Origin of the sequence: Lampropedia puyangensis (assembly GCF_004833285.1) — a bacterium.
GTDB classification, from domain to species: Bacteria; Pseudomonadota; Gammaproteobacteria; order Burkholderiales; family Burkholderiaceae_C; genus Lampropedia; species Lampropedia puyangensis.
This window is the reverse complement of sequence record NZ_STFG01000013.1, coordinates 57,672-111,280: the sequence shown is the minus strand read 5'-3', so window position 1 is coordinate 111,280 and position 53,609 is coordinate 57,672. Positions and strand designations below refer to the sequence as shown.

Below are 53,609 nucleotides of genomic sequence, written 5' to 3'. Positions count from 1 at the left end.
ACTTCTCAAAATGATGGTTTTGCGGGGGGATTACCAACAAACCCTGCTTGGCTCTGAAGTGTGCAGATTTTGGATGGGCTAAGAGAGGTGCCTTGTGGCCATGTTCAAGGCTTTGCTTGACTGCTTCAATCCTGAATTCTTCGGGGTAACGTTGTGCTTTCATTTGGGCTCCTATTAAAACTGAAATAGGAGGCTCAAAATTATCTACTAAACCCTGGTCGATTCATCCGTATCAACGAGCTCATTCCCCGCTCGCACCATTTTCCCTAGGATTACTTTGCTCGGCTATCTGTGTCAGTTCGTCAGCCATGGCCTCATAGACACTGGTACGAACAGCAAACTCAAGCTCTTCACGCATGCTGGGTAGCAATGAACGTGTCTGAGCCTCAATCACGCTGGCAATCGCTTGACTGATTCGCTCAGCCAGCACTGCATCCACGCGCTGCATCACACGGTGTACCAGTTGCTCTTCAAATTCAAGGGGTAGATCTCCTCGCACCAACTTGGTCTGAGGTGTTTGGCTCACCTCAAGTACAGGCGCTTCATGCGCAGGTAAAAACGCCACATCCGGTTGCATGGCATCAGTTAAAACAGGAATGTGCTCAGGCCGCAAGCCATTCTCAGCCTCATCAGCAACCTGCTCTGCCGTTTTATCAAGTGAGACCACTGGATCTAATGCACTCAGCGTTTCCTGTGCATCAGGCATAGCAACAATAGCGGGATCCTGTGTCACTTGGTCTGCCGCGAGAGAATCCGTTTCAGAATCAATCACCGTGTGCTCGGATGCCTCTAAAGGCCCCTGAATCAGCTCGCCAGAGTCCAGAACTTGAAGGTTGCGTTCATCCCCCGTCCCCAAGTCAAGCATATCGCTTGCTGTTGTGTCAGTAGTCGCATCCTGTGCGTCAACGACTTCGGTCAGCGTGGGAACAAAACGTGCAGGAGTTGGTAAATCAGAGGTCTCCATCAGGCATTCCTTTGCGCCAAATCATGGCGGTGGATGGCATAGCCGCGCTGTTGGTAATAACGCCAGCGCATGCGTGCACGCTCGCGGTCTGCTCCATCCTGCGCGCTGACCAACTCATACACATGCTCAAAATGGCTAAAAGCAGCAGGCACCTCATCCCAGAGCGACAGCAGTAGCGTTGGCTTGAAAACGCCCTCCTGTTGCGCAAGTGATTCAGCAGAGATTGCTTCACGCAATTGCACGGGCGCGACCAACGTGGGCGAGGCAGTAGAAGTCTCTAAATCATGGGCCACAAAATCGCTAGCAGTCATCTGCCATAGCATGTCGTCAAGCTGCGCTAAAACTGCTGCATTGCCCGTCAAGACCATGCCCGACTCTTGCATGAACGCTTTACGTGCCAAACGGCAGGCAAGGTTAAGCTTGTCTGGCACATTGAAGTAAAAGTGCACGTCTGTCATGTTGCAATTATCCGGCAAGTTATTCTCTTGCCACCCAGCATCTACAGGTTTAAATAAGGCCTCGATTGGCTTCAAAAAAACCACGATGACCTTCAATGTGAGGCCTTACAATATTTAAGTGGCAGCTTGCTTGCTATACAAAGCAGTGACCTGATCGGGGGTAAGCCAAAGCCATTGACCTGGTTTGAGGTCATCTGGAATTGTCAATGAACCGATGCGGCTGCGATGCAAGGTCTCAACCCGATTGCCGACGGCAGCCAACATGCGCTTGACTTGGTGGTACTTGCCTGCATGCAGGGTCAAGCTGATGTGCGTGGGAGTATGTTGCTCAACCGCATCCGCTTTGACTTGCTCATTCGAATCGTGCAAAACAACACCCGCCAGCAAAGCTTGAATTTGCTTGGAAGTTACCTCATGACAGGCATGCACCTCATACACCTTGGGCACCATGTGTTTTGGAGAACTCAGGCGATGAATAAATGCACCATCATCAGTTAAGAGCAATAAACCTGTCGTGTCTTGATCTAGACGACCTATTGCCTGAACCCCGGTCTGACCGCCTTTAACAGGCCGCTGGCGCAACGGTCCAGGCAATAAGGTGTAAATGCTGGGGTAGGCAGAAGGCTTTTGCGAGCACTCATAACCTGCCGGCTTGTAGAGCATCAGATACGCTTTTTCCTGGTAAGGCCAAAGCTGGCCCTGCACCTGAAGTTGCAACCCCTGCAAGTCATCAAACCAGAGCGAGGCATCCAGCGTTTCCTGCCAGTTTTGACCCGCAAACGCCCATTGCACCAACCCCGACTGGACAAGCCCGTAACACACGCGGCGTGTACCAAAGCCCTGGGAAAACAAAATATCAGCCAATTCCATGCGACGCAGTCCAACTCTTTCTTATCACTGTTTTCGTGTGCAAGCTCTACATGGCTTACGCAGCCGCGGCCGCGTAAAACCCTCGAATCACATCCCATGCTTGTTGTGGCTCATCACAGTAATGCAGCAAGTGCAAGTCCTGAGCGGAAATCATGCCTTCTTCCACCAACGCATCAAGGTTCAATAGCCGTTTCCAGTAACTTGAACCAAACAGCACGATAGGTAAGCGCCGTGCTTTGCCTGTCTGCACAAGCGTGAGTACCTCAAACAATTCGTCCAGAGTTCCAAACCCACCGGGGAACACAACCAATGCTTTGGCGCGAATCAAGAAATGCATTTTGCGCAGAGCAAAATAATGAAACTTGAAGCTCAAGCCCGGCGTAATGTAACGGTTGCCACTTTGTTCATGGGGCAAAGTGATGTTCAGGCCCACATTCAAGGCACCGGCCTCGTAGGCGCCTCGATTAGCCGCCTCCATGATGCCGGGGCCTCCACCTGTACAAATGACGAATCGCTTCTCAACCGGCTCAGACTCACAGTCTCGTGCAACCAAGTTGGCAAAAGCTCGCGCCTTTTCATAATAAGTCGCATTGCGCACCGCACGTTCTGCCAAAGCGATGGCGTGCGCATCGCCAAGTGTTTGCGCCTGCACCAACTGCGCTGCCGCCTGCTCAGCATCTACGATACGCGCGCTGCCATAGACAACCACGGTTTGGTGAACACCACGCTCTTCTTGTTCCAACTCAGGTTTAAGCAACTCCAGTTGAAAACGAATGCCGCGTGTTTCTTTACGCGTCAAAAACTCTGGATCATCAAACGCCAGGCGATAAGACTGCGGCTGCAACGTTTGAGGGTTGAGTGCATCCGCATCAATCTCGTCAATCGAATGCGTCAGAGTTTGTGAAATTTGAGGAGGCGTTGACTTCATTAGAGAATCCATTTATTCCAAAAACATCAAAGGCATACAGCGTATGCATCTCGGCCAATTGGTGGTCCGCACGTTATCTGCAAACGCAGCAGTGCGCCCCCATTGCCAGCATCACGCCAGAATCGAACGTGCCATTTCCTGTCCCATTTGAATAGCACTGCCCGGCTGCCACTGCGTATTCCAGTGAACGCCAGCTTCAGGAGGCATGAGCATGATGACTGTAGAGCCGAGCAAAAAGCGCCCCATTTCCTCACCCTTATGCAAACTCACACGATCTGAGCCTGTTTGGCCGTATACCCAATGGCGAATAGCCCCCGTGCGAGGAGGAGTCACCACGCCATGCCAACTGGTTGCAATGCTGCCCACAATGGTGGCGCCAACCAAAACCATGACAAACGGTCCATGCGGGCCTTCAAACCAGCAGACCAGGCGTTCATTACGCGCAAACAAGCGATCAATGCCTGCGGCTGTTGCTTGATTGACGGAATACAAATCCCCTGGCACATGGCTCATTCGAACCAGTTGCGCATCGCAAGGCATATGGATGCGGTGGTAGTCGCGTGGGCTCAAATACAGCGTGGCAAAAAAACCATCTGCATAAGCAGATGCACGTTGCTCATCAGCCAATAATTGCGCAGCGGTATAGCTGCGCCCTTTGGCTTGCACAATCTGACCTTGCTGAATACGACCAAGTTGGCTGACCGCACCATCTACCGGGCTGATCCAATCGGCATGAGCCAAAGGCCGCACACCAGGTTGAAGGGCGCGAGTAAAAAAATCGTTAAAGCATGCATAGTCTGCTGGATCAGGGTGCAGAGCCTGGCTCATGTCCACGCCATAACGGTTGATAAACCAGCGAATGAAAGGCTGGGCAATCCACGCTTGACGGCTGGCGGCCAATACGCCCGCACATTGCGTGAGGGTTTGCCGAGGCGCGATTTTTTGCAGAAAAAGGGACATGCAGAAAATGAATCTAAATCAACAGGTGGCAGAAACCGAGCGCTACAACACCATGGCATCTTGCACATAAACAATCGTCCATTCTATGTGCATTTGCACAATCGCAACGGCAGCCTTACACGCATAAAAAAAAGAGCCTTTCGGCTCTTTTTGAGTGCTCAATCAAAAAAATTATTTTTCAATTTTGGCTTCTTTGTACAGTTTCTCTTGGTACTCAGTAAGTTGTTGTTGCGCCAATGTTTCTTCAATTTGTGACTTCACAGCAGACAACTCTGGTGGTTTAGAGTCACGCAGATCTTTGAGTTGCAGAATGTGATAGCCGAACTGCGTTTTCACAGGCTCTTGCGTAATTTCGCCTTTTTTCAGCTTTTTGAGCGCATCGGCAAACTCTGGCACATAGGCATCAGGGCGTGACCAGCCCAATTCACCACCTTTGGCGCCCGAACCTGGATCTTTGGATTTTTCCTTGGCGATCGATTCAAATTTCTTTGGATCTTTCTTCAACTCAGCAATGATGGCTTTGGCATCGTCTTCTTTATCCACCAAGATATGGGCAGAGTTGTATTCTTGGCCTTTGTTTGCAGCCACGAACTTGTCGTACTCAGCCTTGATCGCCGCTTCTGTGACTGGATGGTCTTTCTGATACTTCTGGAACAAGGCACGGATCAAAAAGGTTTGTCGCGCCAGATCCATTTCTTCCTTGAATTCTTTGGAATCTTCCAGCTTCAGCTTGCTGGCTGCTTGCTCAAACACAGCGCGGCGAATCAACTCTTCCTTGACCTGAGCTTCTAACTCTGGAGTTTTAGGGCGGCCTGATTGCTCAAACTGCTCGATGAAGAAGTTGTAGCGCGCCTCTGGAATGGCCACGCCATTGACGGTTGCCAAAGTCTGTGCAGATGCTGGCAATGCAGCACCCAAGAAAGCGCTAGCCAATAAAACGGAAAGCAATTGTTTTTTCATGGAATATCGATTCCTTTTAGGGTTTTCTAAAAATCGGGCTACATCGCCGCAAGTTTTCAAACTGGCCACTAAAGCACAATCAACTCGATTGCTTCACTTCAATAGCCAATGCATGCAAACCTGCATCAAAAAAATCACGCAGCGAATCATACACAAGACGATGTGCTGCTACGCGACTCTTTCCATCAAATAAGGGTGAAGCAATGTGAACCCTGAAATGAGTTCCAAAGCCACTCCCATTGGAGCCTGCGTGCCCTGCATGCTGCTGACTCTCATCGATTACCAGAAGTTCCCTTGGTTGTAACAGATCACGCAATCGCGCATCAATCGTTTGGGCAGTCACTTGTACTGACAATGCCTTAGTTTGGGCTGTATTCATGGTTTAGGCGTGTCGTTTTTGACTGGTTCATCCTGCCCTGGCACAGTGATGTGCTTGCTCAATGCCAACATCAAGACAATAAAAAAAGCAAAGGTAATCAAAGGACTACCAAAAGTTTTGTAGTTCACCCACATGGATTCACTGAAATTCTTGGCCACAACAATATTCAAAACTCCCATGAAGGTGAACAGCGCGATCATGCTCCAAGTCATGATCCGCCACGCAAAATCAGGCATTTGCAGCTGCGCCCCCATCAAGGCTTTGAGTGGATTTTTACGCAATACCACCAAGGAAACCAGCAATACAGCAGCCAAAAGCCAATTGACGATGGAGGAGCGCCACATCACAAAAATCGGGTTTTGCAGCACCAAGGTCATGCCACCAAATACGCCAATCAACCCCATACTCACCCACTGCATGGTTTCGACTTTGCGGCCACTTATATAAGTAACGATTATTTGTAGAACGGAGGCTGCAATGGCGACGCCAGTTGCCACATATATGTCCCACATTCTGTAAGAGACAAAAAATAAGGCAAAGGGAAGAACGTCAAAAAGAAATTTCATAATGGGAACTGGTGCTCGCGCAGCACAATGGCGCGGCAGTAAAAACAAAAATAAGCGCCGATTTTACGAGGCCGCCACTCTAAACGTTCTAAAAGCAGGAACAACAGTCCAACCACCATCGATGGACGTTAGTGTTTGGATGAATCTGTAAATCGGTGAATCGTGAACAGCAGGCGTCGATATAGCTTATTGGTCAGACTCAAAATCCATCGCGGCGGAGTTCATGCAATAGCGCAAGCCTGTTTCAGTAGGCCCATCTGGAAACACATGGCCCAAGTGTGCGCCGCATTGCGCGCACAAAATCTCAGTGCGCGTTCTGCCTAGGCTATGGTCGGCTCGTTCTTCAATGGCGCCTGGCAACGCTTCATCAAAACTAGGCCAACCACAGCCGGCATCAAATTTGGTCGATGAATCAAACAAGGGGGCATCACAGGCGATGCAGTTGTATTGCCCCTTTTGCCAGAACTGCTCGTACTTTCCTGTGAAGGGTCTCTCTGTGGCTGCATGCCGGGTGACTTGGTAAGCCAAGGGTTCAGCCCCCTCTTTTTGGCTCAGTACTTCTTGCCATTGCGCATCAGTTTTTTGAATCGGAAAAGACATCGTTATCACCACGTAATCGGTCAATCAAGAAAGCATTCAACGGCCCACGGTAAGCAGGAACGCCTTACCGCACAGATTAACCGCAATACAGTAGCCTTACGGATTTCGGGCACACAAAAAAATCAGCGTAAGAAAAACCGCGCCAGCCTATGCTCAGCGCGGTTATGAATAGCGTAGCAAACTGCTTGTTGTTAGACGGTGTCGTGCTCACTGCCCGAGCGAGCTCCATCATCAAGATGCAATTCTTGAATTTTCCGGGTGATCGTATTGCGTCCAATACCCAGCCGCTGCGCTGCTTCAATCCGACGGCCGGCTGTGTTGGCCAACGCAGCGCGAATCAAGTGACTTTCAAATTTTTGACTCAGAACATCCCATACGGCACCAGACTGGGTTTCCAGAAGTTTTTGAGCCTCTTTGACCAGACCAACAGTCCAGTCCTCTTGTCCTGCATCTGCCATATGCACGCGTGCAACATCAGGAAAAGCCATTGCTGGCGCAGCTGGCGATGCATGGCTATTGCTTAGAAAACCGCCCCCCATACCGCTTGCCGCACTGGATAACGCAGAAGGCTCGGCATCAAGTTGCGCAGCAGCGGTGTCTTGTATTGCATGCGGAAGGCCGACATGCGCTGCATGGCCTGGCGCATGTGCTGCAGCAACTTTCTCCAAGATTTCAGGTGGCAGGTCATGACTGGAAATGAGCTGCGAAGGCGCCATCACAGTCAACCAATGGCAGGTGTTTTCCAATTGCCGTACGTTGCCGGGAAAAGGAAATTGGCTCAATATTGCCAATGCATCGTTGGAAATGCGCTTGGGTTCGACCCCCAGTTGCTGCGCACTATTTTTCAAAAAATACTTGGTCAATACGGCAATATCTTCTGAACGCTCACGCAACGCGGGCAACCGCACTCGAATCACATTCAAGCGATGGAACAAGTCTTCACGGAACAAGCCTTTCGCAACGCGTTCTTCCAAATTCTGGTGGGTAGCCGCGATTACCCGTACCTTGACTTTGACAGAGCTGTGACCACCAACGCGATAAAACTGACCTTCAGACAACACCCGCAGCAAACGGGTTTGGAGGTCAAAGGGCATATCGCCAATTTCATCAAGAAACAGCGTGCCTCCATCGGCTTGCTCAAAACGACCACGACGCTGAGTTTGCGCGCCCGTGAAAGAGCCGCGCTCATGGCCGAACAACTCGGATTCCAGCAGCTCTTGAGGAATCGCTGCGGTATTGATGGCCACAAAAGGCCCTTGTGCTGCTGGTGAATGCTTGTGCAAAGCACGTGCCACCAGCTCTTTGCCAGTACCAGATTCGCCTGTTACCAAAACGGTGACCAAGCTTTGACTCAAACGCCCAATCATGCGGAAAACATCTTGCATGGCAGGAGCTTGGCCCAAAATCTCTGGCGCGGCCAACTCCCCCTCTCCATTGGCAGGCGTTTTTTCCCCTTCGCTTTCTTGCAATGCACGGCGAATCAACTCAATCGCCTTAGTCACATCAAAGGGTTTTGGCAAATACTCGAAAGCTCCGCGCTGAAATGCAGAAACGGCACTGTCGAGATCGGAATAGGCCGTCATGATGATGATGGCCAATTGCGGGTACTCCGCATGCAGTTTTTCAAGAAGCTGCAAACCCGATCCGCCTGGCATGCGGATGTCACTCACCAGCACTCTAGGCAATGCCTGCCCATCGCTCACAGCTTCTGCCAAGGCTTCCGTTACTTCAGCGGCTTGTGTAAAGCTGCGCGTTGCCAAATTTTCACGCGCCAGCGCTTTTTCCAGCACGAAGCGAATCGAGGGGTCATCATCAACGATCCAGACCGGATCCATACGCGTGTTCCTTTAAATCAAATGTATTTGAGAATAGTTATGGCAAAGGGATGGTGATCACAAAGCTTGTTTTACCAGGAGTACTTTCACACTCAATCATTCCATGGTGTCGCTGTACAAACGTTTGCGCCAAACTCAAACCTAAGCCGGTCCCATCATCTCGCCCAGTCACAAGAGGGTGAAAAATTCTTTCTCGAATTTCTGGAGCCACCCCTGGTCCGTTGTCAATCACATGCAATTCCAGTGCCAGCTTGTGTAACTTTTTCCCAATATGTACCTGCCTAGCAACGCGGGTGCGCAGTTCAATTCGCGCCCTACCTTGGGCAATTTGCGGCCGCAACACCAATGCGGCGTTTTGCACAATATTAAGCAATGCCTGAATTAGCTGATTTCTGTCACCCAACAGATCTGGCAATGAGATATCGTAGTTCTGCTCAATCGTCAGCCCTTTTGGATACTCCATCAATACTAGGGAGCGCACATGCTCACAGACCTCATGGATATTGACGGGCTCAACACTTTGCGGATGCCGATGCGGCTCCAGCAACCGATCAACCAACGCCTGCAGTCGGTCGGCCTCATGCATGATCACCTGTGTGTACTCATGCAGCTCAGGCTCCATGATCTCCATGCCGAGCAACTGGGCGGCCCCCCGAATACCACCGAGTGGATTTTTGACTTCATGCGCCAAATTTCGCAGCAGCATTTTGTTGGTTTCGGCCAATTCCTGCAGTTGTGCGTCCTGGTGGTATTTGGCCTGCTCACTCTGGGGCCACATCTCCAGTAACCACTGGCCATCTTGGTCAATCTTGGTCAAGTTGGCCTGCACTTGCACGATCACTTCTTCATGTCCCAAGCCTTGCAAAGTCGCTTCGAAGCGGAAAATGGACTGTTCTGGTGTTTTGAGGCCCTTTGCAAAGGCCAAATCCAGTGCATCGCTGTCTTGCATGAAATGCCCGAACGGCAAACCAAACAGTTTGCGCCGGGACAAGCCCAGCAACCCTTCTAATGCAGCATTAGCGCTTGTCACACGCTGGTTGCTGTCCAAGGTAACCACCAAGGTCGCCAGTAAATCAAAGTCCGATTGCATACTGCTTTGCATCATGTCGTGCATTCCAACTGCTGTTAAAAACCACTAGCGGCATTCGATTGAAAAACGTTTAACTACCGCCGATTTGGTAGTCTCGTTGCCGGAATCGTTCCAGATTAAGTGCAAAACGCTTGAAAAGTAGTTCGCACTGACCATGCGCTTTGAGCCAAAGCATCCTAACTAGCAATCTTCGTGCACAGGTATAAAAAAACCCGCAGCCATCACTGCGGGTTCAATCCAGAAGTACTCAATAGCCATTCATTAGCGCAATGCAATGCCCTCCATTGCGTCTTTCATCGAAGGCGATTGATTTCGCGCTGAATTCCTTCAATGTCGGCCTCGGCGCGCTCCATATTCGCTTTGATTTCCGCCGTACGTTCCGCATACCCTTGTGGGTTACGCAGCTCCAACGCTGTTCTGACTGGAGTGCCCCCGTTGTATTCTTCCTGCAAAGCCGTTAATCGCTCCTGCGATTTACGCAGCTCGGCCTCAAGAATCGTACGCGCATCAGCATCACGGTCACGTTGTGCTGTATTGGCTACACGTGGCGCTGCCGTTGCCGAGGAGGCTTGCTTCGGTGCCGTACTATTGGCTGGCGCACGCGAGACTGGTGCAGGAGAGGAGCCTTGGATGACCGTGACATTCCCACCCTCAACTGCGCGGCAGCCCTGCCGCTTGGCCGCACCAGTCGCATTGGTGTACTCATTGCCGCATCGGTACACCTTCTCTTGCGCATGGCCAACAGAGGCACACCATGTGGCCAAGAAAAGAATACCAAGACTGATTTTTTTCATGGGTAAACACCTTTCCAACAGGCTAATAAAGCCGCACTGCAAACAACTCACTTTTTGATTGCAATAAACATTGCATCGCATAGAACGCAGACCGCCCCCCCCCCCGAGCGAAGTAAGCAACCACTCCAACAACATGCACAGGCTGATTGGATTGTCTTGCGTTGGTTCAACACTGCGCAAGAAATTTTTAATGGTTGCCGCAACGTCTTATATGGCCGGAACAAGACGAAAACTGATCGCTCGCGGAAAATTCTAAACGACAGTGCACACAATGCTTCGCTATCGCCCCCTCTCATACAGTGACACCATCAAGTATTGAACATGGTTGACACGCGATGCAGTACGAAAGCGCACGCGCAGTTGCGCTCTATACAAAAAGCCACCCCAAAGGGTGGCTTTTTTATCGATACGATGCTGATTACAGTGAGTAATACATCTCGTATTCGATAGGATGCACAGCTTGGCGGAAGCGAGTGACTTCACCCATCTTCAGTTCAATGTATGCATCCAGCATGGAATCAGTGAACACGCCACCTTTGGTCAAGAATGCACGATCTGCATCCAAAGCTTCAAGTGCTTGATCCAAGCTGTGGCAAACGGTTGGGATCAATGCGTCTTCCTCTGGAGGCAGATGGTAGAGATCCTTCGTTGCAGCTTCACCTGGGTGGATTTTGTTTTCCACGCCATCCAAACCAGCCATCAGCAGTGCTGAGAAGCCCAAGTATGGGTTCATCAGTGGATCAGGAAAGCGCGCTTCAATGCGACGTGCTTTCGGATTGGAAACAAACGGCACACGAATCGATGCAGAGCGGTTTTTCGCTGAGTAAGCCAATTTCACTGGTGCTTCGAAACCTGGAACCAAACGCTTGTAGCTGTTAGTGCCTGGGTTTGTGATCGCATTCAACGCGCGAGCATGCTTGATGATGCCGCCAATGTAGTACAGCGCAAACTCAGACAGGCCCGCATAGCCGTCGCCAGCAAACAGGTTTTTCCCATCTTTCCAGACAGATTGGTGCACGTGCATACCGGAGCCATTGTCACCGACCAGTGGTTTAGGCATGAACGTGGCTGTTTTGCCATACATATTGGCTACGTTTTGCACCACATACTTCAAGGTCTGAGTCCAGTCGGCACGTTTGACCAAGGTGCTGAACTGTGTACCGATTTCGTTTTGACCTGCTCCTGCCACTTCGTGGTGGAACACTTCAACAGGGATGCCCAAGGATTCAAGCACCAAAGACATTTCAGCGCGCATGTCTTGCGTGCTGTCCACTGGAGGAACTGGGAAATAGCCGCCTTTGACAGTGGGGCGATGGCCGCGGTTGCCGCCTTCAAGTTTGGCACCAGAATTCCAAGGTGCTTCATACTCTTCCACTTCAAAGAAGGTCTTGCCCATGGAGTTTTCCCAGCGCACGCCATCAAAGATGAAGAATTCTGGTTCAGGACCGAAGTAAGCTGTATCGCCCAAGCCAGAGGCCTTCAAATAAGCTTCTGCACGACGAGCAATGGAGCGAGGATCGCGCTCATAGTTTGTCCCGTCAGCTGGATCAACCACATCACAAGTCAAGAGCAGAGTTGGCTCTTGAAAGAAAGGATCGATATTGGCTGTATCAGGATCAGGAATCAGCAGCATGTCGGATGCTTCAATTCCTTTCCAACCGGCAATGGAAGAACCATCGAACGCTTGGCCGCTTTGAAACTTGTCTTCATCAAAAGCTGAAATTGGAACAGTGACGTGTTGCTCCTTGCCGCGTGTATCGGTGAAACGGAAGTCAACAAATTTGACTTCGTTTTCTTTGATAAGGGCCATCACGTCATCTACGGTCTTTGCCATTGGGCACTCCTGCTAAGGGTTAGTGTGAGGTTATTCGTACCTTGAGTTTTAAGCAAAACATGTGCCACACTTTTTCATTCGCACAATGCGCCTATGAAATGCAGTCGCACAAGTTGCGCACATCATAAGCGAGGCAGTCTGCGCTATTTGCTTCAAAGCGTAGTCGCCACATAAATGCACCAAAACTGAATGCGCACAGAAATAGTGCATATTTAAATGCACCAATATGGTTCGCAAGCAAAGGCAAGCACATCACGTCGAATCGCGATAACGTCAAGGTATCAGTCGCTTCGCGTTGCACTCACCAAATTTGATTGGTAATCAGCAAAACTGCGGGATCGGCGCTTAATGAACACTGCTGCAGTCAACCCAATGGCCATCGCAATCGTTCATTTCAATGCAGACTTGACGATAGCAACACCAAGACGCAGCCCCATTCAAGGGCGCGGCAACATGCAAGGTATTGCACAACATTGGCCCATGCTGTACGTTGATTGCCACTCTTGCCTGCTTGAAAAGCCTTGCGCAAAATCAGCCAATTCTGTTGAGTGTGATAGGTAGACACATTCACCTTTCTCCATACGTCCAGCAATCATTGACAAGGATTTTTTATGACTCGCATTGCTCCCCGTCTCGCCTGCTGGCTTTTGGCTGGTGGTGGTGCTTTGCTGGCTAGCGGTTGCGCGGTGTATGACACTGGCTATTACGGCGACGCCAGTTACGGATACCCCAACTATGGCGCCTACCCTAGCGTGCAAAGCGGCACGGTCTATGTACCATCAGCGCCTGCAACGGTGTATTACTACCAAAACGATGTGTACTATCCGCGCCAGCCTGCTTATTACGGCCCAGACTACCCAGTGTACCCAGCCGGGCCGCGCCCGCATTACTCGCCAGGCTATCTTCCAAGACCGCCCGCTAACTATGCTCCGCGCCCACCGCAATACAGCGACGGATCGCAGGGGCACCATGGGCGTCGCCCACCTGTGCGGCCGCAGCAGCCCCAACCACCTCGGCTAGACCGACCATTTCAGAGCGCACCATCAACGCAACAGCCCAATGGCAACAATCGCCCATGGCTTACGCCAAGTGGCCCTAGCTCAACAGGGGTGACTATTCGCACGGGACCTCTTCCTGCGCAATAAACCAGAAAGGTGCCACCATGCATTCCGCAATGCGGCTCTTACCCAGCGCACGACGTCCCTTAGTCCATCAAATTCTGATCACGGGCGCTGTGCTTGCACTATGTTTACCCTTTACGCAAGCCAACGCGCAAGTCCATCGCTGTACGAACACGGATGGCGCAACGGTCTACACCGATGCCGCATGCCCTGCTGGGTTCCAGGCCGTGGAGATTGAGGCGGCCAAATCACCCGAAGAAGTGGCTGCAGACAAACAGCGCGCAGAAGATGCTCGGCAACTCCAAGCCCAACAGCGCCTCCAATGGCAAGAAGAACGCAGACTCAAGGCAGAAACCGATGCGCTAGAAGCGTCCGCCAAAGCGAGCGCAGCCGCCGAAGCAGCCTCGCGCGCTCAGGCCTTCAACTACGCTGAAACGGCAGCATGTCGCGAAGCCATGCGACAGCTCGATCGAGTTCGGACAATCAATGGAAGCTTCAGTAGCAACGACCTCAATCGCCAGTACGAAGCACAGGATGCGGCTGATCGCGCATGCTTAAGCCCACAAGATTACGCCAACCTGCAACGCGATCGAAATACGCGCCCTACCACCACTATTGTGGTTGTGCCGCCGGTTTATCCGCAACAAGGCCAACTTGCACGGCCTAGCACAGGTAACCCAACTTCGCTACTGCCCCACACCCCATCTGCACCACCAGAAGTGCGCCCTAGGCCACCACACAGGCCTGACCGCCCCCCTCATGTGAAGCCCAATCCACCAGAAAAACCAGTTGAGGTGACACCCAAACCTGCTGCATCGAGCGCGGTGAGTGTTACCCCCGTGAAACGCGCCACGCCACACATCACATCAGACACCGAACGCAAGTAAGCAGGAGAACGCAGTTCGAAGTTGAATGCTGTGCAGTCACCCCTGGTGGGTCAAGAGAAACTCAATGCTTCACCAGCTTGCTCTGAGGCGAACTGATTGAGCATGGAAATAAACTCCCCTTCGCCCTTAGTGTCTTGCCACACTTGCCCATCAAATTTGAAATGAAAGCCACCGGCCTTTGCGGCCAGCCATATTTCATGCAGAGGTTTTTGCTGGTTCACCACAATCTGCGTGCGATTGGGGAAAATAATGGTCACCATACCGCCCACGCGTTGGGCGTCCAGATCCACATCGGTTTCTTCAGTGATTCGATCACATGCCTGCTCAATTTGCAGTAACAAAGCATCAGCGTGGTCGGCGTATTCCAAGTCTGTCATTACAATTCCATCATGCTCAAAACTGTCAAAATTGTAATCCGCGCAGCAAAACCTATTGGGCTCGCTGTTTTAGTCGCATCAGCCTTGGCAGGCTGCGGCCAAACCGGGCCACTGTATTTGCCCAACGAGCAAAATCCTAATGTCCCCGCTCCTGATGCCTCTGCCAATGAAAATGGAGTTTTGACGACCAACACTGGGGCAGCGCAATAAGCATTGCTCTGCCGGCTTTATTGTCCTTAAAGCCTGTCTGTTGGCAGATTCCGAGCAACAAGCCATACTACGTCACTCCATGCACTTCATGTGTTGAAGTCTTGGCGACCAAATGAATTCAAGCAGCTCTGCTGCCTTTATTGAGCCCGTCTGGACGAGCGCGTCGTCCATCAGTATCTATTCTCTCCGTCCCCTCTCATTCCATTCCTATCCATGTCTTCGCAATCCGCTCTTCCTGGCTCTCCATTTTTTCACTTTAAAAATGGGCAATTGCATGCTGAACATGTCAGCGTAGACGCTCTGGCCAAAGAGCATGGCACCCCACTGTTTGTGTATTCGCAAGCCGCATTGGCTGCCGCATTGACGGCATACCAAGACGGATTCAAAGGCCGTCATGTCTCGATCCACTATGCGGTCAAGGCCAATTCGAACTTGTCGATTTTGCGTTTTTTTGCTCAACATGGATGTGGTTTTGACATCGTGTCCGCAGGGGAACTAGAGCGCGCATTGGTAGCAGGTGCGGCGCCTGAAACCATCGTATTTTCAGGCGTAGGAAAAACGCGCCAAGAAATGCAGTTGGCTCTGCAAAAGCGCATTGGCTGCTTCAACATTGAAAGTGAGGCCGAGCTGGAGGTGCTCAACAGCGTAGCCCAAGGACTCAACGTGCGCGCCCCGATCAGCCTGCGCGTCAATCCCGATGTCGATGCACAAACCCATCCTTATATTTCGACCGGGCTCAAGAGCAATAAATTCGGCATCGCGCATGAACGTGCGCTCACAGTGTTCAAACATGCTGCAGCATTGCCTCATATTGAGGTCAAAGGCATTGATTGCCATATCGGCTCACAAATTACCACTGAAGCGCCTTACCTTGATGCTCTGGATCGCCTGCTCGATTTGGTCGAAGCCGTTGAAGCTTGTGGTATTGCTTTGTCGCACATTGATTGCGGCGGCGGTTTAGGCATTCAATACCAAAACGAGAAGCCACCAGTGGCAAGCGATTTGTGGGCCAAGATGTTTGCCCGTGCAGATGCTCGTGGATACGGGCAGCGCCACTTTATGATTGAACCAGGTCGCTCGCTCGTGGGCAACGCGGGGATTTGCTTGACGGAAGTGTTGTATTTAAAGCCCGGCGAAGAAAAGCACTTCTGCATTGTGGATGCAGCCATGAACGACCTGCCACGCCCGGCCATGTACCAGGCCTACCACACCATCACCGGAGTCCAGGAAACAGCCACGCACAACCCTGATACGGCCCCGCTCTACGATGTAGTGGGCCCCGTCTGTGAAAGCGGTGACTGGCTAGGGCGAGATCGCCATCTCCATGTGCAACAAGGTGATTTATTGGCCGTCTACTCAGCTGGCGCTTACTCTATGAGCATGGCCAGCAACTACAACACGCGTCCAAGGGCGGCAGAAATCCTTGTGGACGGCACTAATGCCCGGGTCATTCGCCAACGCGACAGCCTTCAACAAATGTTGCAAGCCGAACAGTAAGCATCGAGCTTCAGCATATCTACTAAAAGCCGCGCCATCCTTATTGGATGGCGCGGCTTTTCATGCATCAGAACTGAACGTCCGTTCGCCAGAACCGATGACGCACGCTGGTCATGCTTTCGCGGCGTTAGTCTCCACCCACGCCAAAAATTTATTGAGCCAGCCTTGCAAATACGCATGGCTTTTCTCGCCAATCGTGCCCTGTTCGGTCACGAGCCCTTCTGTGAACTGAACAAACGCATCAGGACCTTGCATCAAGATCGTTCCTTGTGCAGACAAAATAGCACGCAAATGGTTTTGAGCCAGTGCAGTGGCCACACCACCAGGCGATGTGCCGATAATGGCGCCAACCTTGTTGTTCCAAGTGTTGTCACCGTAAGGGCGAGAGGCGTGGTCAATAACGTTTTTCAATGCAGCAGGAATGGAGCGGTTGTACTCTGGCGTAACCACCAACACACCATCCGCTGCTTGAATTTGTGCCTTGACACGTTTGACTGATGCGGCCTGGTTGGCGTCGTCATCGTAGTTGTACAGCGGCAAGTCGCCGATCTCTACAAACTCAAACGCAACATCGGCAGGCGCTAGCTTAATCAAGGCTTGCGCGAAGCGGCGGTTGATGGATTTCACACTCAAACTCCCCACGATCACTGCAATTGTCTTGCTCATACGCGATTCCTTATGTTGAAAGTAAACATGTTGTACTCATCGGGTAGCCTTCACAGGCATCTTGTCCGCATACACCCGATTTAATTGAACAACTCCCGTTGCAGCGCCCTCGCAATTTGCTATGGTGTTAGCCTGCAGGCAACGCTGAACCGGCGTGCCAATCAGTGTATTCCTATCTTTAGCCTCCTGCCATGGATGAATCTTCAAAACCACTGCGCCCCAGCCGCTCCCCATCAACCCAGTTGATCCATCACCCCTATACCCCGCCAGAAGGGTTTGCGTCGCCAGCAACGCCAGTGGCTAAAGGCTCGACCATCTTTTTCCCCTCCATGGAAGCAGTACGCCAACGGGACTGGGCCTTTAAAACCACCTATACCTATGGTCTGCATGGCACACCAACCAGCTTTGTTTTAGAAGAGCGATTGGCGGCCCTAGAAGGGGCCAAGCATTGCATTCTGGCGCCTAGTGGGCTGGCTGCCCTGAATATGGTGAACTTGGCGCTACTCAAACCGGGCGGACGAGTATTGCTACCAGACAACGTGTATGGCCCTAACAAGTACTTTGCCGAGCATTTTTTACAGTCCTATGGCATAGAGCATGCGGTTTATGACCCCTTGGATGCACAAGATTTAGCACAAAAACTCACGCCCAATACCCAGCTCGTATGGCTTGAAGCAGCAGGGTCTGTGACACTAGAGTTCCCTGATCTGCAAGGTTTGATTCGTGTTTGTAATCAAGCCAAGGTGCCTTGTGCACTTGACAATACTTGGGGGGCTGGATTGGCATTTTCTCCATTTGACTTGCGCGACCAAGATGGATGCGCGCTGCAATTGGATATCAGCGTTCACGCACTGACCAAATACCCTAGTGGAGGAGGCGACGTCCTGATGGGCAGCGTATGCACCCAAAATCCCGAACTGCACAAAACACTCAAACGCTGCCACATGCAACTGGGCTTTGGCGTTGGGATGAATGACGTAGAAGCTATTTTGCGTGCGCTGCCCAGCATTGAACTGCGCTACACCGCGCAAGACCGCAGTGCGCAGCAGTTGGCACGTTTCCTGGCGCAACACCCTGCAGTGGCACAAGTGCGCCACCCTGCTCTGCCCTGCAGCCCTGGCCATGTGTATTGGCAACGTTTGTGTGGCCACAAGCCGCACAGCCAGGCAGCAGGCCTTGTCTCATTTTTTCCGCATGCCAGTTGGAGCGACGCGCAAGTCGATGCCTTTTGCGAAGCCTTGCAATGGTTCAAAATCGGCTACAGCTGGGGCGGCCCGGTCAGTCTGGTGATGGCCTATGATTTGCGCGGAGACCGTGATTTGGCCGTCAGCATGGAAAGTGCGCCTTCAAAACGTCTGCTGCGGCTTTGCATTGGCCTCGAAAATCCAGATGACTTGCAAGCAGACCTGGCCCAAGCGCTAGAGACCATTCATCGCCAAGCAAATGCGTCCTAGTTTGGCTGTACAAGCATTAAAACCATAACACCGCCTTGGGCACATCACATTCACCCTGGAGCCCGCTATGCAAGCGAACCTGACTGTGTTTGAGAGGGGATGGCTATCCTCTAACTGCGTTTTATTGCAAGGCCGCTATGGCAATGCTTTGGTAGACACGGGCTACGCCACCCACGCGCAACAAACGGTTGATTTGGTTGCGCACGCATTGGCAGGCGCCCCCTTACAGCACGTCATCAATACCCATCTGCACAGCGACCATTGTGGCGGCAATGCCGCTTTGCAGCAGCACTGGGCAACGCTGCAAACATGGGTACCCAACGGGTGCTTGCCACTGGTACAAGCGTGGGATGAAGACAAACTCAGTTTTCATGCTACTGGCCAGCAATGCCCACGATTTGAAGCTACAGGAGCGCTGCGCATTGGCGATGTCCGTCCATTGGGGGATGCACACTGGCAAGTGCATGGCGCAGCTGGCCATGACCCTGACATGGTCATTTTGTTTGAGCCGCAGTCAGCTACGCTGATCTCTGCAGATGCCTTGTGGGAAAACGGCTTTGGCGTGATTTTCCCTGAAATTGAAGGCATTGAGGCCTTCGACGTAATGGCCAAAACGTTGGACACCATCGAGCAACTCAAACCGCGGCACATTATTCCTGGTCATGGCAAGCCTTTTGACGACACAGCTGCAGCCCTCAAAGCAGCACGTTCTCGCCTAGAGCAGTTTGCCAATCACCCCGTCAAACATGCACACTATGCAGCTAAAGTGCTGGTCAAATTCAAGCTGTTGGAGTGGCAGCACATTTCACGCCAAGCCTTACACCAATGGGGGCTGGTCACCCCTTATCTAGAGCGCTTGCGCCACCTGATGGGCCAAAGCACCATGCCCATGACCGATTGGCTCGACCAATTGACCCTGCAACTGGTTGCCAGCGGCGCGGCCAGCATCTCTGCTGATGGCCACATTGCCAACCAGTAAGCCAGCACCGTCTACCCCAACGCCACGCGCACTCAAAACACGTTCTTACAGACCTATAGGCACTTTGGCTTTCTGGTATTTTGCTGCCATGGCATGCCATTGCGTCCACGTCTCGATGCCTTGCCGCTGTGCCTGATGCATGGCGATTAAAGCCAGCTCTGCTGTAGCCATCGCATCGGCCACAGCGTTGTGTCGTTGTGAGTGGGTCAATCCCAACCGCTGCAACCATGCATCTAAATCAGCGCCCGCACTTTGGTACTGAGGAAACAATGCAGGCATCGCATGCGCCAAGTCATACACGGGCAAGCGTTTGGCCCAATCTTCAGTTTTGAGCCGCGGTGCGTCAAACCACAACGTCAAAGCTTTATGGAGCAAAGCTTGGTCAAACCAAGCATGCCAAGCCAGCCATACAGCCCCCTGCCCCCATTCCAGCAAGTCCATCAGCACCAACCGCGGGTCATCGCCTGCGGCCAAGTCTTGCTGCGTCAGCCCATGAAAGAGTTGGCTTACGCCCGTCAATGGAATCTGCACATTCATGACGCGCTCAAAGCTGCAGCCTAAATCAATTCCCTGGCGCACGATTCGCACGCCACCAATCGAGAGAATGGCATCTTTTTCATGATTCAAGCCTGTGGACTCCACATCCACCACGACCACGGTTTGTGTTGAAAGACGTGATTCGTCTTCTGAAACAAGCGTTGCGGTTTGCATGCGACTTAGCCACGCCTGCATGCGCTCATCGATACGGTGCTGCTGCGCCTGAGCCAGTGCCGGTTGAGCCTGATTTGCCGCACGCGCTAAACCCGCTTGTGGTTTAAACCATTGTTGAAAACGTGCCCACATGGGTAATCCTTAGGATGGTCATCTCACAACTGGTAGCGCACACGCAAATGCTGCTGAAGGCGCTCAGCCTCTAGCAAGACGCCGCGCAGCACTCGCTGATCCAAAGTGTTGAGACTGCTCAAAGGCAATGCATTATCCAGAGGTATACCTTCTTGTAACTGCGCTTGGTGGTGAGCCAAGCGCAATTGCTGCAAATAGCTGAAGGCATGTTCGTAGGCCTGCGCCCGCTGCGGCTCCAGCACACCAATTTCTACCAATCGCCGCAAGCGCAGCACCGTGCTGGCCACGTCAATGCCATGCGCCAAAGCCAGTATACGAATGGCATCCACAAACAAGGCCAACGCCTGCGTCTTGAGGTCCAGGCGTGCTTCTGACTTGCCCAGCGCATGCGCCAGTTTGTGCGTCCACTGGCTCCATTGGCTGGTTCCTGCGGGTTCACGCTGAAGTGCCAAATCGGCCATCAGGCGCTGAAATGCACTATCGTGCTGCAAAATTTCAATGGTTTGCCTGCGCATCTGAGAAAAGCCCGCATCAGCGCCCCACACCAATCGTGCATCCAAAAAAATCACCGCATGCAATAAGTCTTGCGGACTACCGCTGCGCATCATGCGTGCCATGAAACTCGCCCATTGAAAGTCTGCCAAACACAGGTCAGGATTGCTGGCCATGACATTGCCTTTGCACCAAGCTAAGCCACAGGCGTCCAGACCTTGATTAATCGCCTGCGCCAGAGGCAGCAACCGTGCTTGAAAGACGCGCGCCTGGGCTTGATCTTGTGCCTGAAAAATCAGCCCGTTATCTTGGTCAGTCAGCAAGGTTTGCTCGCCGCGCGCTTCACTGCCAAAGGCAATCCAACCAAACTCAATGCCTGGGTCGCCATATTTGTGAAGCATCAACTCAATCACGCGTTCAACCGTATGGTCGTTGAGCTGCGTCACCAGCCGCAACACCTGTTCAGCGCTGCCCCCTTGTGCAAGCATATCAGCGACGAGTTTGGTGATACTGCCCCGTACCAAGGCCAGATCCTCGACCGAAGAGGCTCTACGAATCAAACGTGCCAACTGCACCACATCCACACGCTGCAATGCCAGTAAATCGCGTTCAGAGACCACCCCTTTAAATCGGCCATGCTCATCCAATACGCACACATGCCCAAAGTGGTGCTGCGTCATGAGGATGGTCGCATCAAATGCGGTTGCACTGCTCGCCAACGCTTTCGGGTCAGCGGCCATTACATCGGCAATAGGAATTGCCAAATCGGCGCCAGGCTCAGCCACTAGGGCTCGTAAATCGCGCAAAGTGAAAATGCCCAGCAAATGGGATTGGGCATCCACCACACCGATGCTGGTGCTGTGGCATTCCTCCATACAAGCCACGGCATCACGCACCGTTGTCTGCGCGGCGCATGCAACGGGGTGTGGCCCAAGCAGTTGCGCCAAAGGCGTTGCCAACAGCGAAGCGCCGCTGAAACTTTGGGCCGCCTGCGCTTGCATCTGCAAGCCGATTCGCCCAAGTAGCCCGCTGAGCCCTTGTAAGGCAAACTGCCGAAACGCTACCGAGCGCTCCAGCAATCTGGCGAAATCTGCCTGCGGCAATTGGAGACAAAAGCTGTCTTGTTGCGCCGTGTAGGTTCTGCGCGAGGCGCGCTCAGCCAGAAGCGCACCATACGGGAAGCCATCACCGGGGTGTATGTGAACAGCCACATCGTCTGCCTCTGGCATTTCTGGCCGAGGCTCCCGCTTGCCAACGATCGCGCCTTGCCTCAGTACATAACAATGTGCGACGGGGCCATCATCAGGGCCCAGTACTATCTGCCCCTGTGCAAAAAATACCAAACGACTGCTATGCAGTAACTCCAGAACATGGCTTTGTGCCATCGCATCAAACGGCGGGTACTGCCGCAAAAAAGCGAGCAAAGCCTGAACGTTTTGCGTCACCGCTAACTTTGCTTGCCTCGCATGTGCTGTGTCTTTCTTGCTCATGTGTGCCCTTTATTTTTTGAATACGCCTCCCTGACAGCGCTGCAACGCCAGTGTGCGTGCTCCATGCCATCATGTAAAGCCAAGGTAAATACCTTGTTTCATCGCCTTTCTCGTGACAAAGAAAATTGATAATCGTTATCATCCGGTCTGTTTGAAAATACCTTGGTTGTACTGCTCGCCGTAGTAGCCAATACGCCCCCCTCCCATCTGTTTCAGCACAACCTCAACACCTACGTGTTGCTTGCCGCTATGAACTTGCATAAAAGCAAAATTAGCGAATGTGTACTGATTCTTGCCACTGCTTTGTATGCCTGCCGCTCCTGACCACTCTTTGCCCGAAACAGCCCCTGCAGCACCGCCCACGCCAACGTCGATCAGCACCGCACGCTTGCTTGCTTGGCTACTGGTGGTTGGCCTCTTTCTGGCAGCGTTGTGGTTTTTCTTGCTGCGCAACACCCAGCCAGAGCCCCCTAAAGGACCCAACCAATGGGCCGCGCCAGTTGCAGTGCGGGTAGCTCCCGTCACACGACACGATTTCACGGTGCAAGCCCAATCCATTGGCACGGTTACCCCATTTAACGCGGTTACAGTGCGCAGCCGCGTTGCCGGCACCTTGTTGAAAGTCCATGTCACCGAAGGTCAATCCATCAAAACAGGCCAATTGCTGGCAGAAATTGATTCCAAGCCCTATGAAGTCGCATTGGCACAGGCTCGTGGACAACAGCGGCAAAACCAGGCCCAACTGAAGAATGCCCGCAGCGAACTGGCACGCTACCGCCAATTGTTTGAACAGGACTCTATTGCGCGATTGCAACTGGAGCGGCAAGAAGCCTTGGTGCAGCAACTGGAGGGCACTCAACTGGCCGACCAAGCCCAAGTCGACGAAGCGCAGCTGCAGCTGTCCTACACGCGCATCACGGCTCCCATCAGTGGACAAGTCGGTATGCGCCGCGTAGATGCAGGCAACCTGATTGCCGCCAACGAAGCCGATGGTTTATTCACGATTGTGCAAACCCAGCCGATTCATGTGCTGTTCACCGTTCCAGAATCGCAAGTCGCGGCGGTGCGCGCGGCACAGCGCGGACCAAAGGAAGGGGCTACTGTGCAGGCCTGGGACCGCGACAACCGCCAATTGCTGGCGACTGGCGCATTGGATTCAATCGACAACCAAATCGATATCACCACGGGTACCTTGCGTATCAAGGCGCAATTTGGCAATACCGATGACGTTCTCTTTCCCAATCAGTTCGTCAATATTCGTCTCACACTGTCCACATTGAACGAGGCAACAACCATACCTTCAGATGCCATTCAGCATGGATCACAAGGCAGTTATGTGTATGTCGTCGATAACGGTAAATCCCATGTACGGGTGCTTGAACTTGGCCCAAGCAGCGGCGGTCGCACCGTAGTACTCAAAGGCTTGGAGGGCAGCTCCAGCGTGGTGCTTGAAGGCTTGGACCGATTACGCGAAGGCCGGTCAGTCATCGTGGTTGACGAGAGCCAGAGCTCGACGCTTGATGCAGCGACCGAAGCCGCATCTACTCCCGCAGCACTCTCTACCAACCGCTAACCGCAGCCACAACCACATAGGCCTATTGCCTCATCTTTTCACTGCCCTTGCCAGTTGAGCCCTCATGAATCTCTCGCGCCCGTTCATCCTTCGCCCTGTTGCCACATCGTTGCTGATGCTGGCTATTTTGATGGCGGGCCTGATGGCTTGGCGACAACTGCCGGTTGCAGCATTACCACAGGTGGACTACCCGGTCATTCAGGTCTACACGTTCTATCCCGGTGCCAGCCCTGATGTCACGGCCCGCACCATCACCGCCCCGCTAGAGCGCACACTCGGGCAAATCCCGGGCCTGCAACACATGTCATCGACCAGCTCTGCGGGGGCATCGGTACTGACATTGCGCTTTGCCTTGGACATTGACATGGGCGTGGCAGAGCAAGAAGTGCAGGCAGCCATAAACACCGCCTCCAACAACTTGCCCAGCGACTTGCCTGCACCGCCTATTTACCGCAAAGTCAACCCTGCCGATACACCCATTCTGACGCTGGCCATCCGCTCTGACACCTTGCCTCTGCCTTCTGTGGTGGACATGGTTGAGACCCGTATGGCACAAAAAATCGCCCGACTGCCCGGTGTGGGGATGGTCAGCCTGGCCGGCGGGCAACGCCCTGCCATTCGCATCAAAGCCAATGCGGGTGCATTGGCCAACCATGGTTTGACCATGGAGGAAGTGCGCACAGCCATTGTCGCGGCCAACGTCAACCAGCCCAAAGGCAGCTTTGACGGTGCAACCCGCTCAACCATGCTTGATGCCAATGACCAGATTCGCACGGTGCAGGAATATGAGCAACTGATTGTGGCTTGGCGCGATGGCGCGCCACTGCGCCTCAAAGAGGTGGCCAGTATTGAACAAGGCGCTGAAGACCCGTTCTTGGCTGCTTGGGCTGGCAGCAAATGTGTCGCTAGCCCAGTTCAACTCAGCGATGGCCAAGGCCAACCGCAGACACTGCCCGTACAAACACCAAAAACGAGTTCAGACAGCAGTGCGTCCTGCCAAGTTCAGCCTGCTGTGCTGATCAATGTCCAGCGCCAACCGGGTGCGAATGTGATTGCCGTAGCCGATAGCGTACGAGCCATGCTGCCTGAATTGACGGCCACCATGCCCGCCAGTGTGGAGATACAAGTCCTGACCGACCGTACCGAGAGCATCCGTGCATCGGTTCGCGGCGTACAAATCGAATTGGTGTTCGCTATTGCGCTGGTCGTACTGGTCACCTTTGTATTTCTGCGCACGCCATCAGCCACCATTATTCCAAGCATTGCGGTGCCGCTGTCGTTAGTGGGAACGTTCGCCGTCATGGCCTGGCTGGGCTACTCTCTGAACAACCTCAGTTTGATGGCACTGACCATTGCAACAGGTTTTGTCGTGGATGACGCCATTGTGATGCTGGAGAACATTGCCCGCCACCGTGAAATGGGTGAGCAGCCTCTACAGGCCGCCCTCAAAGGCGCACAGGAAATCGGCTTCACGCTTGTCTCACTCACGGTGTCACTGGTGGCCGTCTTGATTCCCCTGTTGTTCATGGGCGATGTGGTTGGACGGTTGTTTCATGAATTCGCCGTAACCCTTGCTGTGGCCATTGGTATCTCATTGGTCGTCTCGCTCACGCTCACCCCCATGATGGCTGCGCGCATGCTCAAAGCCCCTGCCAGCAGCGTACAGCATGACCAGCACCAGCAAGGCGATTGGCTAGACGGCACGATTGCCCGCTACGACCGTTTATTGCAATGGGTACTGGCACGCCAGCCATGGGCCATTGCCGCCATGCTGGCCACCTTGGTGGCTACAGCAGCGTTATATGTGGCCGTGCCCAAAGGTTTCTTCCCCGTGCAAGACAGTGGCGTGATCCAAGTCGTGACAGAGGCACCGCAAAACATCTCCTTTGCGGCCATGGCGCAGCGCCAGCAAGCGCTGGCAAATGTGTTGTTAAACGATACCGATATCGCCAGCTTGTCTTCTCATATCGGGGTCGACGGCAACAACGCCAGCCTCAGCAATGGCCGTATGCTGCTGAACCTAACTGCCCATGGCAGCCGCAGCAGCAGCCATGACGTGATCGAACGCCTGAGGGACAAGGCCGCTGCGGTTGAAGGGATCACTGCATGGTTTCAGCCTGTGCAAGAGTTGAGCCTGGAAGACCGCATCAGTGGCACACAATACCAAGCGAGCCTCAGTACACCAGACCAGGCCACGTTACAGGAATGGAATGACCGCCTACTGGCCTATTTGCGCGAACAACCTGCCTTTCGTGACGTGGCCAGCAGCCTGCAAAGCGCCGGTCAACAAGCATGGCTAGACATTGACCGCGATGCCGCAGCGCGCTTAGGCGTTCAAGTAGGCGATATTGCAACGGCACTGCAAAATGCATTTGGTCAGCGCCAGATCAGCAGCCTGTTTACCCATGCCAGCCAATACCGCATCGTGTTAGAGGCTGACACCGATGCCGCAACCGCAGGGGCCCCCAATGATGTGCTGCAGGTGCTCGGCAACTTGTACGTAGCCTCCAGCATCGGGCTCGATGGGACTGCGCAACCTGTGCCACTGGCATCCGTTGTGCGTATGGAGCAGCGCAAAGCTCCCTTGACTATTGAACAACAAGGGCAATTTCCTGCTGCAACGCTGTCATTCAATTTAGCGCCAGGCTACTCACTTGGCCAAGCCGTCGCAGCACTGGAACAAGCTCCAGTAACCATGGCCATGCCCGCCTCCGTTGAATTGCAGTTGCAAGGCGCAACACAAGCATTTCGCGCCTCATTGGCCAACACCTTATGGCTGGTTTTTGCTGCCGTGGTCGTGATGTACCTGGTGCTGGGAATGCTCTATGAAAGTGCCATTCACCCCATCACCATTCTCTCGACCCTGCCTTCTGCCACTGTGGGTGCGCTGTTGGCCTTATTCATTGCGCAACGGCCATTGGACTTGATTGCTGTCATCGGCATCGTGCTGCTGATTGGGTTAGTCAAGAAAAACGGCATCATGATGGTTGACTTCGCGCTGCAGGCCCAGCGGCATCAGGGCTTAACCCCACAGCAAGCCATCCACCGGGCAGCGCTATTGCGGTTTCGCCCCATCTTGATGACCACCTTGGCCGCATTGTTCGGTGCTATTCCTTTGATGCTGGCCAGTGGCTCTGGAGCCGAGTTGCGTCAACCCCTTGGCATCGTGATGGTGGGCGGCTTGATCATGAGCCAATTGCTCACCCTCTTTACCACGCCAGTGGTGTACCTGCTGTTTGACCGTTTAGGGCAACGCCCATCTTTGCAGCCCTCTGTCTGATAGTTGATCTTGTGGGCATGCCAGTCCAGTAGGTGACGGCCTTATCAGCCCCCACGAATGCCATTAGCGCACAATGCATGCTTTATCTTCACCCTGAATAAGGAACGCGTTGATATGCCCGCATTTGTTGATACCTCACCACCGGGCGTTTGCATTTTCTGCAAACTGGTCGCTGGAGAGATCCCTTCTGCAAAAGTGTACGAGGATGATCTGGTTGTGGCTTTTATGGATTTAGGCCAAGTCACACCGGGGCATGTTTTGGTCGCCAGCAAGCGCCATGCACAAGACTTGTTTGAACTCACGCCACAAGAATGCGCACGAGTCATGCAGGTAAGCCAAATGATCGCAACCGCGCAGCAACAAGTTTTTGCCCCCTCTGGCTTGACGCTTCTGCAAGCCAATGGCCACGATGGCGGACAAACCGTATTCCACTTCCACATGCACGTAGTGCCGCGCCATGCTGATGATGGCATTCATTTGACTTGGCCGCGCAAGGAGCCTGGGGCCCAGGCTCTTTTAGACTATGCCCAGCGCATTCAAGCAGCTTTGCCTGCGGCAAGTTAATTGGCCCCTACTTAGAATGCGTCTACCAATTCTCTGTCCGTCAATCCAGCAGCAATTCGTCGCCTTGCCAGTCGGTCTGCACTTGTAACGCTCCTGAGGTGATCTGCGCATGCCAGTAGTCTATGGCCTCGCGAGCAGGCGGAGCAACTGAGCTTGCCAGCGCAAGCCGCACCCATTGCGGCTGCTCTAACCCCACTCTGACCTGCTGCCCTAGCGGCAAGTTGTCGTTGGCATAATCTTCAATCGCTTGCTGCACCAAACGGCCAGAATCGGCCACTGCTGAGGCGAGAAACTGCCCAGGACTGCGCTCCACCCAGTCAAACACGTTGCCAATATGCGCAGCGCCCCATCGCGCACATGCACGCACCAAGCCAGCACGTCCACCATCAATCATGGCAAACACAACATCGGCACCACTCGCAAACAGGGCATCTGCATACCGTTCAGTCAATGCTGCGTCGTGCTGATCCCCTGTGAAGGTCGTTACATAGTCTCGCCCCCCTGCTGTTTGGTAGCCATGCAAAAATGCAGCACGCCCTTTCAGGCCAGGAAGCACTTTCTCGCCTGAAAGATGGGCTACTTTTGCAGAACGCGTGGTATGCGCAGCCAAAACCCCAGCCAAAAAAGCACTGTGTTCCTGCAGCACTTCATAGCCGGCCACATTGGGAGCTTGCACATGGCCTTGTGTGATGGCAAATGGCACATGTGACACATCGGCCAACACCGCAGTTAACGGCGCAACACCTTGCCCCCCATGCAGAACAACTACACCATGCGCATCCAAGGCAATCTGGCGTAACTGAGCCGCTCTTGCTGCTGCATCGCCCTGCACCCAGTGAACCTGTGCTGCATGGCCTAATGCCTGAGCCCGCGCAACACCGTCCAAGGCCGCGCCGTTAAAGCCCCCTTGACCTGGAGGGCCAAACAACACCACTTCAGCTTGCGTAGCAGCCATACATGTCTCCAACAACTACTTGTTTCATCGTCAACCCTGCCCATTCACTATTAAATCGTTGCCCCTGTGGCTCGCACCACGGGGGCCCAAGCTTCGTATTGTTGCCGCACAAATTCAGCAAACTGCGCCCGAGTTTGCTCCTCCAGCACAAAGCCTTGCGCCTGCAATTGCTCTTGCACCTCTGGTATGGCCAAGGCTTGTGTGAATGCTTGGTGCAAACGCACGGCGATAGCCTCAGGCAACCCTGCAGGGGCCGACACGCCAACATAGTTGTCTGCCACCAACTGTGGATAGCCCAATTCCACCACAGTCGGCAAGTCTGGGGCCTGTGCTACACGGTCTTTGGAAGTGACAGCCAGCAGCCGCACGCGACCATCCTTAGCCAAAGGTAGATTTTGGGGCAAAGCGTCAATCGCAAACAAAATCTGCCCGCCCAGCAAATCTGAACGCATTTGCCCCGCCCCTTTGTAGGGTACATGCAGCAAATCGGTGCCTGTAGACTTAGCAAATTGTTCGCCCACGATGTGCGCTACTGATGCCGATCCGCCACTGCCAAATGGTGTTGGACCTTTTTGCGAGCGCAACCAATCGAGCAATTGCGCAAAATTCTCTACAGGAACCGAGGGGTGTACGGCAAATACAGTCGGTACAGCGCCCACATAGGCTAGATGGGAGAAGCTTTTGACCGGATCATATGGAGGCGCTTGCATCAAGGTGGGCGAAATACTCAGCGGCGCAGAATTGGACATGAGCAAGGTGTAGCCATCGGCTTTGGCTTCTGCGACATGCCGAGCCCCAATGACTGATGCACCTCCGGGCTTGTTATCAATGACCACGGACTGCCCCAATATGGTGGCCACATGAGGAGCCAGCAACCGCGCAGCCACATCGCTGGAGCCCCCAGGCGGAAACGTGACCACTAAACGAATAGGCGCATCTGGCCAATTGGCTTCGCCTGCATAAGCCCATGGCCCTGCAAAAGACAGGGCCGTCAATGATAGAAATGTTCGTCTTTGCATGCCTTAATCTCCAAAGCGCAAACAAGCTATTTTGCGCACATTGATAGATGTGCATGGCATTAGCTCATACACATTGGAGATAAAACTGTATGCAAACTACATGCCACACTGCAGCCAGTTTTCTCAACACCAAAGTTGGGCTCAACGCATAGGTACACCATGCCTATCCATGCCCATTAATCTGCAAAAATACAAAGACATGCTGCATCAAACCCTATTTACGCAATAAATTTGCACAGTAAGATAAGGGGAAAATTGGCTCACGTGCACCAACAATGCACGCTACGCACTAAACAAGGCAGCCATATGGCCGCTCAAACATGACATTCAACTTCAGGAGACAAACATGAACGCCATCAGCGAACAAGGCCTCAAAGCGCCTACCGTCAAACTGCTCATTAACGGCCAGTTCATCGAATCCAAAACCACCGAATGGCGTGAAGTCATCAACCCTGCTACGCAAGAAGTGTTGGCCCGTGTGCCGTTTGCGACGCAAGAAGAAATCGATGCAGCGGTGGCCAGCGCCAAAGAAGCATTCAAAACGTGGAAGAAAACCCCCATTGGTGCGCGTGCCCGCATTTTCTTGAAACTGCAACAGCTCATCCGTGAAAACATGGGCGAGTTGGCTGCGCTGCTGACGGCCGAGCAAGGCAAAACATTGCCGGATGCCGAAGGCGATGTGTTCCGTGGTTTGGAAGTGGTGGAGCACGCTGCCTCCATCGGCAACCTGCAATTAGGTGAGCTGGCCAACAACGTGGCCAACGGTGTCGACACATACACGCTGCTGCAACCGCTGGGCGTTTGCGCAGGCATTACACCTTTCAACTTCCCTGCGATGATCCCGCTGTGGATGTTCCCTATGGCGATTGCCACCGGCAACACCTTCGTGCTCAAGCCTTCTGAGCAAGACCCGATCGTGACGATGCGCCTGTGTGAACTGGCATTAGAAGCCGGTATCCCGGCCGGTGTGCTGAACGTGATTCACGGTGGTGAAAACGCCGTGAATGCCATTTGCGACCACAAAGACATCAAAGCGATTTCGTTTGTGGGCTCCACTAAAGTGGGCACACACGTGTACAACCGTGCCTCACTGGCCGGCAAGCGCGTGCAGTGCATGATGGGCGCGAAAAACCACGCCATCGTCTTGCCAGATGCGAACAAAGAACAAACCCTGAACGCGATTGCCGGTGCCTCTTTTGGTGCCGCTGGTCAGCGTTGCATGGCCTTACCAGTCGTCGTTCTGGTGGGCGAAGCGCAAAAGTGGATTCCTGATCTGGTTGCCAAAGCCAAAACATTGAAAGTGGGCGGAGGTACTGAAAAAGGCACGGATGTCGGTCCGCTGATTTCTTGCGCAGCGCGTGAGCGTGTGGAAAGCCTGATTGAGCGTGGCATTGCCGATGGCGCCAAACTGGAACTCGACGGCCGCAAACCACAGTTGGCTGGTGATTACGCAAAAGGCAACTTCGTAGGCCCAACCATTTTCTCGGGTGTGAAGCCCGGCATGTCGATTTACGACATCGAGATTTTCGGCCCTGTGTTGGCCTTGGTGCCTGCTGCCGATCTGGACGAAGCGATCTCCTTCATCAACGACAACCCGAACGGCAACGGCACGGCCATCTTCACCCAATCAGGGGCCGCTGCGCACAAGTTCCAAGAGGATATTGACGTGGGTCAGGTCGGGATCAACGTGCCAATTCCTGTGCCAGTGCCTTTGTTCTCTTTCAGTGGTTCACGCGCTTCCAAACTCGGCGATCTGGGCCCTTACGGCAAGCAAGTGGTGTTGTTCTACACCCAAACCAAAACCGTGACATCACGCTGGTTTGACGACAACTCCACCGGTACGCTGAACACCACCATCAGCTTGAAATAAGCGTCGAATACCCTTTTGCACAAGGAGTTGCGCATGATCACCACAATCACCACGTTTGTGTTGCCCAAGCCCATCGCCTTGCAAGAGGCCAAAGCCATCTTCCTCAGCACGGCACCGAAGTACCAAGCCGTCCCCGGCTTGCTGCGCAAGTGCTATGTGTTGTCTGAAGATGGCCAAACCGCTGGCGGCGTTTACCTCTGGCAGCGCCGCGAAGATGCTGAGGCGATGTATACCGATGCTTGGCGCGCGTTCGTACGTGAGAAATACCAGACTGAGCCGCAAGTGGTCTATTTCAACACCCCTGTGCTGGTGGACAATGGGACGCATGAAATCCTCACAGACGATTAAAGCGGCTACCCTGCTCTTCGTTTTATGTGCCATCGGCTGGGTGCATGCACAGCCGCCATCAACCGCCCACTGCACGGCGCAGACTTGTACCTTGCAGGACTTTGAAGCGGTGCGCGATGCCACAGAAGTCATGTACGGCGATGTGTTGTTGGTTCTCTCTGCCCACGAACGCCCTGCCTTGCGCAGCAATCAAAATGAATGGCGCCGCGCAGCGCGTGCGCACTGCAACCAAACCGCGCCTGCAGGTGCCGATTTGCAAGCAACGAATGCCAGTGCGCACCACGCCTGCATGATTGCGCAAGATATGCAGCGCCGCCAACAAATCAGACATTGGCTGATGAATGGTTACAGCGTTGACTGATCTTGCCCCGTCACCACAGATACAACAGGAAATAACAGGAGACACCCGTGAATTTTGAGCCCACCGAAGACCAACTAGCGTTTGCTGAAACCGCCCGTGCATTCGCGCAAGCCGAACTGGCACCATTCGCTGCGCAATGGGATGAAGAAGGCCACTTCCCCAAAGAAACCATTGCCAAAGCGGGGGAACTGGGCTTTTGCGGGTTGTATTCGCCAGAAGATATTGGCGGTTTGGCGCTGCCGCGACTCGATGCCACTTTTGTATTTGAAGAGTTGGCCGCGATTGACCCATCCACCACCGCTTTCATCACCATCCACAATATGGCGACGTGGATGATTGGCACTTGGGGCGGCGATGCCGTCAAAGCCGAATGGGGCGAAGCCCTGACCAGTGGGAAAAAACTGGCCTCCTATTGTTTGACAGAACCGGGCGCTGGCTCAGACGCAGCCTCACTCAAAACCCGCGCAGAGCTGCAAGGCAACGAATACGTGCTCAATGGCAGCAAAGCCTTTATCTCAGGCGCAGGCAGCACCGACGTATTGGTGGTCATGGCTCGATCAGGCGGTGCTGGGGCCTCTGGCGTTTCGGCCTTTGTTGTCCCTGCCAATGCCGAAGGCATCACCTACGGCAAGAAAGAACAAAAAATGGGCTGGAACAGCCAGCCCACCCGCACCATCAGCTTTGACAATGTGCGCATTCCCGCACACAACCTGTTGGGCCAAGAAGGCGAAGGTTTCAAAATCGCCATGAAAGGCTTGGATGGTGGCCGCATCAATATCGCCACGTGCTCAGTGGGTGCTGCGCAAGGCGCATTAGCACAGGCACAACGCTATATCCAAGAGCGCCAGCAATTCGGCAAAGCAATTGCCACGTTCCAAGCCCTGCAATTCAAATTGGCGGACATGGCCACCGAACTGGTCGCCGCCCGCCAAATGGTGCGCTTGGCCGCCAGCAAGCTCGATCGCCAAGACCCCAACGCCACCACTTACTGCGCAATGGCCAAACGCTTGGCCACCGACTTGGGCTTTCAAGTCTGCAATGAGGCGCTGCAACTACACGGCGGTTACGGCTACATCAAAGAATACCCGCTGGAGCGACTGCTGCGCGATGCCCGCGTGCACCAAATTCTGGAAGGCACGAACGAAATCATGCGCGTCATCATTGCGCGCCGCATGCTCGATGGTGATGCGCCGGATGTGATTCGTTAACCCCCCAGCTCAATCAGCACCCGCTATGCCCGCCCGCCCACTTGCCCCCGAAACGCTGCACTTGATTGATGCAGTGCGCGATGCCTTGATCGACTATACCGACGTGGAAGAAAAATCCATGTTCGGCTGCTATGTGTTTATGGTCAACGGCAAGCTGTGCTTGGGTGTAGAAAATGATGAACTGCTGGTGCGCCTCCCGCCCTCCACCCATGCCGAAGTGGCCGAAACCGCCGGTGTGCGCCCACTATCGAGCAAAGGAGGGATGGATGGCTACTTCTTCATCAGCCCCGTGGCGTATGCCACACGCACGGCATGGCAACACTGGATTGGCAGCGCCTTGGCATTTAATCCGTTAGCCAAAGCCAGCCCCAAACGCAAGAAAAACATGGCCGCGAAACCCGTGGACGACACCCCCACGCCACAGCGTCAATCAGCAACTGCGCAGAAAGGGATCGAATGAGCATCCCGATCACGTTCACTGGTGTGGCATTGGTCGCGATAGGTGGTGCCTTTGGCTCCGTGGCTCGTTACGCCATAAGCGGCACGGTAACCCAGTGGCTGCAAACGATCGCTCCTGCCACACGCTTTCCCTGGCACACGTGGTCCATTAATTTGCTGGGGTGCTTGATCATGGGCGTGATGGCTGGCTTTGCCTTGCGCCATGACTGGCTCAACCAATCCATGCGCCTGCTTCTGATGACCGGCTTGATGGGCGGCTTCACCACCTTCTCTGCGTTTGGCCTGGAAGCACTGGATCTGGTACTGCAGAAACACTGGAGCACGGCACTGGCCTACACGCTCAGCAGCGTGGTTCTGGGTGTGCTGGCAGTCGCTATTGGTCTTTTTCTCAGCTCTGGCAGCTTATCTCTGCAGCGTTGAATCTCTTTCCCTCATTACAAACACCATTCCTATCAGGAGACATTCATGAAAATCGCATTTATCGGCTTGGGCAACATGGGCAGCGGTATGGCTTTGAACCTGCATAAAGCGGGGCACGAAGTCACGGGCTTTGACTTGTCAGAAGCGGCCAAAAAGCACCATGCAGAACAAGGCATTCGGATCGCAGCTTCTGCACATGAAGCTGCGCAAGGCGCAGAAGTCATCGTGACCATGTTGCCCGCCAGTCAACACGTAGAAGGCTTGTTCATCGGCACCGCAGAGCACCCCGGCGTACTAGAACAGTTACCTGCTGGCACTTTGATTATTGATAGCTCCACCATTGCCGCAGATACCGCACGCAAAGTCGGCGCAGCAGCAGCAGCCAAAGGCGTGGACTTTATTGATGCGCCAGTCTCAGGCGGCACAGCAGGTGCGGCCGCTGGCACATTGACCTTCATGGTCGGCGGTAGCGATGCGGCTTTAGCCCGGGCCAAACCCTTGCTCGAGAAAATGGGCAAAAACATCTTCCACGCAGGCGATGTCGGCGCAGGGCAAACCGCAAAAATCTGCAACAACATGCTGCTGGGCATTCAAATGATCGGCACCAGCGAAGCCTTAGCGCTCGGTATTGCCAATGGTTTGGATCCCAAAGTGCTGTCCGAAATCATGCGTCGCAGCTCCGGCGGCAACTGGACTTTGGAGGTTTACAACCCCGTGCCAGGCGTACAAGAAGCCTCTGCTGCCACTCGCGGCTACACCGGTGGTTTCGGTACCGACTTGATGCTCAAAGACTTAGGGTTAGCGCTGGAAAATGCGGTGACTGCGAAAGCCTCTACCCCATTAGGCGCCTTGGCTCGCAGCATCTACGCTGCGCATAGCCTGAGCGGCCGTGGTGGTGAAGACTTCTCCAGCGTCATCAAGCTGCTACAAAAAAATAACTGATCCACAACGAATCATTTGCATTGTTGAACGCCTCAAGCAATCGAACTGAATTGCTTGAGGCGTTTTTTTTGCCCATGCTGAAATATGGCATCCGCCTACTCTGCGTTCATTAACCGAATCGTAGGCAGTGATACAACCAGCAATGCTTAAACGGCATTGCCCGTACTGACATTGGCAGCGGCTAACGCCGACATATTGACAATGCGGCGCACAGTTGCTGATGGCGTCAGGATATGGGCAGATGCGGCTGCTCCCATCAAAATCGGGCCAATGGTCGTGCCGTGTGCACTGACTTCTTTCAATACATTGAAGAGAATGTTGGCAGAGTCCAGATTCGGGCAGATCAGAATGTTGGCATCATCGCTCAGTGCGTTGTCCAATAGATTGCGGTTGCGGACATCTGCAGACAAAGCAGCATCGCCGTGCATTTCACCATCACATTCGATTTCAGGGAAGCGCTCCTTGAACAACTCTGTAGCTCGGCGCATTTTCAGCGCGCTAGGCCGGCTGGATGAGCCGAAGTTTGAATGCGAAAGAAATGCTACTTTAGGAGGCAAACCAAAACGCTGGACTTCACGCACCGCCATTTGTGCAATCGACACCAAACCCTCTGGATCAGGATCTTCGTGGATGTATGTATCTGCAACAAACAGCGTACGTTCATCCAAAATCAGAGCATTGATGGTGGCCAAACCTTCTGAGTCATTCTGGATACCGATGATGTCATTGATACGGCGCAGGTGATTATCGAAACGACCAATCATGCCGCACAACATAGCATCAGCATCTCCCAGATGAATCATCAGCGCCGCAATGATGGTGTTGGAGCGGCGAACTGCTGTTTTAGCCGCTTCAGGCGTCACGCCATTACGGCCCATCAGCTTGTGGTAGGCCTCCCAATACTGGCGAAAACGCGGATCGTCTTCTGGGTTGACATTTTCTACGTCTTTGCCCAATTGAATACGCAATCCTGCACGTTTAATCCGCTCTGCAATAACAGCGGGACGGCCAATCAGAATCGGCTTGGCCAAGCCATCGTCAACCACCGCCTGAACAGCGCGCAACACGCGCTCATCTTCGCCTTCTGCATACGCAATGCGGCGTAAATTGGCCTTGGCCGCTTGGAACACCGGCTTCATGAACATGCCGGTTTGGTAGACAAAGCGTTGCAAACTATCGCGATAGGCTGCAATGTCTTCAATTGGCCGAGTTGCAGCGCCTGACTTGGCGGCAGCTTCTGCCACAGCAGGGGCAATGCGCAAAATCAAGCGGCCATCAAACGGCGTAGGGATCAGGTAATCAGGGCCAAAGCTCAGCTCTTTGCCTGCGTACGCGGCGGCCACTTCATCACTGGCCTCCTCTTTGGCCAATGCGGCAATTTCATGCACGCAGGCCAGCTTCATTTCCTCTGTGATTTTGGTGGCACCACAATCGAGTGCACCACGGAAAATGTAGGGGAAGCACAGCACGTTATTGACCTGATTGGGGTAGTCAGAACGTCCAGTGGCAATGATCACGTCAGGGCGAACCGCTTTGGCCAGCTCTGGTCGAATTTCAGGTTCCGGGTTCGCCAGAGCCAACACAATTGGCTTGTCAGCCATGGTTTTGAGCATATCGGCTGTCAAGACACCTGGCGCCGAGCAACCGAGGAACACGTCAGCACCATTGACAATGTCAGCCAACGTACGGGCCTCTGTAGTATGGGCAAAACGTGCTTTGGATGGATCAAGGTTCTCGCGCCCGGAATGGATCACGCCTTTGGAATCAGCTACGAATACATTTTCATGGCGCACCCCCAAACCGATCATGACATTGATACACGCAATGGCAGCAGCACCAGCACCGGATACGGCCACTTTGACCTGGTCAATTTGCTTGCCAACCAACTCCAAACCATTGATCAACGCAGCAGAAGAAATAATGGCTGTGCCGTGCTGGTCGTCGTGGAACACCGGGATGTTCATGCGCTTGGAGAGCTCTTGCTCAATATAAAAACACTCAGGCGCCTTAATGTCCTCGAGGTTGATCCCCCCCAACGTTGGTTCAAGGGCTGCAATGATCTCAACGAGCTTATCCGGGTCGCGCTCAGCCAGTTCAATGTCAAACACATCAACGCCAGCGAATTTTTTGAACAGGCAGCCTTTGCCTTCCATAACGGGTTTACCTGCCAGTGGGCCGATGTCCCCCAAACCAAGCACAGCCGTACCATTGGTAATCACCCCTACCAAGTTACCGCGCGAAGTGTATTCAGCCGCCTTGGATGGGTCAGCCTGAATATCGAGACAAGGGTAGGCAACCCCTGGTGAATACGCCAAAGACAAATCACGTTGGTTTGACAGTGGTTTCGTCGGTTTGACAGATATCTTCCCCTTGCTGGGAAAGGCATGGTATTCCCTGGCAGCAGCGCGTAGCGCTTGTTCTGCATCAGACAGAGTGTGATTGGAATTTGTCATCTTGGATCTTTTTCAATGGAAACTAAAAGCGCACAACACAAAAAACGAATGCTTGGCAAACTGCCTATTGACGCAGTTTTGCCAAGCATTGGGAGAGTATAAATTACGCTGTTGCAGCTGGTTCTTGCACGATTGTCAGTTGAGCCAAATCAACGCCAGCGCGCTCAATACCTGAAAGAATGGCCTTGATGGATGCCGTCACGATGTTGGGGTTTTGGCCCACGCCCCACACACGGGCGCCATCAACATCAACCTCGACATAGGCCATCGCCTGCGCGCCTGCACCGCCGCCAATGGCATGCTCTGCATAGTCGAGCACTTGTACAGATTTTCCGGTGGCTTTTGTCATCGCATCAATGAACGCCTCGATGGGCCCAGAACCCTGCCCTTGCACAGCAGCGCCGGCAGTCCCCTTGCGGATGGTGGCCTCAATGGTTGTGGTTGCGCCATCACCACCAAGTTGGTATGCAGGAGCGGCCTCATCCAAGTGGTATTCCTGCTGGAAAATAGCCCAAATGTCCTTGGCGCTCATCTCGGCACCTTCTGCATCCATGGCTTTTTGCACTACTTGGCTGAATTCAATTTGCAATTTGCGCGGCAATGCAACTTTGTATTCACTCTCGAGCAAATAGGAAATACCGCCTTTACCAGACTGGCTGTTGACTCGAATCACCGCCTCGTAGCTGCGCCCCAGATCTTTCGGGTCGATTGGCAAATAAGGCATGTCCCAAATCTCGCCTTCTTGACGTGCATTGAAAGCTTTTTTGATCGCGTCTTGGTGCGAGCCAGAGAACGATGTGAAGACCAACTCACCGACATACGGGTGGCGCGGATGTACCGGCAATTGGTTACAGTGCTCCACGGTGCGCTTGATTTCATCAATATTGGAAAAGTCCAACTCGGGGTCAACACCTTGAATGTACATATTCAAAGCCACATTCACGATATCAAGATTGCCTGTGCGTTCACCATTGCCAAACAGGCAACCTTCCAAACGATCGGCTCCGGCCATCAAAGCCAACTCAGCAGTGGCAGTGCCTGTACCGCGATCGTTATGTGGATGTACGGATAAAACGATCGAGTCACGGCGCTCCAAATGGCGATGCGACCATTCAATCATGTCTGCAAAAATATTGGGGGTCGAGTGCTCCACCGTTGTGGGCAAATTGATGATGCACTTGTTCTCTGGCGTTGGTTGCCATACGGCAGTCACGGCATCGACCACGCGCTTACTGAATTCCAACTCCGTATCGGAATACATCTCCGGCGAATACTGAAATGTCCACTGCGTCTCTGGCTGCTTGGCTGCAAGCTCCTTGAACAACTGGGCATTCTTGGTTGCCAACTGCACAATTTCATCTTCAGACATGCCCAACACAACCTTGCGCATGACAGGAGCAGTGGCGTTGTAGAGGTGAACAATCGCCTTGGGAACGCCCTGCAGTGCTTCAAAAGTCCGGTGAATCAAGTGGTCGCGCGCTTGAGTAAGCACTTGCACAGTCACATCATCTGGAATCAAGTTCTCATCAATCAAGCGTCGTGTGAAATCAAACTCAACTTGCGACGCCGATGGAAAACCAATTTCAATTTCCTTGAAACCGATCTCAACCAAAGTTTTAAACATACGCAGCTTGCGATCTACATCCATCGGCTCAATCAAGGCTTGGTTGCCGTCGCGCAAATCTACGCTGCACCAGATCGGCGCTTTGGTAATCACAGCATCAGGCCAGGTGCGGTCTTTCAACTTGATAGGAGTAAATGCACGGTATTTTGAGGAAGGGTTCTTCAACATCATGGTCAGATTCCAGTTGCAGTTGGGTTGAATGCTGCCAGTCAAGCCTATGAGCGGCGAGGTCTGTTGGATGCAAATGCAAAACGGCCCGTCGCTTTGTGAGCTTACGGGCCGTTTGAAAGTAGAAAAACTATGCGCGCACTACTTATCTCGCCCGTTGGACGTTGCTAGTAGTGCTAGGGAGAATTTCTGCATCGCGCCAATATAACACAGGCCTGCATCAAGGCAAACAGTGCCCGTATATTTTTTGTTGACTCAACGCACAAAAGTGCATCCCTCACTCGTGCAGGCCTTTTTCATCAGGCTCATTGGTTGATGTACTGATGACGCTGACAGGATGGCCCTTGGCCCGACGATAAATGTAAACAACAAAACCACTGAAGGCATAGGCCACAAAAACGCCAAAAAGCACCAACGGTGGATCAATGTTGATGATCGCGATCACAAGTACCACCAACACCACACTCACAAACGGCACCGAACGCCGTGCGCGCAAGTCCTTGAAACTGTAAAAAGGCAAGTTCGTGACCATGGTAATGCCTGCGTATAAAGTGATGGCAAACATAATCCAAGCCACAGTATTCGTCGATACATACGCATCGTAGCCCCGCCCCTCATCCGTCATTAGCCAAATGAAGCCCGCCACCAGTGCGGCCGCAGAAGGTGATGGCAGGCCTTGAAACCACCGCTTATCGACAACTGAAGTATTGACATTAAAGCGTGCCAAGCGCAGCGCAGCGCAAGCACAGTAAATAAAGGCCGCAATCCAGCCCCATCGGCCAATACCTTGCATGGCCCACTCAAGCGCCACCAAAGCTGGGGCAACACCAAACGACACCATGTCTGAAAGGGAGTCCATCTGCTCACCAAATGCACTCTGCGTTTTGGTCATGCGCGCAACTCGCCCGTCAAGGCTATCGAGGACCATGGCCGCAAAAATGGCCAATGTTGCCAAATCAAACCGCTTGTTCATGGCCATCACAATGGCATAAAAACCGCAGAAAAGTGCTGCCAAAGTCACTGAATTAGGCAACATATAAATCCCCTTGCGGCGCATGCCATTAGGGGAAGATGGAGAAGGTGGACGAGCTTGTGAGTCGTTCATGTACGTTCCAAATGGCCAAGCCGGTGGGGAAAGTGTCTGCGTGAAGCCTGCTGCATTGAAAATCAAATTCAACGTTTTCCTGTTGCTTGCGGAACCTTTGTGAGGCCACAACTGGCAGACCTGCTAACAACGCCAACTCGCGCATTATGGGCCAAGGCTTTTGGCCTACTCAACAAAACCCACTCATCAGGGATTGCAAACCCATGCAAAAACGCCCGACGCAAATGGCATCGGGCGTTTGTTGTTGCGCTGTGGCTGCCAGAGCTACCAGTAGTTACTTGAACAGCCCTGCCATAGCCCCATCAGCACATGATTAAAACAATACACGCGTGCGAACAGTGCCTGGCACATCGCGCAGTTGCTCAATCACTTTAGCTGCACCGCCAGCTTCGGTATCAATCACCACATAACCTACCGCATCATCGGTTTGCAGATACTGCGCTGCAATATTGAGCTTGGCATCAGTAAAGATCTGGTTGATAGCAGACATCACACCAGGAACGTTCTTGTGGATATGCAAGATACGATCGCGCCCTGGGTGAGCAGGCAAAGCCGCCTCTGGGAAGTTCACCGACGTGGTGGTCGTGCCATTGTCTGAATACTTGGCTAATTTCTCTGCCACTTCCAAACCGATATTGGCTTGCGCCTCCATGGTGGAGCCCCCTACGTGCGGGGTCAAAATCACGTTATCCAAGCCACGCAAAGGCGATTGAAACTCGTCTTTATTGGATTTTGGCTCAACGGGGAACACGTCTATAGCGGCACCCAGCAGCTTTTTCGATTTGATCGCTTCAGCCAGCGGATCGATTTCGACCACAGTCCCGCGCGACGCATTGATCAAAATCGCACCATCTTTCATGCTGGCGATCTCTTTGGCGCCAATCATCCACTTTGTGGATGCCAATTCAGGTACATGCAAGGTCACGATATCGCTTTGCGCCAACAAGTCAGGCAAACTCCCCACCTGATGGGCATTGCCCAAAGGCAGCTTGGTCACCACATCGTAGAACACCACATGCATGCCCAGCGACTCCGCCAACACCGAGAGCTGTGAACCGATAGAGCCGTAACCCACGATACCCAAGGTTTTCCCACGGGTTTCAAACGAATTGTTAGCCGATTTAATCCAACCGCCACGGTGGCTTGCGGCATTCTTTTCGGGAATGCCGCGCAACAGCAAAATAATTTCACCCAACACCAATTCAGCTACAGAGCGCGTGTTGGAGTAAGGCGCATTGAATACTGCCACCCCTTTTTGGCGTGCAGCTTGCAAATCAATCTGATTGGTTCCGATGCAAAACGCACCAACAGCCACTAATTTTTGTGCTGCCGCCAAAGCTTCTGCATTCAGCTGTGTGCGTGAGCGAATGCCCAAAAAGTGCACATCAGCAATCTTTTCCTTCAACTCATCACCCTGCAAAGCACCTGGCAATGACTCGATATTGGTGTAACCGGCATTTTTAAGCACATCCACAGCAGATGGATGGATGCCCTCAAGCAGAAGAAATTTGATCTTGCTTTTATCCAGAGATGTTTTGCTCATGATGATTAAGTAAAATTTAACGGCTGTTTAGCCATTTTTGCAAAAACGCGATCATAGCACTGTCAAGCAACTCTTGCAGAACTCAGCCCACTGTTTGGCTAATATAGCCACCGACTCGGCACATGCCGCGAAAACATTCGCAATTGTCACTTGAAATAATCAGCAAAAACCCTGATAATACGTCCTCTCTTCAAAGGTGTGGTTTAAGTTCAACGCCAACAGCGTGAATAAACCAATACCCGGCACACTACCAAGCCGACATTGAAGAGCTTGCACATCTTTCTATCTCACTGGGCTGACAGCGGTAACTTATTGCTCTAACAAGAGCTTAGTTTCCGGATAAGGACTTCCCCAGGTACGCATGAGCGACATTCATTGTTCCGCTCGCCTTGAGTAGCGTACCCGTTTCGTTGGATGGATGATGTTTTTTAATGCATCCGTCCACACACCGGCTTCCTGCCCGGTGTTTAACGGACTTTGTTTTTTCATTTTTCATGTCTACTACTGAAATCAACAGCACGGAATTGCCGTCGCTGGAAACCAACAGCGCGCCTGCGACTGCGACCCCATCCACACCCAACGCCTTTGAACTGCTCGGCCTTGCGCCAGCGCTCGTACAAGCCGTTACTGACATGGGCTACACCACGCCTACTGAAGTGCAAAAGCGCGCAGTCCCACTCGCCATGCGTGGCCAAGGCGTAGGCCCACAAGGCAGCAACTTTACCGATCTGATGGTCTCCAGCCAGACAGGCAGCGGCAAAACCGCAGCCTTTCTACTCCCTGTGCTGGACACATTAATCCGTGCCTATGAAGACGGCAAAGCAGCCGAATGCGCAGCCTTTGACCAACAGGTCGCCGAAGCTCTGGCCCAAGGCCTGCCTGCGCCCAAAAAGCCAAAACGCAAGAATCCGCTGAATCGCCGCTTTGAGCCTGCAGTGCCAGGTGCGTTGGTGCTTTGCCCCACACGCGAATTGGCCATGCAGGTTGCCCGTGACGCAATTGACTTGATGAGCCATTGCCGCGGTGTTCGCATTGCCAACGTAATTGGTGGCCTGCCTTACCCCAAACAAATTGCACAACTGCAAAATGCATCTTTGGTGGTTGCGACTCCCGGTCGCCTGCTGGATTTGCAGCGCAGTGGCCAACTGATTCTGGACAAAGTACAGTTTTTGGTGGTCGACGAAGCCGATCGTATGTTGGACCTTGGCTTTTCAGAAGACCTTGCCGCCATTCACCAACTGACTGAGCAACGCCAACAAACCATGATGTTCAGTGCAACATTTGCGCCACGCATCCAGCAATTGGGCATGCGCGTGATGCACGATGGCGGCAAACACGTGCAGCGCATTGAAGTGGCCAGCGCGCAAGAAAAGCACGCCAACATCACCCAAAAATTGTTCTGGGCGGACAGTGGTGAACACAAGCGCGAACTGCTCGATACATGGTTGCGCGATACACAAATCGACCAAGCGATTGTGTTTGCCAGCACGCAAATTGAGTGTGATGCACTGGCCGAAGACCTCCAACAGGCTAACTTCAGCGCCGTAGCCTTGCATGGCGCTTTGAGCCAAGGCTTGCGCAATCGCCGCTTATCAGCCTTGCGTGATGGACGCGTACAAATTCTGGTCGCAACCGATGTGGCTGCACGCGGCATTGACGTACCGACCATTACGCACGTTTTCAACTATGGCTTGCCCATGAAGTCAGAAGACTACACCCACCGCATTGGCCGTACTGGCCGTGCTGGCCGCGATGGCTTGGCCGTGACGTTTGCTGAATTCAAAGACCGTCGTAAAATTTTCGACATCGAACAATTCACGCGTCAAGAGTTCGAGATTGACGTATTGCCTGGACTAGAGCCGCAACAGCGCATTACCGCATGGCGCCCAAATCCAGCAGGTCGCGGCGGACGCAATGACCGCGGTGGTGATCGTCGAGGTTTCGGCGGAGGTGGCCATGGTCGCCGCTCCGACGGATTCTCAGGTGGTGGGCGTGGCGGTGATCGCGGGGGGCGTCAAGAACCACGCCAATCCTTTGGCGAACCACGCTTTGGTGACCGCTTCGAAGGTAACCGCCCCAACCAACGCAATGACCGGTTCGATCGCGGCAATGACCGCGGTCATTTTTCGCAAGACCGTGATCGCGGCGGTTTTGCACAAGGCCGCCCACAACATGGGGATCGCGTCGAACACGGGGAACGTCAGCATGCAGGCAAACGCCCATTCGGCGGCAACGAAGGCCAACGCGACTTCACCAAAGGCCGTGATAACAAGCCATTCCAGCGCGAAGGCCAACGTGGCGGCGCGTCTGAGCATTGGGAAGGCCGTGAACGCCGTTTCGACCGCAACGACCAAGCTCCTCGCGGTAACAATAGCCCACGTGGCGGCGATCGCTTCAATAGCAGCCGCCCTGAGGGACGCAACAACCACTCAGGCTTTGGCAAGCCCTCCAATACAGGCCCTGCTCGCAACAAGAAAGCACCTTCACGCAACAGCTATTAATCGAAGACTCGATTGAAGGTTCTCCATAAAAAAAACGCGCTATTCAATAGCGCGTTTTTTTTATACCGAAGCTGCAGTACTCAGATGCTCACACCCATTCTTGGGCAAACACTTCAGCACTCACCCTCGGCGGTGTTGTCGGTGTATGTGCTGGTGTCCCCAAATTCAACAGGCCTAGCATTTGGTCCTGTTCCTCAAAGCCCATCACGTCTTTCAAGATATCTCCCAAAGCACCAGGCGTACTCGACCAGAAGCCATGGTAACCAAGCAAGTGGGCAGCATTAAGCATGTTCATGACCGCAGCACCACAGGTGAGCATCTGTTCAAATCCGGGTGCCTTAGGATGCTCTTTGAGACGTGCAGCTAATACAACAACCAACGGCGCAGTCGTCAATTTAGCCGTGTACTTGCCATGCATTGTTTTTGCTTCATCCGTTTGTGCATCCGAATGGCTAAGCACGCGTTCAAGCAACACGTGTCGCTGGCCACCACGCACAAACTTGAAGCGCCATGGTGTTAAACCGGCGTGATCGGGTGCGCATGCTGCAGCCTGCAAAATAGCCGAGAACTCTTGTCCATTTGGAGCAGGCAAGCCCAATGGCCAGGCAGATCGCCTCTGCAACAACTGCTCAAGCCCTTCGGGCAAGCTTGCGCCTTCAGACGAAACAAGGTGGGAATGGTTTGAACTCAAACGAATAATCCTTTATGCAACAGGCTTGCTGAGCCCACAGATGTAACCCCATGCAGCTGTGCTGCAAAGGTCTCTCGCATGGGCAAAGAGTAAGATGCGCATTGTGCCAATTCTTTCCTGCCTGCGTGCAGATAGAGGTCTAACGCCCTGCAAGAAGTGGGAGCTCTCGCTCGCACCCACAATCAAGCAGCTAGGATGGAAACTTCAGTTCCTCACACATCAGCACCAGTTTCACAGGGGCCCCATTCAGTGAAATGAATATAGGCGCACCGCGTCTTTGAGCATCGGCTCCGTGTGGCTCCCTTACCTCAGCACAGAATACGTCCTATCCATGCACAGAGAACTCACCTCAACAAACTCCATTCAAGAGCGAGATACAACCAACAAATCCAGATGTGCCATGCCCTATTGGCTTGGAGCTTTGTCCTTGTCCATCTGCAGTTTGGTGCAGGCCAGCGATACCAACATGCCAACTCACGAGCAGTTAAATCGCCCTTTTGCAGCCCCCCCATCGGCCCGCCTGCAGTTTGATGTCAAAGGTAAAGTCAGTGGCTTTGGCTACAGTGCATCGGCCAAATTAGACTGGCTCAATAGCACCAATAGCTACCAAGTGGAGCAAAGCATTAAAGCGCCAATCATTGGAACTCGCTCACAACGCAGCCAAGGAAGTATTGACTCGCATTATTTGCAGCCACACGCTTTTGAAGATTCTTCGCGCAGCAAACGCAACCTGCGTTTTACCCCGAGTAAGGGCACCGTCACCATTCCTGCCACACAAATTGAACAGAGCATCCCCGAAGGGGCTCAAGATCGCTTAAGCGTCTTTTTCCAGCTCTCAGGCGTGCTGGCTGGGAACCCCGACCTTAGAGCCACAGGCAAGCAAATTCCCATTTGGACAGTGGCTAGCAACAAACAAGAGGCATGGGTATTTGAAGTCGAAAATCTCAGCACCATATCGCTGCCCGCAGGACAAATTCCAGCCATTAAGCTCAAGCGGTTGCCGAGAAAGCCCGATGACCAAGCTGCTGAAATTTGGCTCTCACCAGCCATCGGATACCTGCCCGTGCGCATCCACTTCGAAGATGATCGTGATGCCGTCGATCTGCAAATGTCAAGCTATACACTCCCAGACCGGACAAAGCCTTGAGGCAGATTGCATTGAATAATGCTAATTCATTGGTAAATTAATGTATGCAGATACCGCGCAATATATGCGTGCCTGCATGCTGTGGCCGGCCATAAAAAACTCGCATCCCATGACCATGTCAAAAATTACGCACTCTTCCTATCGCCTACATTATTGATTTGCGCTGATTATCTAAGCCGCGTTGGCGGCAATTTCCTTACTGCCTTGTGATGCGATCGATGCTGCAGAGCCATGTCCTTGCCTGAACACAAAAGCCTTGGCGCATTTACTACGCAAGAAACAGGCATACGCCAACACACTCCAGACTATTGGCGTGCCTCATTGGCGTTATTCTGTGCAGGCTACGCCACATTCTCCCTTCTGTATTGTGTCCAGCCCTTGCTGCCAGCTCTTGCGCGCAGCTTCAATGTCTCTGCGGCCAGTAGCAGCCTGACCCTGTCACTAAGCACATTGGCACTCGCCTTTGGCTTGTTGCCAGCAGGCGCATTGGCAGAGGTGGTCAGCCGTAAACGCATGATGCTACTGGCTTTGAGCATTGCAGGTGCTGCAGCCTTGTTAAGCGCTGTCGTGCCGCATTGGTCAGCATTACTCGCATCACGCTTGGTCCTTGGTTTTGCCTTAAGTGGTTTGCCCGCACTTGCAATGGCCTATGTGAGTGAAGAATTTGATAAACCCACACTTCCTGCAGCGATGGGCTTGTATATCAGCGGTACCGTGCTTGGTGGCATGCTGGGGCGTACTTTTTCGGCCATTTTGGCTGATGTGCTTGGCTGGCGCTGGGCAATGGGCATCATGGCTGGCCTAGCACTATTTGCCCTCATTGTCTTTGTGATACTTCTGCCGCCAGCCAAAGCGTTTAAGCCACAGTCACTCAACATCCGCAAACTGATCGGAAATTTTTTATCGCACTTGCGCACGCCTGAACTACGTTCGCTGTTCATGATGGGCTTTCTTCTGATGGGGTGCTTTGTGGCGATGTTCAATTACGTCAGCTTTCGCCTCGAAGGGCCACCGTTTTCACTATCTTCAACTGTTGCGGGCCTACTATTTCTCACCTACTTAGGCGGTATTTTTAGCGCTCGTTTAGCAGCCCCCTTGCGTGCGCGACTGGGGCAAATGCGCGCATTGCAATGCTCGGTTGTGACCATGCTAGCCAGTCTGAGTCTGTGCGCCCTCCCTTCGCTCTATGCGCTTACTGTTGGCGTTGGGCTGTTTACATTTTCTTTTTTTGCTGCGCATTCATTGATCAGCGCACAAGTGGGCAGTACAGCGCCCTCTGCCAAAGCACAGGCTTCATCCCTGTACTTGTGCTTTTACTACCTCGGATCAAGTACTGTTGGCTATGTTGGCGGCTATTTGTGGCAGCACGGCGGCTGGTACAGCTTGCTGGCTCTACTTTCCGCACTGCTGGCGCTGTCTTTGGTACTGACCCGCAAACAGCAACCATAGCGAAGGTCGCTACAATAGCGCCCTCGACATGAAACGGTCATGCTTTGCATGCGTGGCTTTTCCAGACAATTCACGATGGGTTCCCTCACCCCCATTCAACAAAAAGGTTTCTATGCAACAACAGCTTCGCGCACCATCTGAGCAGGTGCCTTTGTTTCTGGCTATCTTGGTGATTTTTCACATTTTCATCATCATTGCCAGTAATTACTTAGTGCAAATTCCCATTGATCTTTTGGGCTTTCACAGTACGTGGGGGGCTTTCAGTTTCCCGTTCATCTTTCTGGCCACAGATTTAACCGTCAGACTCATAGGCAAGCGCGAAGCCCGCGCCGTGATTGCGCGCGTTATGGTGCCTGCCTTGATTGCCTCTTACATCGTCTCGGTCTTGTTTCATGAAGGCCAGTTCAACGGCTTGAACTCCCTCTTAGCGTTCAACAGCTTTGTTTTTCGCATTGCCTTGGCAAGCTTTGCCGCCTACGCGCTGGGGCAGTTGTTGGACATTCAAGTATTCGACCGGATTCGACGCGGATGGTCGCTTTGGTGGTTAGCACCAACAGCCTCAGCGGTATTGGGTCAGGCATTGGATACGCTGGCGTTCTTTTCCATCGCTTTCTGGCGCAGCAACGATCCTTTCATGGCTGCCAACTGGGTAGAAATAGCCACTGTCGATTACGTGATCAAACTCGTCATCAGTGTGCTGTTTTTTGTTCCTGCGTATGGCTTGGCTCTGGCCGCGATTGTGCGGATGCTGAAACAGAATGCGGCCAGCACACATACCATAAAAACTTGATCAAGCAATCAATCCAGCGAGCGCTTGATCATTTTCCTGATTTCTCCAAATACAAAAAAGACCGTTGCGATAACGGTCTTTTTGGGTTTTCACCCTGCTACGCAGGCCAATCAGAAACCACGCGTGACTGGAGGGTCATAGTCTTTGCTACCCGGCGTGTCTGCATAGCGCCCCAACTCCCATTTTGCGATGGCGTTGCGGTGTACCTCATCGGGACCGTCTGCAAAACGCAACGTACGGGCATTGGCGTAGTGGTAGGCCAACGGAAAGTCTTCGGACAGCCCGCCTGCACCATGTACTTGCATGGCCCAATCCAGCACTTGACATGCCATCGAAGGCGCGACCACTTTGATCATGGCAATTTCAGTTTTGGCAATTTTGTTGCCCACTGTGTCCATCATCCAAGCAGCCTTCAGCGTAAGCAAACGAGCCATATCGATTCGGCAACGAGCCTCTGCTATACGTTCTTGCGTTACCGTTTGCTGTGCAATGGTTTTACCAAATGGGGTACGCGTCAAGGCACGGCGGCACATGAATTCGAGCGCCCGCTCTGCCTGTCCAATCAAACGCATACAGTGGTGAATACGTCCTGGGCCTAAGCGACCTTGGGCAATTTCAAAGCCACGGCCTTCACCCAGCAAAATATTCCCTGCAGGCACGCGCACGTTGTCAAACAGAATCTCCATGTGACCATGCGGCGCATCGTCGTACCCAAATACACTCAAGGGACGCACCACAGTAATACCCGGGGTATCGGCAGGCACAACAATCATGCTTTGCTGAGAATGTCGCGGCGCCTCAGGATCTGTCTTCCCCATGGTGATGTAGACCTTGCAACGCGGATCCCCCGCACCAGAAATCCACCATTTGCGACCATTGATGACATACTCATCACCATCGCGCTCAATACGCGTTTCAATGTTGGTTGCATCACTGGAGGCAACAGCAGGCTCCGTCATTGCAAAGGCAGAGCGAATCTCGCCCTCAAGCAAAGGCTTGAGCCAGCGCTCTTTCACATCGTCACTGCCATAACGTGCCAAGGTTTCCATGTTGCCGGTATCGGGTGCAGAGCAGTTGAATACTTCAGGCGCCCAAACGACACGGCCCATGATTTCGGCCAGCGGCGCGTACTCTTGGTTGGTTAAACCCGCACCGGTATAACCAGAGGCATCCGCTGTATCAACAGGCAAAAACAAATTCCAAAGCCCTTTTTTTCGAGCGATGGGCTTGAGTTTTTCAATCGTTTGCAGCGGCGACCAACGCTTGCCTGCCGCCGTATTGGCTTCCAACTCTTCTTTGTAGGCCTTTTCATTGGGATAGATATGCTCATCCATGAAAGCCAGCAGTTTTTGCTGCAGCTCCTTGGTTTTCGGCGAATAGTCAAAATCCATATATTGCTCCTTGTTGTGGTGTTTATGGGGTTGAAGGATTGCCTTCTCTGGCGTATCCCAAAGCGTTCTTATGCTTGCAGTGCTTTCGACCAGGCCATTTCTGCCAAGGGCTTGGCGTTCTCGCCTTGCACTTTAGCCCTCGCACTGCTGGCCAGGCCTTCCTGTGCACGTTTGGCAATGCCTTGCAAAATGGCCGCCAAACGAAACATGTTGTATGCCAAATAGAAGTTCCAATCGGCATGCAATTGCTCTGCGGTCGCAAAGCCAGTGCGCTCGCAATACAAACGGATGTACTCTTCTTCAGAGGGAATTCCGAGCTGGAGGTAATCAATATCGGCAATGCCTCTGAACACACCGCTTGGAATGTGCCAGCTCATGCAGTGGTAACTGAAGTCAGCAAACGGGTGGCCGATAGTGGACAACTCCCAATCAAGCACCGCAATGGCTTGCGTGCTGTCATTGGCAAACATCAAGTTATCGAGGCGAAAATCTCCGTGCACGATGGAACTCAGGCTTTCATCGCGGGCTGAGGCAGGAATATGTGCAGGCAACCACTCCATGAGGCGATCCATGGCTGCAATCGGTTGCGTTTGTGAAGCTCGATACTGCTTGCTCCAGCGGCCAATCTGGCGCTCAAAGTAATTACCCGGCTTACCGTAGTTTTCCAGACCTTTGCCCTTGTAGTCCACCGTGTGTAGCGCAGCAATCACTCGGTTCATTTCGGTGTAGATATCGCGTCGCTCCGCATGGGTCATGCCTGGCAGAGCCTGATCCCAAAGCACACGCCCTTGCTTAAACTCCATGATGTAGAACGCACGGCCAATAACAGATTCATCCTCACAAAGCGCATACATATGCGGCACTGGGACATCTGTACCAGCCAGGCCTCGCATGACGGTAAATTCGCGCTCAATCGCATGCGCCGACGGCAGCAACTTGGCTACCGGCCCAGGTTTGGAGCGCATCACATAACTGGATGCGGGGGTGTTGAGCTTATAGGTTGGGTTAGATTGCCCGCCTTTAAACATCTCTACAGTTAAAGGTCCCTCAAATCCCTCAACATGGGCCTGCATCCATACCGTCAACGCCGACACGTCAAATGCATGTTCAGCGGCAACCGCCCGCGTGCCCACAAAGTGCTCAAACTCGCTCATAAGCTCTCCGGAAAAACAAAACCGCCACAGCCGCACCACAGACTCGAAAAGTCTGTTACATGCTGCTGTGACGGCACAAACCATGATGGCGCAAAGCCATCGCCCTTTAATACTGACGAGCTCAGTCGCCTGCTTCTGCAATTTTCAACAATCCCTCGCGACTGAGAATAACCAGCCCACCAGTCTCGATACGGATAATTTCTTCGCGCTCCATACCCTTGAGCTCTTGGTTTACGCGCTGACGCGACGCGCCCAACAGCTGCGCCAATTCCTCTTGCGCCAACTGCAAACCAATGCGAATATTGTTGCCGCCATTCAAATCGGCAATGCCATAACTGCGCGCCAAATGCAGTAACTGCTTGGCCAGCCTTGCGCGCAATGGCAGCGTATTGAGGTCCTCCACCAAACCGTACAACCCTCGAATGCGCCGCGCATGCATGCGCAAAATGGCCTGATAGAACTCCACATGCGTCTCGAGAATTTTGAAAAAATCGGGCTTGCTCACCATCACGATGGTGGTATCCCCATGTGCGTAAGCATCGTGTGTGCGTTTGTCTCCATCGAGCAGCGCCACATCGCCAAACCAAACCCCCGGCTCCACATACGTGAGCGTGATCTGTTTGCCGGTCAGCGAGGTTGAACTCACGCGCACGGCCCCCTTGGCGCAGGCGATCCACTCCTCTGGAGTGTCGCCACGCGCGCAGATCAGGGCGCCGTCTTTGAACCGTTTGACATGTGCACATCGCAAAATATCGTGTCGAAGCGAAGGAGATAAAGTGCTGAACCAGCGACCAGTGTTGATCGCTTCACGTTCCTGCATGGTAAGAATAGGTTCGTCCATGGCCTGTCTTTTGAGTGACTGTTGGGATTAATCGGAGTCTTGTTGCATACACGCCAGACCATTGTGCGTTGGCGCCTTCACTGCGTAAACAGCACTGCAAATTGTCAAAATACTGCACCGCACCATGAAGCGGCGATGATCTTACTTGTCTCAATGACTAATGAAGAGAGGGGCTGCCCTAATACATGTATTCCCTGAACGGTACATAGAGTCACCCTGCCCCAATCCACTCACAAACAATACAAAAATTAACAAAATAGAAAAATAAAATCTAAGCAAAGAACATCAGGCACACGCAAAAAAATACTCAAATTGAAGGAAAATAGCGACAAATAAAGACTTTTATAAAAAATAAAATTTACCGCCAGTGTTCAATCAAGCACCACAAAAGCACGGAACACTTACAAGACACTATGCAAGTCTTTGTTTTAAAACAAAATGCCTAATAAGCATCGATTCTTATAGCGTAAGAGAACGCCACAACCCTTTGAAATTGAAGTCAATCTTCTAAGGTTTTCTCTCGCACAGAAAGCCCAATGCCCATAGAATTCGGGAATGGATCCAGTTGCCCTCAGTACCATCGTTTTGCTGCCTTTTATCGGCAGTTTGCTCGCCAGCGCATTGCCATCCAATGCCCGAAACTTGGAATCCACATTAGCAGGAGCGATCGCCCTCTTCGGTGCGGTTCAGTTGGCCCTGTATTTTCCCGGAATTTCGCAAGGTGAAATTTATCGAGAAGAGTTCACTTGGCTTGCCTCTTTTGGTCTGAACCTGTCGTTACGATTAGATGGCTATGCATGGATGTTTGCCATGATGGTCTACGGCATTGGTGCGCTAGTGGTCCTCTATGCGCGCTACTACATGTCCCCCCAGGATCCTGTGCCGCGTTTTTTCTCCTTCCTCCAGGCCTTTATGGGGTCTATGGCAGGGGTGGTGCTGTCAGGCAACATCATTCAGCTGGCATTTTTCTGGGAATTAACCAGTATTTTTTCTTTTTTGCTTATTGGTTATTGGCACCACCGCAAAGATGCACGGCGCGGTGCTCGCATGGCCTTAACAATCACTGGCGCAGGAGGCCTTTGTTTATTTGCTGGCGTGCTGATGTTGGGCCACATTGTGGGCAGTTACAACCTTGACAACGTGCTGGCAGCGGGTTCACAAATTCGCAACCACAGCTCGTACACCATTGTTTTGGTGCTTATCTTGCTGGGCGTGTTCACCAAAAGTGCACAATTTCCTTTTCATTTCTGGCTCCCTAACGCCATGGCTGCGCCCACGCCAGTCTCCGCGTATTTGCATTCTGCAACCATGGTCAAGGCAGGCGTTTTCCTGCTGGGTCGCTTTTGGCCTGTTTTGAGTGGGACGGAGGAATGGTTTTGGATTGTCAGTGGAGTTGGCGCGACAACGCTTCTCTTTGGTTCGTGCGTGGCCATGTTCCAAAATGACCTCAAAGGGCTTCTGGCGTATTCAACCATCTCACATTTGGGCTTGATTACCCT

The 53,609-nt window shown here is 52.9% G+C and carries 49 protein-coding genes (1 of these 49 only partly in view); 21 read left to right on the top strand and 28 right to left on the bottom strand.

What is annotated here, in order from left to right; translation table 11 throughout:
- Window positions 1-241: 241 nt before the first annotated feature.
- The 13 genes from E9531_RS17815 to glnA form a co-directional block, all read right to left on the bottom strand.
- The gene (locus tag E9531_RS17815; protein ID WP_244610096.1) at window positions 242-964 is read right to left on the bottom strand and encodes a hypothetical protein; all 723 of its coding nucleotides are present in this window, start codon (window positions 962-964) and stop codon (window positions 242-244) included.
- A complete protein-coding gene (locus tag E9531_RS12125; protein ID WP_136574028.1) occupies window positions 964-1,422 on the bottom strand; it encodes a DNA polymerase III subunit chi in 459 nt (152 codons plus the stop codon). Before E9531_RS12125 ends, E9531_RS17815 begins: the two co-directional genes overlap by 1 nt.
- A 114-nt stretch (window positions 1,423-1,536) precedes the next feature.
- Window positions 1,537-2,292, bottom strand: a complete 756-nt coding sequence (locus E9531_RS12120) for a 16S rRNA pseudouridine(516) synthase (protein ID WP_136574027.1) — start codon at window positions 2,290-2,292, stop codon at window positions 1,537-1,539.
- Between the two features lie 55 nt (window positions 2,293-2,347).
- Window positions 2,348-3,220: an LOG family protein gene (locus E9531_RS12115; protein ID WP_136574026.1), complete on the bottom strand. Its 873-nt coding sequence runs from the start codon at window positions 3,218-3,220 to the stop codon at window positions 2,348-2,350.
- 111 nt (window positions 3,221-3,331) lie between these two features.
- Entirely contained in the window at window positions 3,332-4,180 is an 849-nt protein-coding gene (gene asd, locus E9531_RS12110) for an archaetidylserine decarboxylase (protein ID WP_136574025.1), read from the bottom strand.
- 171 nt (window positions 4,181-4,351) lie between these two features.
- Window positions 4,352-5,140: a peptidylprolyl isomerase gene (locus E9531_RS12105; protein ID WP_136574024.1), complete on the bottom strand. Its 789-nt coding sequence runs from the start codon at window positions 5,138-5,140 to the stop codon at window positions 4,352-4,354.
- Between the two features lie 79 nt (window positions 5,141-5,219).
- A complete protein-coding gene (locus E9531_RS12100) occupies window positions 5,220-5,519 on the bottom strand; it encodes a BolA family protein (RefSeq protein WP_136574023.1) in 300 nt (99 codons plus the stop codon).
- Window positions 5,516-6,085, bottom strand: a complete 570-nt coding sequence (locus tag E9531_RS12095) for a septation protein A (RefSeq protein WP_136574022.1) — start codon at window positions 6,083-6,085, stop codon at window positions 5,516-5,518. The genes E9531_RS12100 and E9531_RS12095 overlap by 4 nt, the downstream gene beginning before the upstream one ends.
- Before the next feature lie 186 nt (window positions 6,086-6,271).
- On the bottom strand, window positions 6,272-6,685 hold the full coding sequence (gene msrB / locus E9531_RS12090) for a peptide-methionine (R)-S-oxide reductase MsrB (protein WP_136574021.1): 414 nt from the start codon (window positions 6,683-6,685) through the stop codon (window positions 6,272-6,274).
- Window positions 6,686-6,876: 191 nt separating this feature from the next.
- Window positions 6,877-8,520, bottom strand: coding sequence for a nitrogen regulation protein NR(I) (gene ntrC, locus E9531_RS12085; RefSeq protein WP_136574020.1), 1,644 nt, complete (start codon window positions 8,518-8,520; stop codon window positions 6,877-6,879).
- Between the two features lie 37 nt (window positions 8,521-8,557).
- Window positions 8,558-9,625, bottom strand: coding sequence for a nitrogen regulation protein NR(II) (glnL, locus tag E9531_RS12080; protein ID WP_244610094.1), 1,068 nt, complete (start codon window positions 9,623-9,625; stop codon window positions 8,558-8,560).
- Between the two features lie 278 nt (window positions 9,626-9,903).
- Entirely contained in the window at window positions 9,904-10,404 is a 501-nt protein-coding gene (locus tag E9531_RS12075) for a hypothetical protein (protein WP_136574018.1), read from the bottom strand.
- A gap of 418 nt (window positions 10,405-10,822) precedes the next feature.
- Window positions 10,823-12,238, bottom strand: a complete 1,416-nt coding sequence (gene glnA / locus E9531_RS12070; protein ID WP_136574017.1) for a type I glutamate--ammonia ligase — start codon at window positions 12,236-12,238, stop codon at window positions 10,823-10,825.
- Window positions 12,239-12,849: 611 nt separating this feature from the next.
- On the opposite strand from glnA, the gene E9531_RS12065 reads away from it, so the two are divergent.
- Together E9531_RS12065 and E9531_RS12060 are read left to right on the top strand one after the other, a co-directional pair.
- Complete coding sequence (locus E9531_RS12065) at window positions 12,850-13,383, top strand: hypothetical protein (RefSeq protein WP_136574016.1); 534 nt, start codon at window positions 12,850-12,852, stop codon at window positions 13,381-13,383.
- Window positions 13,384-13,400: 17 nt separating this feature from the next.
- Complete coding sequence (locus E9531_RS12060; RefSeq protein WP_136574015.1) at window positions 13,401-14,246, top strand: DUF4124 domain-containing protein; 846 nt, start codon at window positions 13,401-13,403, stop codon at window positions 14,244-14,246.
- 50 nt (window positions 14,247-14,296) lie between these two features.
- On the opposite strand, the gene cyaY is transcribed toward E9531_RS12060, so the two are convergent.
- Window positions 14,297-14,623 (bottom strand): iron donor protein CyaY, encoded by a 327-nt coding sequence (gene cyaY / locus E9531_RS12055; protein WP_136574014.1) that lies wholly within the window; start codon window positions 14,621-14,623, stop codon window positions 14,297-14,299.
- A 12-nt stretch (window positions 14,624-14,635) separates the two neighbouring features.
- Between cyaY and lptM the strand changes: the two genes are divergently transcribed.
- Window positions 14,636-14,833 carry an LPS translocon maturation chaperone LptM gene (gene lptM / locus E9531_RS12050; RefSeq protein WP_136574013.1) on the top strand — a complete coding sequence of 66 codons (198 nt, stop codon included), beginning with the start codon at window positions 14,636-14,638 and terminating at the stop codon, window positions 14,831-14,833.
- Window positions 14,834-15,046: 213 nt separating this feature from the next.
- A complete protein-coding gene (gene lysA, locus E9531_RS12045) occupies window positions 15,047-16,330 on the top strand; it encodes a diaminopimelate decarboxylase (protein ID WP_136574012.1) in 1,284 nt (427 codons plus the stop codon).
- Window positions 16,331-16,441: 111 nt separating this feature from the next.
- On the opposite strand, the gene E9531_RS12040 is transcribed toward lysA, so the two are convergent.
- The gene (locus tag E9531_RS12040) at window positions 16,442-16,996 is read right to left on the bottom strand and encodes an NADPH-dependent FMN reductase (RefSeq protein ID WP_136574011.1); all 555 of its coding nucleotides are present in this window, start codon (window positions 16,994-16,996) and stop codon (window positions 16,442-16,444) included.
- Window positions 16,997-17,187: 191 nt separating this feature from the next.
- Between E9531_RS12040 and E9531_RS12035 the strand changes: the two genes are divergently transcribed.
- Both E9531_RS12035 and E9531_RS12030 read left to right on the top strand, forming a co-directional pair.
- Window positions 17,188-18,450, top strand: coding sequence for a PLP-dependent transferase (locus E9531_RS12035; protein ID WP_136574010.1), 1,263 nt, complete (start codon window positions 17,188-17,190; stop codon window positions 18,448-18,450).
- A 67-nt stretch (window positions 18,451-18,517) separates the two neighbouring features.
- Entirely contained in the window at window positions 18,518-19,429 is a 912-nt protein-coding gene (locus E9531_RS12030) for an MBL fold metallo-hydrolase (protein ID WP_136574009.1), read from the top strand.
- 45 nt (window positions 19,430-19,474) lie between these two features.
- Here E9531_RS12030 and E9531_RS12025 read toward each other — a convergent pair whose 3' ends face one another.
- The 3 genes from E9531_RS12025 to E9531_RS17930 form a co-directional block, all read right to left on the bottom strand.
- Window positions 19,475-20,272, bottom strand: a complete 798-nt coding sequence (locus E9531_RS12025) for a 3'-5' exonuclease (protein ID WP_136574008.1) — start codon at window positions 20,270-20,272, stop codon at window positions 19,475-19,477.
- A 23-nt stretch (window positions 20,273-20,295) separates the two neighbouring features.
- Window positions 20,296-22,254, bottom strand: coding sequence for a DUF294 nucleotidyltransferase-like domain-containing protein (locus tag E9531_RS12020; protein ID WP_136574007.1), 1,959 nt, complete (start codon window positions 22,252-22,254; stop codon window positions 20,296-20,298).
- 138 nt (window positions 22,255-22,392) lie between these two features.
- Window positions 22,393-22,515, bottom strand: a complete 123-nt coding sequence (locus tag E9531_RS17930; protein ID WP_280177196.1) for a hypothetical protein — start codon at window positions 22,513-22,515, stop codon at window positions 22,393-22,395.
- A 46-nt stretch (window positions 22,516-22,561) separates the two neighbouring features.
- On the opposite strand from E9531_RS17930, the gene E9531_RS12015 reads away from it, so the two are divergent.
- The 3 genes from E9531_RS12015 to E9531_RS12005 all read left to right on the top strand — a co-directional run bounded on the left by E9531_RS12015 (window position 22,562) and on the right by E9531_RS12005 (window position 27,671).
- The gene (locus E9531_RS12015) at window positions 22,562-23,827 is read left to right on the top strand and encodes an efflux RND transporter periplasmic adaptor subunit (RefSeq protein ID WP_136574006.1); all 1,266 of its coding nucleotides are present in this window, start codon (window positions 22,562-22,564) and stop codon (window positions 23,825-23,827) included.
- Window positions 23,828-23,891: 64 nt separating this feature from the next.
- Entirely contained in the window at window positions 23,892-27,107 is a 3,216-nt protein-coding gene (locus E9531_RS12010) for an efflux RND transporter permease subunit (protein ID WP_136574005.1), read from the top strand.
- Between the two features lie 114 nt (window positions 27,108-27,221).
- A complete protein-coding gene (locus E9531_RS12005; protein ID WP_136574004.1) occupies window positions 27,222-27,671 on the top strand; it encodes an HIT family protein in 450 nt (149 codons plus the stop codon).
- Between the two features lie 40 nt (window positions 27,672-27,711).
- Here the strand turns inward: E9531_RS12005 and E9531_RS12000 are convergent, their stop codons facing one another.
- Both E9531_RS12000 and E9531_RS11995 read right to left on the bottom strand, forming a co-directional pair.
- Window positions 27,712-28,626, bottom strand: a complete 915-nt coding sequence (locus E9531_RS12000; protein ID WP_136574003.1) for a BMP family ABC transporter substrate-binding protein — start codon at window positions 28,624-28,626, stop codon at window positions 27,712-27,714.
- Window positions 28,627-28,676: 50 nt separating this feature from the next.
- The gene (locus tag E9531_RS11995; RefSeq protein ID WP_136574002.1) at window positions 28,677-29,645 is read right to left on the bottom strand and encodes a Bug family tripartite tricarboxylate transporter substrate binding protein; all 969 of its coding nucleotides are present in this window, start codon (window positions 29,643-29,645) and stop codon (window positions 28,677-28,679) included.
- A 346-nt stretch (window positions 29,646-29,991) separates the two neighbouring features.
- Between E9531_RS11995 and E9531_RS11990 the strand changes: the two genes are divergently transcribed.
- From E9531_RS11990 to mmsB, 7 genes are read left to right on the top strand one after another with little or no spacing between them, the layout of a single operon-like run.
- The gene (locus E9531_RS11990) at window positions 29,992-31,515 is read left to right on the top strand and encodes a CoA-acylating methylmalonate-semialdehyde dehydrogenase (RefSeq protein WP_136574001.1); all 1,524 of its coding nucleotides are present in this window, start codon (window positions 29,992-29,994) and stop codon (window positions 31,513-31,515) included.
- Window positions 31,516-31,548: 33 nt separating this feature from the next.
- Window positions 31,549-31,863 (top strand): YdhR family protein, encoded by a 315-nt coding sequence (locus E9531_RS11985; protein WP_136574000.1) that lies wholly within the window; start codon window positions 31,549-31,551, stop codon window positions 31,861-31,863.
- On the top strand, window positions 31,841-32,224 hold the full coding sequence (locus E9531_RS11980; RefSeq protein ID WP_158291778.1) for a lysozyme inhibitor LprI family protein: 384 nt from the start codon (window positions 31,841-31,843) through the stop codon (window positions 32,222-32,224). The genes E9531_RS11985 and E9531_RS11980 overlap by 23 nt, the downstream gene beginning before the upstream one ends.
- 47 nt (window positions 32,225-32,271) lie before the next feature.
- Complete coding sequence (locus E9531_RS11975; RefSeq protein WP_136573998.1) at window positions 32,272-33,432, top strand: acyl-CoA dehydrogenase family protein; 1,161 nt, start codon at window positions 32,272-32,274, stop codon at window positions 33,430-33,432.
- 25 nt (window positions 33,433-33,457) lie between these two features.
- Window positions 33,458-33,892: a TfoX/Sxy family protein gene (locus tag E9531_RS11970; protein ID WP_136573997.1), complete on the top strand. Its 435-nt coding sequence runs from the start codon at window positions 33,458-33,460 to the stop codon at window positions 33,890-33,892.
- Complete coding sequence (crcB, locus tag E9531_RS11965) at window positions 33,889-34,311, top strand: fluoride efflux transporter CrcB (RefSeq protein WP_136573996.1); 423 nt, start codon at window positions 33,889-33,891, stop codon at window positions 34,309-34,311. Before E9531_RS11970 ends, crcB begins: the two co-directional genes overlap by 4 nt.
- A 45-nt stretch (window positions 34,312-34,356) precedes the next feature.
- Complete coding sequence (mmsB, locus tag E9531_RS11960; RefSeq protein WP_136573995.1) at window positions 34,357-35,253, top strand: 3-hydroxyisobutyrate dehydrogenase; 897 nt, start codon at window positions 34,357-34,359, stop codon at window positions 35,251-35,253.
- 146 nt (window positions 35,254-35,399) lie between these two features.
- Here mmsB and E9531_RS11955 read toward each other — a convergent pair whose 3' ends face one another.
- The 4 genes from E9531_RS11955 to serA form a co-directional block, all read right to left on the bottom strand.
- On the bottom strand, window positions 35,400-37,706 hold the full coding sequence (locus E9531_RS11955; RefSeq protein WP_136573994.1) for an NADP-dependent malic enzyme: 2,307 nt from the start codon (window positions 37,704-37,706) through the stop codon (window positions 35,400-35,402).
- A gap of 103 nt (window positions 37,707-37,809) precedes the next feature.
- On the bottom strand, window positions 37,810-39,498 hold the full coding sequence (gene leuA, locus E9531_RS11950; RefSeq protein ID WP_136574034.1) for a 2-isopropylmalate synthase: 1,689 nt from the start codon (window positions 39,496-39,498) through the stop codon (window positions 37,810-37,812).
- 277 nt (window positions 39,499-39,775) lie between these two features.
- The gene (gene pssA, locus E9531_RS11945) at window positions 39,776-40,603 is read right to left on the bottom strand and encodes a CDP-diacylglycerol--serine O-phosphatidyltransferase (protein ID WP_136573993.1); all 828 of its coding nucleotides are present in this window, start codon (window positions 40,601-40,603) and stop codon (window positions 39,776-39,778) included.
- 313 nt (window positions 40,604-40,916) lie between these two features.
- Window positions 40,917-42,146, bottom strand: coding sequence for a phosphoglycerate dehydrogenase (serA, locus tag E9531_RS11940; protein ID WP_136573992.1), 1,230 nt, complete (start codon window positions 42,144-42,146; stop codon window positions 40,917-40,919).
- A gap of 494 nt (window positions 42,147-42,640) precedes the next feature.
- Here serA and E9531_RS11935 point away from each other — a divergent pair, with 494 nt between their 5' ends.
- Entirely contained in the window at window positions 42,641-44,647 is a 2,007-nt protein-coding gene (locus E9531_RS11935) for a DEAD/DEAH box helicase (RefSeq protein WP_136573991.1), read from the top strand.
- An 88-nt stretch (window positions 44,648-44,735) separates the two neighbouring features.
- On the opposite strand, the gene E9531_RS11930 is transcribed toward E9531_RS11935, so the two are convergent.
- Window positions 44,736-45,338, bottom strand: coding sequence for a nitroreductase family protein (locus E9531_RS11930; RefSeq protein WP_158291777.1), 603 nt, complete (start codon window positions 45,336-45,338; stop codon window positions 44,736-44,738).
- 331 nt (window positions 45,339-45,669) lie between these two features.
- On the opposite strand from E9531_RS11930, the gene E9531_RS11925 reads away from it, so the two are divergent.
- From E9531_RS11925 to E9531_RS11915, 3 genes are all read left to right on the top strand, one after another.
- Window positions 45,670-46,485, top strand: coding sequence for a DUF3108 domain-containing protein (locus E9531_RS11925; RefSeq protein WP_136573989.1), 816 nt, complete (start codon window positions 45,670-45,672; stop codon window positions 46,483-46,485).
- A 231-nt stretch (window positions 46,486-46,716) separates the two neighbouring features.
- Window positions 46,717-47,934, top strand: coding sequence for an MFS transporter (locus E9531_RS11920; protein WP_136573988.1), 1,218 nt, complete (start codon window positions 46,717-46,719; stop codon window positions 47,932-47,934).
- Between the two features lie 112 nt (window positions 47,935-48,046).
- The gene (locus tag E9531_RS11915; protein ID WP_136573987.1) at window positions 48,047-48,724 is read left to right on the top strand and encodes a 7-cyano-7-deazaguanine/7-aminomethyl-7-deazaguanine transporter; all 678 of its coding nucleotides are present in this window, start codon (window positions 48,047-48,049) and stop codon (window positions 48,722-48,724) included.
- Between the two features lie 110 nt (window positions 48,725-48,834).
- Here E9531_RS11915 and E9531_RS11910 read toward each other — a convergent pair whose 3' ends face one another.
- The 3 genes from E9531_RS11910 to E9531_RS11900 form a co-directional block, all read right to left on the bottom strand.
- The gene (locus E9531_RS11910; protein WP_136573986.1) at window positions 48,835-50,115 is read right to left on the bottom strand and encodes an acyl-CoA dehydrogenase family protein; all 1,281 of its coding nucleotides are present in this window, start codon (window positions 50,113-50,115) and stop codon (window positions 48,835-48,837) included.
- Window positions 50,116-50,183: 68 nt separating this feature from the next.
- Window positions 50,184-51,269, bottom strand: a complete 1,086-nt coding sequence (locus E9531_RS11905) for a phosphotransferase family protein (RefSeq protein ID WP_136573985.1) — start codon at window positions 51,267-51,269, stop codon at window positions 50,184-50,186.
- A 121-nt stretch (window positions 51,270-51,390) separates the two neighbouring features.
- Window positions 51,391-52,110 (bottom strand): Crp/Fnr family transcriptional regulator, encoded by a 720-nt coding sequence (locus E9531_RS11900; protein WP_136573984.1) that lies wholly within the window; start codon window positions 52,108-52,110, stop codon window positions 51,391-51,393.
- A gap of 555 nt (window positions 52,111-52,665) precedes the next feature.
- Here E9531_RS11900 and E9531_RS11895 point away from each other — a divergent pair.
- Window positions 52,666-53,609: the 5' end (the start) of a monovalent cation/H+ antiporter subunit A gene (locus tag E9531_RS11895; protein WP_136573983.1), read on the top strand. It continues 2,074 nt past the right edge of the window; only the first 944 of its 3,018 coding nucleotides appear in the window; its start codon is at window positions 52,666-52,668; its stop codon lies off the right edge, out of view.

Excerpts from the sequence above, each read along its gene's own strand:
- E9531_RS12100 (WP_136574023.1), bottom strand. The coding sequence starts at position 5,519 with ATGAATACAGCCCAAACTAAGGCATTGTCAGTACAAGTGACTGCCCAA.
- cyaY (WP_136574014.1), bottom strand. The coding sequence starts at position 14,623 with ATGACAGACTTGGAATACGCCGACCACGCTGATGCTTTGTTACTGCAA.
- E9531_RS12020 (WP_136574007.1), bottom strand. The coding sequence starts at position 22,254 with ATGAGCAAGAAAGACACAGCACATGCGAGGCAAGCAAAGTTAGCGGTG.
- E9531_RS12075 (WP_136574018.1), bottom strand. The coding sequence starts at position 10,404 with ATGAAAAAAATCAGTCTTGGTATTCTTTTCTTGGCCACATGGTGTGCC.
- leuA (WP_136574034.1), bottom strand. The coding sequence starts at position 39,498 with ATGTTGAAGAACCCTTCCTCAAAATACCGTGCATTTACTCCTATCAAG.
- E9531_RS12005 (WP_136574004.1), top strand. The coding sequence starts at position 27,222 with ATGCCCGCATTTGTTGATACCTCACCACCGGGCGTTTGCATTTTCTGC.
- E9531_RS12030 (WP_136574009.1), top strand. The coding sequence starts at position 18,518 with ATGCAAGCGAACCTGACTGTGTTTGAGAGGGGATGGCTATCCTCTAAC.
- E9531_RS12105 (WP_136574024.1), bottom strand. The coding sequence starts at position 5,140 with ATGAAAAAACAATTGCTTTCCGTTTTATTGGCTAGCGCTTTCTTGGGT.
- E9531_RS12065 (WP_136574016.1), top strand. The coding sequence starts at position 12,850 with ATGACTCGCATTGCTCCCCGTCTCGCCTGCTGGCTTTTGGCTGGTGGT.
- E9531_RS12095 (WP_136574022.1), bottom strand. The coding sequence starts at position 6,085 with ATGAAATTTCTTTTTGACGTTCTTCCCTTTGCCTTATTTTTTGTCTCT.
- E9531_RS12000 (WP_136574003.1), bottom strand. The coding sequence starts at position 28,626 with ATGGCTGCTACGCAAGCTGAAGTGGTGTTGTTTGGCCCTCCAGGTCAA.
- E9531_RS17930 (WP_280177196.1), bottom strand. The coding sequence starts at position 22,515 with ATGCAAGTTCATAGCGGCAAGCAACACGTAGGTGTTGAGGTTGTGCTG.
- crcB (WP_136573996.1), top strand. The coding sequence starts at position 33,889 with ATGAGCATCCCGATCACGTTCACTGGTGTGGCATTGGTCGCGATAGGT.
- serA (WP_136573992.1), bottom strand. The coding sequence starts at position 42,146 with ATGAGCAAAACATCTCTGGATAAAAGCAAGATCAAATTTCTTCTGCTT.
- E9531_RS11900 (WP_136573984.1), bottom strand. The coding sequence starts at position 52,110 with ATGGACGAACCTATTCTTACCATGCAGGAACGTGAAGCGATCAACACT.
- E9531_RS11935 (WP_136573991.1), top strand. The coding sequence starts at position 42,641 with ATGTCTACTACTGAAATCAACAGCACGGAATTGCCGTCGCTGGAAACC.
- E9531_RS11985 (WP_136574000.1), top strand. The coding sequence starts at position 31,549 with ATGATCACCACAATCACCACGTTTGTGTTGCCCAAGCCCATCGCCTTG.
- E9531_RS12120 (WP_136574027.1), bottom strand. The coding sequence starts at position 2,292 with ATGGAATTGGCTGATATTTTGTTTTCCCAGGGCTTTGGTACACGCCGC.
- asd (WP_136574025.1), bottom strand. The coding sequence starts at position 4,180 with ATGTCCCTTTTTCTGCAAAAAATCGCGCCTCGGCAAACCCTCACGCAA.
- E9531_RS11915 (WP_136573987.1), top strand. The coding sequence starts at position 48,047 with ATGCAACAACAGCTTCGCGCACCATCTGAGCAGGTGCCTTTGTTTCTG.
- glnL (WP_244610094.1), bottom strand. The coding sequence starts at position 9,625 with ATGATGCAAAGCAGTATGCAATCGGACTTTGATTTACTGGCGACCTTG.
- E9531_RS12025 (WP_136574008.1), bottom strand. The coding sequence starts at position 20,272 with ATGTGGGCACGTTTTCAACAATGGTTTAAACCACAAGCGGGTTTAGCG.
- E9531_RS12035 (WP_136574010.1), top strand. The coding sequence starts at position 17,188 with ATGGATGAATCTTCAAAACCACTGCGCCCCAGCCGCTCCCCATCAACC.
- E9531_RS12115 (WP_136574026.1), bottom strand. The coding sequence starts at position 3,220 with ATGAAGTCAACGCCTCCTCAAATTTCACAAACTCTGACGCATTCGATT.
- E9531_RS12010 (WP_136574005.1), top strand. The coding sequence starts at position 23,892 with ATGAATCTCTCGCGCCCGTTCATCCTTCGCCCTGTTGCCACATCGTTG.
- lysA (WP_136574012.1), top strand. The coding sequence starts at position 15,047 with ATGTCTTCGCAATCCGCTCTTCCTGGCTCTCCATTTTTTCACTTTAAA.
- glnA (WP_136574017.1), bottom strand. The coding sequence starts at position 12,238 with ATGGCAAAGACCGTAGATGACGTGATGGCCCTTATCAAAGAAAACGAA.
- E9531_RS12060 (WP_136574015.1), top strand. The coding sequence starts at position 13,401 with ATGCATTCCGCAATGCGGCTCTTACCCAGCGCACGACGTCCCTTAGTC.
- E9531_RS11955 (WP_136573994.1), bottom strand. The coding sequence starts at position 37,706 with ATGACAAATTCCAATCACACTCTGTCTGATGCAGAACAAGCGCTACGC.
- mmsB (WP_136573995.1), top strand. The coding sequence starts at position 34,357 with ATGAAAATCGCATTTATCGGCTTGGGCAACATGGGCAGCGGTATGGCT.
- msrB (WP_136574021.1), bottom strand. The coding sequence starts at position 6,685 with ATGTCTTTTCCGATTCAAAAAACTGATGCGCAATGGCAAGAAGTACTG.
- E9531_RS11990 (WP_136574001.1), top strand. The coding sequence starts at position 29,992 with ATGAACGCCATCAGCGAACAAGGCCTCAAAGCGCCTACCGTCAAACTG.
- pssA (WP_136573993.1), bottom strand. The coding sequence starts at position 40,603 with ATGAACGACTCACAAGCTCGTCCACCTTCTCCATCTTCCCCTAATGGC.
- E9531_RS11970 (WP_136573997.1), top strand. The coding sequence starts at position 33,458 with ATGCCCGCCCGCCCACTTGCCCCCGAAACGCTGCACTTGATTGATGCA.
- E9531_RS11980 (WP_158291778.1), top strand. The coding sequence starts at position 31,841 with ATGAAATCCTCACAGACGATTAAAGCGGCTACCCTGCTCTTCGTTTTA.
- E9531_RS12015 (WP_136574006.1), top strand. The coding sequence starts at position 22,562 with ATGCCTGCCGCTCCTGACCACTCTTTGCCCGAAACAGCCCCTGCAGCA.
- E9531_RS12125 (WP_136574028.1), bottom strand. The coding sequence starts at position 1,422 with ATGACAGACGTGCACTTTTACTTCAATGTGCCAGACAAGCTTAACCTT.
- E9531_RS11995 (WP_136574002.1), bottom strand. The coding sequence starts at position 29,645 with ATGCAAAGACGAACATTTCTATCATTGACGGCCCTGTCTTTTGCAGGG.
- lptM (WP_136574013.1), top strand. The coding sequence starts at position 14,636 with ATGCTCAAAACTGTCAAAATTGTAATCCGCGCAGCAAAACCTATTGGG.
- ntrC (WP_136574020.1), bottom strand. The coding sequence starts at position 8,520 with ATGGATCCGGTCTGGATCGTTGATGATGACCCCTCGATTCGCTTCGTG.
- E9531_RS12040 (WP_136574011.1), bottom strand. The coding sequence starts at position 16,996 with ATGAGCAAGACAATTGCAGTGATCGTGGGGAGTTTGAGTGTGAAATCC.
- E9531_RS11925 (WP_136573989.1), top strand. The coding sequence starts at position 45,670 with ATGCACAGAGAACTCACCTCAACAAACTCCATTCAAGAGCGAGATACA.
- E9531_RS11910 (WP_136573986.1), bottom strand. The coding sequence starts at position 50,115 with ATGGATTTTGACTATTCGCCGAAAACCAAGGAGCTGCAGCAAAAACTG.
- E9531_RS11905 (WP_136573985.1), bottom strand. The coding sequence starts at position 51,269 with ATGAGCGAGTTTGAGCACTTTGTGGGCACGCGGGCGGTTGCCGCTGAA.
- E9531_RS17815 (WP_244610096.1), bottom strand. The coding sequence starts at position 964 with ATGGAGACCTCTGATTTACCAACTCCTGCACGTTTTGTTCCCACGCTG.
- E9531_RS11920 (WP_136573988.1), top strand. The coding sequence starts at position 46,717 with ATGTCCTTGCCTGAACACAAAAGCCTTGGCGCATTTACTACGCAAGAA.